Annotated in this window: 43 protein-coding genes (2 of these 43 cut by a window edge); 18 read left to right on the plus strand and 25 right to left on the minus strand. The window is 74.4% G+C overall.

Annotation, left to right across the window (positions count from 1 at the left end):
* Both ACIOHG_RS07110 and ACIOHG_RS07115 read right to left on the minus strand, forming a co-directional pair.
* Positions 1-145, minus strand: the beginning of a protein-coding gene (locus ACIOHG_RS07110) for a nitrite/sulfite reductase (protein WP_400946317.1). The gene continues 1,577 nt to the left of window position 1, outside the view; 145 of the gene's 1,722 nt are visible here — the first part of the coding sequence; the start codon lies at positions 143-145; the stop codon falls past the left edge of the window.
* A 185-nt stretch (positions 146-330) separates the two neighbouring features.
* A complete protein-coding gene (locus ACIOHG_RS07115; protein ID WP_310593185.1) occupies positions 331-414 on the minus strand; it encodes a putative leader peptide in 84 nt (27 codons plus the stop codon).
* Between the two features lie 304 nt (positions 415-718).
* On the opposite strand from ACIOHG_RS07115, the gene ACIOHG_RS07120 reads away from it, so the two are divergent.
* Positions 719-1,855, plus strand: coding sequence for a YihY/virulence factor BrkB family protein (locus ACIOHG_RS07120; protein WP_400946320.1), 1,137 nt, complete (start codon positions 719-721; stop codon positions 1,853-1,855).
* Positions 1,856-2,544: 689 nt separating this feature from the next.
* Positions 2,545-3,636 carry a ribosome small subunit-dependent GTPase A gene (rsgA, locus tag ACIOHG_RS07125; RefSeq protein ID WP_400946322.1) on the plus strand — a complete coding sequence of 364 codons (1,092 nt, stop codon included), beginning with the start codon at positions 2,545-2,547 and terminating at the stop codon, positions 3,634-3,636.
* Between the two features lie 89 nt (positions 3,637-3,725).
* On the opposite strand, the gene ACIOHG_RS07130 is transcribed toward rsgA, so the two are convergent.
* From ACIOHG_RS07130 to ACIOHG_RS07155, 6 genes are all read right to left on the minus strand, one after another.
* On the minus strand, positions 3,726-4,445 hold the full coding sequence (locus ACIOHG_RS07130; protein WP_400946324.1) for a hypothetical protein: 720 nt from the start codon (positions 4,443-4,445) through the stop codon (positions 3,726-3,728).
* Positions 4,442-5,806, minus strand: coding sequence for an AAA family ATPase (locus ACIOHG_RS07135; RefSeq protein ID WP_400946326.1), 1,365 nt, complete (start codon positions 5,804-5,806; stop codon positions 4,442-4,444). Before ACIOHG_RS07135 ends, ACIOHG_RS07130 begins: the two co-directional genes overlap by 4 nt.
* A gap of 581 nt (positions 5,807-6,387) precedes the next feature.
* Positions 6,388-9,519, minus strand: a complete 3,132-nt coding sequence (locus tag ACIOHG_RS07140) for a BTAD domain-containing putative transcriptional regulator (RefSeq protein WP_400946329.1) — start codon at positions 9,517-9,519, stop codon at positions 6,388-6,390.
* A 584-nt stretch (positions 9,520-10,103) separates the two neighbouring features.
* Complete coding sequence (locus ACIOHG_RS07145) at positions 10,104-10,613, minus strand: methylated-DNA--[protein]-cysteine S-methyltransferase (protein ID WP_400946332.1); 510 nt, start codon at positions 10,611-10,613, stop codon at positions 10,104-10,106.
* Complete coding sequence (locus ACIOHG_RS07150) at positions 10,610-12,163, minus strand: DNA-3-methyladenine glycosylase 2 family protein (RefSeq protein WP_400946334.1); 1,554 nt, start codon at positions 12,161-12,163, stop codon at positions 10,610-10,612. Before ACIOHG_RS07150 ends, ACIOHG_RS07145 begins: the two co-directional genes overlap by 4 nt.
* Before the next feature lie 100 nt (positions 12,164-12,263).
* On the minus strand, positions 12,264-12,770 hold the full coding sequence (locus ACIOHG_RS07155) for a MarR family winged helix-turn-helix transcriptional regulator (RefSeq protein WP_400946337.1): 507 nt from the start codon (positions 12,768-12,770) through the stop codon (positions 12,264-12,266).
* Positions 12,771-12,924: 154 nt separating this feature from the next.
* Between ACIOHG_RS07155 and ACIOHG_RS07160 the strand changes: the two genes are divergently transcribed.
* Complete coding sequence (locus ACIOHG_RS07160; protein WP_400946340.1) at positions 12,925-14,643, plus strand: MFS transporter; 1,719 nt, start codon at positions 12,925-12,927, stop codon at positions 14,641-14,643.
* 124 nt (positions 14,644-14,767) lie between these two features.
* On the opposite strand, the gene ACIOHG_RS07165 is transcribed toward ACIOHG_RS07160, so the two are convergent.
* The 3 genes from ACIOHG_RS07165 to ACIOHG_RS07175 all read right to left on the minus strand — a co-directional run bounded on the left by ACIOHG_RS07165 (position 14,768) and on the right by ACIOHG_RS07175 (position 16,860).
* Positions 14,768-15,379, minus strand: coding sequence for a DUF305 domain-containing protein (locus ACIOHG_RS07165; RefSeq protein ID WP_400946702.1), 612 nt, complete (start codon positions 15,377-15,379; stop codon positions 14,768-14,770).
* 134 nt (positions 15,380-15,513) lie between these two features.
* Positions 15,514-16,245 carry a DUF3105 domain-containing protein gene (locus tag ACIOHG_RS07170; RefSeq protein ID WP_400946342.1) on the minus strand — a complete coding sequence of 244 codons (732 nt, stop codon included), beginning with the start codon at positions 16,243-16,245 and terminating at the stop codon, positions 15,514-15,516.
* Positions 16,246-16,356: 111 nt separating this feature from the next.
* Complete coding sequence (locus ACIOHG_RS07175; protein ID WP_400946345.1) at positions 16,357-16,860, minus strand: hypothetical protein; 504 nt, start codon at positions 16,858-16,860, stop codon at positions 16,357-16,359.
* Positions 16,861-17,176: 316 nt separating this feature from the next.
* Here ACIOHG_RS07175 and ACIOHG_RS07180 point away from each other — a divergent pair, with 316 nt between their 5' ends.
* Positions 17,177-18,715, plus strand: coding sequence for a hypothetical protein (locus tag ACIOHG_RS07180; protein WP_400946346.1), 1,539 nt, complete (start codon positions 17,177-17,179; stop codon positions 18,713-18,715).
* A 187-nt stretch (positions 18,716-18,902) separates the two neighbouring features.
* On the opposite strand, the gene ACIOHG_RS07185 is transcribed toward ACIOHG_RS07180, so the two are convergent.
* From ACIOHG_RS07185 to ACIOHG_RS07195, 3 genes are all read right to left on the minus strand, one after another.
* The gene (locus ACIOHG_RS07185; protein WP_400946348.1) at positions 18,903-19,517 is read right to left on the minus strand and encodes a TetR/AcrR family transcriptional regulator; all 615 of its coding nucleotides are present in this window, start codon (positions 19,515-19,517) and stop codon (positions 18,903-18,905) included.
* Positions 19,518-19,618: 101 nt separating this feature from the next.
* A complete protein-coding gene (locus ACIOHG_RS07190) occupies positions 19,619-20,515 on the minus strand; it encodes a spherulation-specific family 4 protein (protein ID WP_400946350.1) in 897 nt (298 codons plus the stop codon).
* A gap of 115 nt (positions 20,516-20,630) precedes the next feature.
* Positions 20,631-21,374, minus strand: coding sequence for a GntR family transcriptional regulator (locus tag ACIOHG_RS07195; protein ID WP_400946354.1), 744 nt, complete (start codon positions 21,372-21,374; stop codon positions 20,631-20,633).
* Positions 21,375-21,476: 102 nt separating this feature from the next.
* Here ACIOHG_RS07195 and ACIOHG_RS07200 point away from each other — a divergent pair, with 102 nt between their 5' ends.
* The 3 genes from ACIOHG_RS07200 (at position 21,477) to ACIOHG_RS07210 (ending at position 25,308) form a co-directional block, all read left to right on the plus strand.
* Positions 21,477-21,713, plus strand: a complete 237-nt coding sequence (locus ACIOHG_RS07200; protein WP_400946357.1) for a hypothetical protein — start codon at positions 21,477-21,479, stop codon at positions 21,711-21,713.
* Complete coding sequence (locus ACIOHG_RS07205) at positions 21,710-21,922, plus strand: hypothetical protein (RefSeq protein WP_400946360.1); 213 nt, start codon at positions 21,710-21,712, stop codon at positions 21,920-21,922. Before ACIOHG_RS07200 ends, ACIOHG_RS07205 begins: the two co-directional genes overlap by 4 nt.
* A 149-nt stretch (positions 21,923-22,071) precedes the next feature.
* Complete coding sequence (locus tag ACIOHG_RS07210; RefSeq protein WP_400946362.1) at positions 22,072-25,308, plus strand: SdrD B-like domain-containing protein; 3,237 nt, start codon at positions 22,072-22,074, stop codon at positions 25,306-25,308.
* An 87-nt stretch (positions 25,309-25,395) separates the two neighbouring features.
* Here the strand turns inward: ACIOHG_RS07210 and ACIOHG_RS07215 are convergent, their stop codons facing one another.
* Genes ACIOHG_RS07215 through ureA form a run of 3 tightly spaced genes read right to left on the minus strand, consistent with a single transcriptional unit; the run spans position 25,396 to position 28,936 of the window.
* Positions 25,396-26,442, minus strand: a complete 1,047-nt coding sequence (locus ACIOHG_RS07215; protein ID WP_400946364.1) for an agmatine/peptidylarginine deiminase — start codon at positions 26,440-26,442, stop codon at positions 25,396-25,398.
* Positions 26,443-26,472: 30 nt separating this feature from the next.
* Positions 26,473-28,194, minus strand: coding sequence for an urease subunit alpha (locus tag ACIOHG_RS07220; protein ID WP_400946367.1), 1,722 nt, complete (start codon positions 28,192-28,194; stop codon positions 26,473-26,475).
* Between the two features lie 31 nt (positions 28,195-28,225).
* Positions 28,226-28,936, minus strand: coding sequence for an urease subunit gamma (ureA, locus tag ACIOHG_RS07225; protein ID WP_400946370.1), 711 nt, complete (start codon positions 28,934-28,936; stop codon positions 28,226-28,228).
* A 334-nt stretch (positions 28,937-29,270) separates the two neighbouring features.
* Here ureA and ACIOHG_RS07230 point away from each other — a divergent pair, with 334 nt between their 5' ends.
* Both ACIOHG_RS07230 and ACIOHG_RS07235 read left to right on the plus strand, forming a co-directional pair.
* Positions 29,271-29,768 (plus strand): ATP-binding protein, encoded by a 498-nt coding sequence (locus ACIOHG_RS07230; RefSeq protein WP_400946373.1) that lies wholly within the window; start codon positions 29,271-29,273, stop codon positions 29,766-29,768.
* Between the two features lie 295 nt (positions 29,769-30,063).
* Positions 30,064-32,250 (plus strand): SpoIIE family protein phosphatase, encoded by a 2,187-nt coding sequence (locus tag ACIOHG_RS07235; protein WP_400946375.1) that lies wholly within the window; start codon positions 30,064-30,066, stop codon positions 32,248-32,250.
* A gap of 217 nt (positions 32,251-32,467) precedes the next feature.
* On the opposite strand, the gene ACIOHG_RS07240 is transcribed toward ACIOHG_RS07235, so the two are convergent.
* From ACIOHG_RS07240 to ACIOHG_RS07255, 4 genes are all read right to left on the minus strand, one after another.
* Positions 32,468-33,472 carry a DUF2637 domain-containing protein gene (locus tag ACIOHG_RS07240; RefSeq protein WP_400946378.1) on the minus strand — a complete coding sequence of 335 codons (1,005 nt, stop codon included), beginning with the start codon at positions 33,470-33,472 and terminating at the stop codon, positions 32,468-32,470.
* A gap of 137 nt (positions 33,473-33,609) precedes the next feature.
* A complete protein-coding gene (locus ACIOHG_RS07245; RefSeq protein WP_400946381.1) occupies positions 33,610-34,437 on the minus strand; it encodes an iron-sulfur protein in 828 nt (275 codons plus the stop codon).
* A gap of 94 nt (positions 34,438-34,531) precedes the next feature.
* Positions 34,532-35,311, minus strand: a complete 780-nt coding sequence (locus ACIOHG_RS07250) for a hypothetical protein (RefSeq protein ID WP_400946384.1) — start codon at positions 35,309-35,311, stop codon at positions 34,532-34,534.
* A 209-nt stretch (positions 35,312-35,520) separates the two neighbouring features.
* The gene (locus ACIOHG_RS07255; RefSeq protein ID WP_400946387.1) at positions 35,521-36,339 is read right to left on the minus strand and encodes a hypothetical protein; all 819 of its coding nucleotides are present in this window, start codon (positions 36,337-36,339) and stop codon (positions 35,521-35,523) included.
* A 257-nt stretch (positions 36,340-36,596) separates the two neighbouring features.
* Here ACIOHG_RS07255 and ACIOHG_RS07260 point away from each other — a divergent pair, with 257 nt between their 5' ends.
* Positions 36,597-37,313, plus strand: a complete 717-nt coding sequence (locus ACIOHG_RS07260; RefSeq protein WP_400946389.1) for an alpha/beta fold hydrolase — start codon at positions 36,597-36,599, stop codon at positions 37,311-37,313.
* Between the two features lie 294 nt (positions 37,314-37,607).
* On the opposite strand, the gene ACIOHG_RS07265 is transcribed toward ACIOHG_RS07260, so the two are convergent.
* Entirely contained in the window at positions 37,608-38,198 is a 591-nt protein-coding gene (locus ACIOHG_RS07265; RefSeq protein WP_400946392.1) for an NTP transferase domain-containing protein, read from the minus strand.
* Positions 38,199-38,328: 130 nt separating this feature from the next.
* Here ACIOHG_RS07265 and moaA point away from each other — a divergent pair, with 130 nt between their 5' ends.
* Together moaA and ACIOHG_RS07275 are read left to right on the plus strand one after the other, a co-directional pair.
* Positions 38,329-39,336: a GTP 3',8-cyclase MoaA gene (moaA, locus tag ACIOHG_RS07270; RefSeq protein ID WP_400946394.1), complete on the plus strand. Its 1,008-nt coding sequence runs from the start codon at positions 38,329-38,331 to the stop codon at positions 39,334-39,336.
* Positions 39,337-39,518: 182 nt separating this feature from the next.
* Positions 39,519-40,277, plus strand: coding sequence for an HNH endonuclease family protein (locus ACIOHG_RS07275; RefSeq protein ID WP_400946396.1), 759 nt, complete (start codon positions 39,519-39,521; stop codon positions 40,275-40,277).
* 121 nt (positions 40,278-40,398) lie between these two features.
* Here ACIOHG_RS07275 and ACIOHG_RS07280 read toward each other — a convergent pair whose 3' ends face one another.
* On the minus strand, positions 40,399-42,783 hold the full coding sequence (locus ACIOHG_RS07280; protein ID WP_400946399.1) for a glycosyltransferase family 39 protein: 2,385 nt from the start codon (positions 42,781-42,783) through the stop codon (positions 40,399-40,401).
* Between the two features lie 231 nt (positions 42,784-43,014).
* Here ACIOHG_RS07280 and ACIOHG_RS07285 point away from each other — a divergent pair, with 231 nt between their 5' ends.
* Together ACIOHG_RS07285 and ACIOHG_RS07290 are read left to right on the plus strand one after the other, a co-directional pair.
* A complete protein-coding gene (locus ACIOHG_RS07285) occupies positions 43,015-43,752 on the plus strand; it encodes an ABC transporter ATP-binding protein (protein WP_400946401.1) in 738 nt (245 codons plus the stop codon).
* Positions 43,749-46,412, plus strand: coding sequence for a hypothetical protein (locus tag ACIOHG_RS07290; RefSeq protein WP_400946403.1), 2,664 nt, complete (start codon positions 43,749-43,751; stop codon positions 46,410-46,412). The genes ACIOHG_RS07285 and ACIOHG_RS07290 overlap by 4 nt, the downstream gene beginning before the upstream one ends.
* Positions 46,413-46,419: 7 nt before the next feature.
* Here the strand turns inward: ACIOHG_RS07290 and ACIOHG_RS07295 are convergent, their stop codons facing one another.
* Positions 46,420-47,547, minus strand: a complete 1,128-nt coding sequence (locus tag ACIOHG_RS07295; protein ID WP_400946406.1) for an alpha/beta hydrolase — start codon at positions 47,545-47,547, stop codon at positions 46,420-46,422.
* 141 nt (positions 47,548-47,688) lie between these two features.
* Between ACIOHG_RS07295 and ACIOHG_RS07300 the strand changes: the two genes are divergently transcribed.
* Positions 47,689-49,524 (plus strand): HEAT repeat domain-containing protein, encoded by a 1,836-nt coding sequence (locus ACIOHG_RS07300; RefSeq protein WP_400946409.1) that lies wholly within the window; start codon positions 47,689-47,691, stop codon positions 49,522-49,524.
* Positions 49,525-49,610: 86 nt separating this feature from the next.
* Here ACIOHG_RS07300 and ACIOHG_RS07305 read toward each other — a convergent pair whose 3' ends face one another.
* Positions 49,611-51,902 (minus strand): glycosyl hydrolase family 18 protein, encoded by a 2,292-nt coding sequence (locus tag ACIOHG_RS07305; RefSeq protein WP_400946411.1) that lies wholly within the window; start codon positions 51,900-51,902, stop codon positions 49,611-49,613.
* A 286-nt stretch (positions 51,903-52,188) separates the two neighbouring features.
* On the opposite strand from ACIOHG_RS07305, the gene ACIOHG_RS07310 reads away from it, so the two are divergent.
* The 3 genes from ACIOHG_RS07310 to ACIOHG_RS07320 all read left to right on the plus strand — a co-directional run.
* Positions 52,189-53,280 carry a HoxN/HupN/NixA family nickel/cobalt transporter gene (locus ACIOHG_RS07310; protein WP_400946413.1) on the plus strand — a complete coding sequence of 364 codons (1,092 nt, stop codon included), beginning with the start codon at positions 52,189-52,191 and terminating at the stop codon, positions 53,278-53,280.
* A gap of 246 nt (positions 53,281-53,526) precedes the next feature.
* On the plus strand, positions 53,527-55,959 hold the full coding sequence (locus tag ACIOHG_RS07315) for an endonuclease/exonuclease/phosphatase family protein (protein WP_400946415.1): 2,433 nt from the start codon (positions 53,527-53,529) through the stop codon (positions 55,957-55,959).
* A 151-nt stretch (positions 55,960-56,110) separates the two neighbouring features.
* A protein-coding gene (locus ACIOHG_RS07320; RefSeq protein WP_400946417.1) for an FAD-binding dehydrogenase crosses the window boundary here: on the plus strand, positions 56,111-57,671 show its 5' portion. 98 nt of this gene lie beyond the right edge of the window; the window shows 1,561 of its 1,659 coding nt (coding positions 1-1,561); the start codon lies at positions 56,111-56,113; the stop codon falls past the right edge of the window.

The raw sequence follows: 57,671 nt of genomic DNA on the forward strand, positions 1-57,671 counted from the left end.
TGAACTGCTCGTTGCCGTTCAGGGGCGTGAAGTGCCCCATGCCCCACTGGCCCTCGCCGCGGTGGCGGGTCACCTTGCGGGCGGCGGGGCGGGCCGCGGGGGCGGCGCCGTCCTGAGGCTCGACCGTTTCGGGAGTGCGGGCCATGGTGTTCAGTCCTTTGAGCGGCTTGGCAGGTGCGAGGGTGGCGGCCCCCGGACGCGCTCCGCTCCCACCTGCGGATCTCGGCAGGCGGTGGGAGGGGGTGACGCTGGGCCGGGTGCGTCGTCCGGGCATCCGCGACGGCGGGGAGGCGCGGACCGTTCGCCGGTGGTGCGGCGCGGGGATGGGGCTCAGGTCACCGGACAGATGGCGCTGGACACGCGAAGGAGGTCGACGTGGAGTCGGCCAACTAGGGTGGTTCCGGCGCTAGGCATGGCAAGAGATTCGCACGGCGAACGACTCGCGGTCCACTAACGTCCGAATGCTGGACTCTGGCGTTCCGCATGATGGGACTCCGGGCAGTGCGCGGCCGGTCCGGGCGCTGCGGCCCGCCGGTTCCGGGCGCCGCCGCTCCGGCCGCAGAGCCCGGGCCGATACCGTAGGGGCGTGCAAGCAGCAGGCAGTGGACCCCAGCCGCCCGACGGGCCCGGGCAGAGCGGCGGCCGGGCCGCCCGCAGACGCGGCGGGCGGCGCCGCGCCGCGAAGCGAACCACCTGGTACCACACGCTCTGGGGGCTGGTGAAGGACACCAGCAACACCTGCGTCGAGTACCGGGTCACCGGACTCGCCGCCGAGGCCGCATTCTTCACATTGTTGTCCATTCCGCCGCTGCTGCTCTGCCTCGCGGGCACCCTCGGCTACCTCGACGACATCCTCGGCGCGGGCACCATCGACAAGCTCAAGCAGGACATCGTCTCGGCATCCGGGACGGTGCTCTCACCGAGCTCGGTCGAGCAGATCGTCCAACCCCTGCTGCACGACGTCTTCGACAACGCCCGGCCCGACCTGATCTCGATCGGCTTCCTGCTCTCGCTCTGGTCCGGATCGCGGGCGCTCTACATCTTCATCGACACCATCACCGTGATGTACGGCCTCGACGGCAAGCGCGGACTGGTCAAGACCCGGCTGATGTCGCTCGGCCTCTACCTCGGTGCGCTGGTGATCGGCTCGCTGGTGCTGCCGCTGCTGCTGGCCGGCCCCGGCCTGGTGATCGGCGCCTTCCAGGGCTCGGCCGGAGTGGTCGACGCCCTCTACTGGCCCGCCTCGATCCTGCTGCTGATCGTCTTCCTCACCACCCTCTACCACGTGGCCGTCCCGGTCTCCACACCCTGGCGCGAGGACATCCCCGGCGCGCTGGTCGCCCTGCTGGTCCTGGTGGTGTGCAGCGTCGCGCTCCGGCTGTACCTGGTCAACTCGGTCGAGGGCCACTCCGTCTACGGGCAGCTCGCCGCGCCGGTCGCCGTGCTGCTGTGGATCTTCGTGGTGGCGCTGGCGGTGCTGATCGGCGCCGCGATGAACGCCGCGACGGACCGCCGCTGGCCCACCGTCGAGACCGCCGACGCCCGCGCCGAGAACGAGCGCCTCGCCGAGGAGGATGCCGTCCGGCGCGGCCGCGAGGCCGCCGCCCGGCGGGCCGTCGGACGCGCCGAACGGACCCGCCGGTTCGGCCTCGCCGAGGGTCACGACGAGGACCTCTACGGCGAGTACGGCGAGTACGGCGAGGGGCCGGAGGGGGACGACGACCTGCTGCCGCCCAGCGAGTACCCCGAGCGGTGGGCCGGCTTCCTGCCGCCCGAGGACGTCCGCCGGCGCCTCGGCGGCGTCCGCCGCCGCCCCCAGGGCCCGCCCGGGTCCGCAGGCCCCCACGGGTCCTGAAGTCCGGACAGGCGGGCCGGCAGCGGCGGCGGCGGGTCCGTGCGGTGCGCCGACGCGTGCGCGTGCGCGCAGCCGGCCGGGTGTCGGACCGTCGCGTGCCGGGCCGGCCGGTGTCGTATCGCCGGGTGCCGGGCCGCCGGGTCCCGGACTGCCGGGTGTTGGATCGCCGGGTGCCGGATCGCCGGGTGCCGGATCGCCGGGTCCCGCTCGCGATCGGGCAGAGTCGCCCAGGACATCACGCTTCCCCCGTCCTCCCGGCCTCCCCGCCGGGAACGGCGGGCACCGTGCGCCGCCGTCGTGGTCAGTGATGTCCGCGCGCGGTGGCGGGACGGCTGGAGAAGCCTTGCGCGCCTTGCGGAATCCTTGCGTCCTGATTTCCGCTCAACTCCATTGCCCTGAAAGAGAGTTGGCACGTTCTTCGGTGCGGCGGGAAAATCGGTGGCGATCGGGGCGGGCGGGGACTACCGTGGCGTCCGCCGATCGAGGGCGCCCCAGGGCGGGGCGTTCGAGGCGCGTCGCAGAAGAGGAGGTGAGGACCGTGCAGCTCGTTCTTGCCGGTGCAATCACCCGCAACCCGAAGTCCGTCCAGTCCTGCATCCCCCGGTCTCCGGCCGACCTCTCCCCGGTGTCGCCCGCGCGCTGACGCCACTCCCTCCGGCCGGGGCCGTCCGTCCTTCGAAGGGCCCCTCTTGACCTCCACGCACACCCCTGCCCACCCGCTCGCCGGCCTCGGCTGGACGGACGACCGGGCAGTCGCCTTCACCCCGCTCGCCGAAGCGGGCCTGCTGCCCGGGCGGATCACCCGCATCGACCGCGGCAGCTGCGAAGTCCTGTACGCCGACCCGGAGACGGGCGAGGCCGCCGTGCTGCGCGCCGACACCCGTCCCGTGCTGGGCGAGGAAACCGTCCAGCACCCGTGCACCGGCGACTGGATCGCCCTCGACCCGCACGCCCGCCCCGTCCCCGCCGTCGCCGCGGTGCTGCCCCGCACCACCGCCGTCGTCCGCAAGAGCGCCCACAAGCGTTCCGAGGGTCAGGTGCTGGCCGCCAACGTCGACACCGTGCTGATCGCCGTCTCGCTCGCCGCGGAGCCCGATCTCGGCCGGGTCGAGCGCTTCCTCGCGCTCGCCTGGGAGTCCGGGGCCGAACCACTGATCGTCCTGACCAAGTCCGATTTGGTCAATGATGGTGCATTTGTCCGGGCGGACGTCGAGGCGGTCGCACCGGGGGTCACCGTCCTGGCGGTCAGCGCCGAGACCGGCGAGGGCATCGACGTCCTGCGCGCCCTCACCACCGGCTCCTGCGCCCTGATCGGCCAGTCCGGCGCCGGCAAGTCCACCCTCACCAACGCCCTCGCCGGCGCCGACGCCATGACGGTCCAACAGGTCCGCTCGGTCGACGAGAAGGGCCGCCACACCACCACCACCCGCGAGCTGATCCCGCTCCCCGGCGGCGGCGCCGTCATCGACACCCCCGGCCTCCGCGGCGTCGGCCTCTTCGGTGGCGAGGGCGTCGAACAGGCGTTCGCCGACATTGCCTCGATCGCGGAGAATTGTCGCTTTGTCGACTGCTCGCACCGCAGTGAGCCCGGCTGCGCCGTCCGCACCGCCCTGGCCGACGGCACGCTCCCCGAGCGCCGCTGGGAGAGCTGCCTGAAGCTCCAGAAGGAGAACGCCTTCATCGCCTCCCGCACCGACGCCCGCCTGCGTGCCGAACGGTCCCGCCACTGGAAGACCGTCACCAAGTCCGCCCGCCTGGCCCGCTCCGCCCCGAAGCCCTGACGCCCCGTCGGGTCCGGGGGAGACGTACCAACGGCCCGCATCCTGGTCATCGGATGCGGGCCGTTCGGCTGCTGCCCCCGAAGGGGGTGTCAGGGCCCGTGCTCGGCTTGCCAGGCGGCCATGGCGGCCACAGTGTCCAGGCCGAGGACGAGCGGGGCGGAATGCGGTTCCAGGCGGCCCATGGCGTGGATGACGCCGAGAAACGGCCGCCTCAGTAGGGCCTCTGCCACCCGATCGGCCCTGGCGGGATCTGACAGGCGATGAAGGTGCCAGTCGCGGATGTTGGAGCGGGCCAGAACGAAGGCGTCCTGGCGTCCTTCTACCAGGTCGGGACGGTTGAGCCCGAAGACCTGGATCGACGCGGCCCCTTTGGCTGAACCATTCACTGGTTCGTATAAACCCGACAGGAGGAGGAGTCTTAGATGAGCGGAGGGGTCCTCGGCCGTGGGATCGATCAGCAGGCAGTTGTCGTCCACGTCCACCGGATACTCCTCCCGCTTCACGTCGCTGTTGCAGTAGGAGCAGGCGAGCAGGTGGTTCAACCAGTCGAAGGCTCGGAGCGGTGCACGGTCCAGGGGCTCGAAGTGGTCGACGGCCATGCCCCGGTTGTCGTCGCAGTACATGCACCGGACGGCGCCGCGCGCCATCTGCTCCAGCGTCCGGCGCACGCGTCCCGTGGTTCCGTCGGCGTCCCGCCACGCCTTGCGCGCGATGTCGGAGGTTCCTCCCCGCGCCGCTACACGTTCTGTCGCGTCGTTCAGGAGCTTCTGCGTACGGGGCGAGACGTCCGGCCGATGGAGCCGGATCATCGGTCCGGCTCCAGCCGCGCCGACACCTCGGCCACCCTGCTGGACAGGGAGCTGGTCAGCAGTTCGCTCAGTTCCCGGTACTCGTCGGCCTCCGCGGCGGAGTTCGTGCCGTCGTACACCTTCCGCTCCAGCGCTACCAGGCGCCGGCGGCGTTCCTCGGCCCGGTTCGAGTAGGGCGTCTCCAAACCGAACAACTCGGAGAGCACGGCGTCGTCGCCGCTGCCGTAGACGACCCGCCGGTAGAGGTCCTCGCCGACCACGGCCGGTGCTGCGGGCTCGTCCAGCGCGGGCAACCGGACCAGCCCGCCTTCGTCGGCGCTCTGGCAGATGTAGGGGCTGTGGCTGGTGACGATGAACTGGACGTTGGGGAAGTGCTTCCGGAGCCAGCCACCGATCCTGCGCTGCCAGGAGACGTGCAGGTGCGCGTCGATCTCGTCGATCAGTACCACCCCGGGGGACAGGACCACGGTGCTCCCGCCCGCGTCCACACGGGTGGGCAGCCCCCCGTAGGTGTCGTGGAGTTGGCGGACGATGTCCAGCACCAGCGCCGACACCGACCGGTAGCCGTCGCTCATCTCCTCGAGCGGAAAGCCGTCGAGGTCCGGTTGCCGGGAGTCGGACACCCACAGGCCGTCCGCAGTCACCCACTGGATCTGGTAGTGGTCGGGCAGCAGGTCGTCGCGCAGCAGTCCCAGGACCGTGCGCAGGAGCCTCCCGGCCCTGCCGGCGCTGTCGGGTCGACCGGAGGCCTCCCGCAGTCGCCCCGCCCGCTCCGCCTCCTCGAACTGCCGCAGCCGGAGCTCGACCAGCCACGAGACACCCTCCGCGAGCACGGCGTTCTCGTCGAAGAGCGTAGCCAGCCGTCCCGTGGGGCCCTGGGGCTTGAACGATCGCGAGGTGCTCTGGCCGAGTCTGCGGAAGGGGCCGTAACCGGCACAGAACCAGCCGGCCGGACCGGGTGCCCAAGGTCCGAGGTGGGCGGCTGCGCGGTCGGTCAGTGGTTCCAACACCACCAACTCCGGGCCGGAGGACAGACGAGTCCAGCGCAGCCCGGCGGAGAACGGCAAGGATTCTCCCGCCGGTCCGGCGAAGTGGTCGTACACCGGATCGGTGACCAGCTCGACTTCCACCTCTGCCGTTCTGGCGTGCTCGTTGACCCAGCCGAACGAGTTCCGCATCAGTGCCCGTGCGCTGTCGGGGCCGCTGATTGCCAGAGCGATCGCCTGCAGCAGCGTGGACTTGCCGGAGGCGTTCCGCCCGGCCAGCACCGTCAAGCCACTGCGCCCGGGCAGCCGCAGGTCCACCGTGCGCGCGCCGCTGAAACTCTTGACGTCCCTGAGCTGGACCCTCGTGACGTACACCTGGACTCCGTCCTCCCTCGTGCCGTCGGCCGGTGCCCGGCATGGGCCGACGTGCATCGGGCTATGTCGGGAACAGGTTCTCACGCACCCCGGGTCGGGAACGGGTCCGGCCCCGGGCGGGGCCGGACCCGTGTGGGGGCAGCGCTGCTACGCGGTGCCGCCGACGGCGGAGGTGAGCGGGTGGCTCATGAAGATCGGTATCCAGCCGAGGGCTGCCAGCACGGCCGTGGTGACCGCAGTCGTTGCTGTGTCTTTCCGCGTGCAGGGGCGCCGATCCTTCCGGGCATTGCCCTCCCGGGAGGAAGGGCGGCGGTCCGGGGCACTCGATTGCTTGGGCAACATTGCTCAGTTTCCGATGCGCATGGGTTTGAAGCTCTCCCCTTGATGGGACAGGGAGGAGCCTTGGCTCGGAAAAGGTACATAGCCGGAAGCTGGGCAATCAACTCCAGCAGGCTGGCACCTCCTGGAGTTGTGAAGCAGCCGGAAGAACTGAACAGGGCCCCCCGGCCATGTCGCCCGGGAGGCCCTTTCGAAATTGTTCGTTTCTGCCTGACCGTGGTAGCAGGTTATTCATTGCGGGCTCATTTGGCGGGCCCCCGCCACGTCTTCCCCCCGTCGTTCAGGAGCGATTCGGCCAACGCTCCAGGGCCGTACTTCGCTGGGCCCCCGCCGTCCTGTCGAGCCGGTCGGCGGGACATCCCGCCGGGGCCGGAACCTCTGCCGCAGGTGGTACCAATGGCGTCCTCCACCAGGGACAGTCCGCGCAGCGCCACCGCTTCCTCCCGCTCCGCGCCGATCCGCCGGGCAAGGTCGACGGCGGTCGAGTAGTGCAGCAGGGCGTCCTGGTGGGCGCGGGACAGGCGGTGTATGTGCCCCAATTCGCTGTGGACGTCGATTTCGTGCCGGACATCCCCCAGGGATTCGAAAGTGCGCAGGGCCGACCTCAGCAGGCCGATCGACCTCGCGGATTCCTCGGGAATTCTCAGGGTGAGTGCGAGGTTGAGGCGGACTGCGGCACTCTCCGCCTCGGAAAGACTTTTCTCATCGAGCTCGAAGAGCAATTCGAACGAGACGCGGGCGGATTCCCGGTCGCCACTGCTCAATTGCAGTCCGCCGAGATTATTCAGAAGCTGGGCGGTGCTGCGGACGTCGCCCAGCGAGCGGAATATCGGAAGTGCCTCGCGGAGTGCCTCTGCCGCGGATTCGTACTCGTCGAGCTGGGTGCGGAGGATGCCAAGATTGTTGAGGCACCGGGCGAGCTGCCACTCCTCGCCCGCCGCCCGCCGCAGTTCCAGGGCCTCCTGCTGGAGTGCCAGCGCGGTGCGTAGGTCGCCGGTGTGGTGGTGCAGTTCGGCGAGCCGTCCGAGCGCCTCCGCGCCCGCCGGACCGTTGCCGCTGCTCCGGGCCATGGCCAGGGCTCGCTCCGCGGCTTCGGCGGTCTCGCGGTAGCGGGCGAACCGCAGGCAGGTCCTGGCCAGGTCCAGCAGGGCGTGGATCTCCTCGGGCGTCCGGCCCGACCGGCGCTCGGATGCGGCGGCGGCGGTCTGCATCCGGTGGGCCTCCCGCCACAGACCGGCGGCGTCCAGGTGCGGGGCCAGCAGGTGGGACAGGCGGGCAGCCGGAAGCGCTTCGCCCCGTTCCCTCAAGTCCTGTTCCAGGGAGATGAATCCGGGCAGTTCGAGGTGCAGCCAATTCAGGGCGGCGGCGCTGTCGGACCATTCGGGGCGGCCGGTCCGGGGGCTTGCGGAAGGATCAAGAATTCCGGATGGCGTTGGCAACCGGAAACGCCAAGGTGAGGCGGTGCGGTCGACTTCTTCGATCATGGAAACGGCGAATTCGACCAGTCGTCCGAATGTCTTGGAACGATCTTCCGGAGGTTCCGTGCGGTCGGCCAGGATTCGGCCGAACTCACCGAGCAGCTCCGGGATTTGGTATCTCTCCGGCGATTCTTCGGAGATCAGGTGAACGGTCAGCAGCGCGTCGAGTGTCCGTTCGGCCTCGTCCACGCCGCAGCCGATCAGCGCGGCCGCGGCGTGCGGGCCGAACTCGCGGCCGGGATGCAGGCTCAGCCTGCGGAAGGCGGTCCGGTAATCGGCTGACAGGGCTTGGTACGACATGGTGAAGGCCCCGTCGAGGCTGCCGAGGCCGTCACGGAGCTCACCGATCCGGCCGTTGGTGCGGGAGAGCCGGTGGATGAGATGGTCGAGCGTCCACGTGGGGTGGGCCCGGAAGCGGCTCGCCGCCAGGTCCAGAGCCAGCGGGTGCCCTGCGCACAGGTCGGCGACGGCGGTGACCCCCGTGTCCGCCCCCGCCTGCGCGGTCCGACCGCTGCCGACCAGTGCCCGGAACATCCGGCCCGCCTCCGCGGGCGCCAGTCCGCCGACGGCGACGGTCCGCAGCAGAGGAAGCTCCGGCATTCGGTGGCGGCTGGTGACCAGGACGAACGAGGCCGGCTCCACTGGCAGCAGCGGTTGCACCTGGGCCGGTCCGGCAGCGTCGTCCAGGATCACCAGGGCATGCCGCCGAGCCAGCAACTCGCGGCAGTCGGCGAACAGTTCTTCCGGGTCGAGGGGGATCTGCGGTGCGGGCACGCCGAACTGCCGCAGTACGGCGGTGGCGGCGCTCTCCGGGGCGGCGGCCGCCTTGCCGGCATGGGTGGCGAGGGGGACGAACAGGTGGCCGTCCGGGAAGTTTCCCTGCAGCAGGGCGGCCGCCGCCAGGGCCAGTGCGGTCTTGCCCGTGCCCGCCATGCCGGAGAGGGCCACCACCGGCAGCGGGCCGGCCGATCCGTCGGGTCGGACGACCGGGCGTGCCGCCGCCAGCACCATCGCCAACTCGCTTTCTCTGCCGAAGAGTTCCGGAGCATCGCGCAGGGTGGACGGTGGACGGAGGGCGCGGGGCTCCGCCGGTGCGCCAGGTCTCCTGTTCGGCCGCACCAGCTCGCTGATCGGCACCCGGCGCAGGAGTTGCTGGTGCAGACGGTTCAGTGGTTCGCCGGGGTCGGTTCCCAGGTCGTCCCGCAGGCGCAGTCGGATCTTGCGGTACACGCTGAGTGCCTCGGCCGGTCGACCGCCCCCGTACAGAGCGGTCATCAGCAGTGCACAGACGCGCTCGTTCCACGGGTTCTCGGTGGAGAGGGAGATCAACTCCGAGGTCACGTCCGCGAATCGGCCGAGGCGTAGTTCGATCTCCATGCGGGCGAGGATCGCTGCGAGCAGCCGGTCCGCCATCAGCAGCCTGGTGGTACGCGCCCACTCGCCGGGCATCCCGGCGAGCGGCTCGCCCTGCCAGACATCCTCGGCCTGCCGCAGGGTGTTCAGGGCCTGCCGGTCTTCACCCTGTTCGATCAGGGCGCGGGCTTGATCGGCGAGTACGCGGTGATGGTGCCAGTCGACCTGCTCGGGTCTGGCTTGCAGGGCGTAAGTGCCGGCGTGGGACACGATGCCGATCGGGGCGCCGGCCCCGGCCGGGGCCGTGATCTCGATGTCCCGCAGAACGGCCCGCAGTCGGGACATGTGGCTCTGCAGCGTGGCCGTTGCGGTGGGCGGGGGCTCGTCACCCCAGATCCGGCCCGACAGGACGGCGGGGGAGAGTGGCTTGCCGAGGTCCAGGGCCAGACAGGCCAGCAGGCTTCGTGCCTTGTGCGAACGAATCGTGACCGGTGCTCCGTCAACAGCCAGCCCGATGTTCCCCAGAAGGTGGATGTGCAGCATTTCTGCCCCCTGTCGCCTGCTCCTCGGACGCGCAGAAGGTGAGCATGGCACGAGAGTAGATGGGCTGCTATACCACTGAAAGGTTTCCTGAAGTGCGGGTTTCCAAGATGTCTTCGCCAAAAGGAAATTGATGTGCTATAGGAGTCGAAGCTCGTTGTGACAGGTTCTTCCGCGTGATCCGTGGCCCGCTCCATCGGGCCGGAGGAGAAGCGGATTTGGTGCACAAATCCGGCGGATCACCGAACTCTCCAGGTCAGCAAGGAAGTCGGTGTCGCAATGCGATCGACGGGCGGGGGACGGCTCACGGCGTTGCGCTCCGGATCGGACGGATGTTGGGGGCGTACATGCTCAAATGCGCGCTCCGGCGCTGCTTCCAGTGTCGCAACAGCTTCTATCCGCCCCCTCGCACCTCCTGGCCATGACGACCGCCGTTGAGGCGCTGATCATGTCGAGCCTGGGCTGTGTCCAACCACCGCTCTACCTATTGGAGTTCACCGAGGAGCTGTCCGCGCCGGACGGGGAGTCGGCCGCGCCCCCCCGGGGGGCAGAGGAGGCGGGGCCGAAGGGGCAGGAGGGAGGAGGCGTCAGAACAGGCGGCCGTCGCCGCTCTCGTGGGCCAGCAGCCAGCGCTTGGCGTCGATGCCCGCGGCGAAGCCGGTGAGGCTGCCGTTGGCGCCCTTCACCCGGTGGCAGGGCCGGACGATCAGCAGTGGGTTGGCCCCGACCGCGCCGCCGACGGCCCGCACGGCGAGCTTCGACTCCCCGGCGGCGTCGGCGAGTTGGCCGTAGCTGAGGGTGCTGCCGTACGGGATGTCGTCGAGCGCCGCCCAGATCCGCCGGCGGAAGGGCGTGCCGACCGGGGCCAGCGGCAGGTCGAAGGAGGTGCGCTCGCCCGCGAAGTACGCGGAGAGCTGTTCGACGGCCGGGGCGAGGGCGTCCGGGTCGGGCCGCCAGCCGTCCTGGGGCGTGTCGACGGCGCCCTTCTGTCCCGGGGCGGTGACGGCGGCCAGCGCGAAGCCGCCGTCCGGATCGAGGGTGCCGCTGAGCAGCAGGGTGCCGAGCGGGCTCGCCATGGTGGTGAACACGGTGGTCATGCCTGGTCCTTGGGGAGAGCGTCGCGGGTGTTTCGGGTTCGGGTGTCGCGGTCGGCCGCGTGCCGGTCGGCCGCCGCCGACCAGAGGTGGTGCAGGGCGTAGGAGCGCCACGGCGCCCAGGCGGCGGAGCGCCCGGCGGCGGACCGCGGGTCGCCGTCCGCGCCCAGGGCGCGCAGCCCGTCGCGGACGCCGATGTCGGTGGGCAGGAACACGTCCGGGTCGGCCAGCGCCCGCATCCGCAGGTAGCCGACCGTCCACGGTCCGATCCCCGGCAGCGCCAGCAGCTCGGCCGCCGCCCGCTCCCGGTCCACCCCCGGGTCCAGCCGGACGGAGCCGTCCGCGAGCGCCGCGCACAGCCCCAGCAGCGCCCGCTGCCGGGCCCGCGGCATCGCCAACTGCTCCGGGTCGGCCGCCGCCAGCGCCGCCGCCGACGGGAACAGCAGCCGCAGCCCGCCGTCCGGCGCGGGCAGCGCCGCCCCGTACCGCTCGGCCAGCCGCCCCGCCAGGGTACGGGCCGCCGCGACCGTGACCTGCTGGCCCAGCACGGCGCGCACCGCCAGCTCGTGCGGGTCGACGTGCCCCGGCGAGCGCAGCCCCGGCCGGGCCGCGGCCAGCGGCGCCAGCAGCGGATCGGCGGACAGCCGCCCGTCCACCGCGTCCGGGTCGGCGTCCAGGTCGAACAGCGCCCGCAGCCGGTGCACGGCCGTGGTGAGGTCGCGCAGGTCGGCCAGCGTCAGCCGGCAGTCCAGCCAGCCCCGGTCCGCCGGGTCGCCCGCCGCCAGACCGTCCACCTCGGCGATCCCGTGCCCGTACGGCAGCGCCAGCGTCCGCCGGTAGGTCCGGGTGCCCGGGCGCGGGCCGGGGACGACCTCCTCGACGCCCGGCACGGCCCGCAGCGCCAGGAAGTCCAGCAGGTGCCCGGTGTCGATCGCCCCCCGGTAGGCGAGCCGCAGCCCGAGCGAACCGGCCCCCGCCGGGCCGCGCCGGTGCCCGCCGCGCTCGGTGCGCAGCGCCGACGGCGTCCGGTCGTAGACCTCGCGGATGGTGTCGTTGAACTGCCGGACGGAGGCGAAGCCCGCCGCGAACGCCACGTCCGTGACCGGGAGTTCGGTGGTCTGCAGGAGCAGTCGGGCGGTCTGTGCGCGCTGCGCCCGGGCCAGTGCGAGCGGCCCCGCGCCCAGCTCGGCGGTCAGCTGCCGCTGGAGCTGCCGGGAGCTGTAGCCGAGCCGGTCGGCCAGCCCCGCCACGCCCTCCCGGTCGACCACGCCGTCCCCGATCAGCCGCATCGCCCGGCCGACCAGGTCGGCCCGGTGGTTCCACTCCGGGGAGCCCGGCACCGAGTCCGGCCGGCAGCGCCGGCAGGCCCGGTAGCCGGCGCCCTGGGCGGCGGCCGCGGTCGGGTAGAAGGTGCAGTTGGCGCGCTTGGGCGTGGTGGCCGGGCAGCTCGGACGGCAGTAGATGCCGGTGGTCCGGACGGCCGTGAAGAACACCCCGTCGAAGCGGGCGTCCCGGCTGTCCACGGCCCGGTACCTGGTCTCGTCGTCGATCACGCCCTCCAGTCTGCGCGATCCCCGGAACCCCGACTGGCGGGAATCGGACATCGCCATGAGGGCGGCGCCGCCGGGCCGCCGCCGGGCCGTCAGCGGGCCGTCAGCGGGCCGGGTCGGTGCCCGCCAGGGAGCGGGCCAGGCGGTCGAGGCCGGGCAGGGCGTGCATGACGGCCGCGCGGTCGTCCGGGGCGAGGCTCTCCAGCGCGGCGGCGAGGCGGCGCTCGTGCGCGCTCCGCCAGTCCCGCAGCTGCTGGTGCCCGGCCTCGGTGAGCGCGATCCGCGCGGTGCGCCGGTCGCCCGGGTCGGGCTGGCGGTCGACCAGGCCGGACTCCAGCAGCTTGGAGATCAGCCCGCTCACGGTGTTCGGCGCCAGCCGCTGGCGGGCCGCCAGCTCGCCCACCCGCATCGGCGCGACGGCCAGCGTCTGCAACAGCTCGACCTGCGCCATCGGCAGCGCCTCCCACGGGAACTCGCTGCGGATCGAACTGCGCAGCGCCCGCCGCAGCCGGGTGATCACGTCGGTGAGCTGCTGCGCCCCGGCGAGCGTTCCGGCGTCCGGCGGCACGGACTCGGACGGGCGCGAGGCGGGCTGCGGCTGCGAGGACATGGCGGACAGCGTAGCGCCCGGTCACGTCACGGCCGCCCGGAGTCCACCCGTTGACCAGCCAGGACACCCCGGACGGCGGCGGGCGCGGCGGGGCCGGCGGGGGACTGGCGGGGGCTCCTTGAGGAGATATGTCGGTGGCAGATATATTTGGGACATGGCCGAACAGATGTCCGCCTCGCGGCTGCTCGACACCCTGCAACGGGTCGAACGCCCCCGTCCCCGCACGGTGGCCCGCTGGCGGCACGCCCACTGGCTGGCCGTCGGGACGGTCTGCCTGGGCGCCTTCCTCGGCCAGCTGACCGCCAGCGTCACCTCGCTGGTCTTCCCCGCCCTGGAGCACCGCTTCGACGCGGGCTTCGCCGCCGTCGAATGGGTCTCGCTCGCCTACCTGCTGGTGCTGGTCGCGCTGCTGGCCCCGGTCGGGCGGCTCTCCGACCTGGCCGGCCGCAAGACCATGTACCTGTGCGGGTTCGCGGTCTTCGTCCTCGCCTCGCTCGGCGCCGGGTTCGCGGGCAGCCTCGGCGTGCTGATCGCCTGCCGGGCCGTGCAGGCCGTCGGCGGCGCGCTGATGCAGGCCAACAGCGTCGCCCTGGTCGCCCGCGGCGTACCCGAGCGGGCGATGTGCACCGCCCTCGGCATCCAGGCCGCCGCCCAGGCCCTCGGCCTCGCCCTCGGCCCCACCCTCGGCGGCCTGCTGGTCACCCACGCCTCCTGGCGCTGGGCGTTCTGGGTCAACGTCCCGATCGGCGTCCTCGGTCTGCTGGCCGGCTGGTTCCTGCTGCCCCGCACCTTCCCCGCAGGGCGAGAGCCGCAGCAGCGGCGGGACGGCATACCGGGCAGGGCGCTGGACGGGTCAGGGGTCGGGGCACGGGACGGGGCGCGGGGCGGCCTGCCGAACGGGGCACGGGCCGGGGCGGTGCCGGGGGTGCTCGACGAGGTAGGGCTCGGTGGACGGGACGGAGCACGGCCGGGGGTGCTGGACGGGGCGGTGCCGGGAGCGCTGGACGGCGTACGGCTCGGCGCACGGCCCGGTGGGCGGGACGGTGCGACGACCGGGGCCCGGGCCGGGGCGCGGCTCGGCGTGCGGTGCGGTTCGGGGGCCGGGGCGCGGGGCGGGGAGGGGCGGTTCGACCTGGCCGGGTTGGTGCTGCTCGCGGCCTCCTCCACCGCGCTGCTGCTCGCGCTGTCCGCCGCGTCCGGTCTGCCGCTGCCCGGCTGGGCGGTGGCGGCGCTGCTGTCGGCGGCCGTCGCCACCGGGCTCGGGCTGGTCCGGCAGGAGCGGCGGGCGGACCGGCCGATCATTCCGCCCGGCCTGGTGAACACCCCCGGCATCCGGGCCGGACTGGTGGTCGCGCTGATCGGCTACCTGCTGCTGTTCTGCCCGCTGGTGCTGGAGCCCGTCGCGCTCACCGCCCGCGGCGCCTCCGCCGCGGCCGCCGGGCTGGCGATCACCGCGCTGCCCGCCGCGTTCGCGGTCGCCGCCACCGTCGGCGGCCGGCTGCTGCCCCGGCACTGGACGGACGCGGCCCGCTGCCGCTGCGGCGCGCTGCTGGCCGCCGCCGGACTGCTCGTCCTCGCCGCCCTGCCCGACCCCGGCCCGGGGACGACCGCGCTGCCGCTGCTGCTGGCCGGCTACGGCCTGGGCCTGCTGCTGCCCGCCAACAACGCCCTGGTGATGCGGGCGATACCCGCGCAGAGCTCCGCCGTCGGCGGCGGCCTGGTCAACATGGTGCGCAGCCTCGGCACCGCGCTGGGCACCGCGCTGCCGGTCCTGGCCGTCCACCTGGCGGGCCCCGCCGCCGGCGCCCGGACGGTCCCGGTGGTGCTGGCCGCCGTCGCGCTGCTGGCGGCCCGGCTCTCCGCCACCCGCTGACGGAGCGTCGGGGGGTCGGGGCGTCGGGGCGCGCCGATGGGCCGGTGGGCCGGAACGCCGCGAGGGCGCCGCACCGGGGGAGTTCCCGGGGCGGCGCCCTCGTGCTCGGGCGTCCGACGGTCCGTCAGGAAGCGGCGGGCTGCGCGCCGCGTTCGGCGAGCATGTCCGTCATCAGCAGGATCTCCGAGCGCTGCGCGTCGACCATGCCCTTGGCGAGCCGCTTCTCCGCGTCGTTCTTCGCCGCGTCCACGTAGGCCTGCGCCATGTCGGCGCCGCCCTTGTGGTGATTGATCATCAGCTGCAGGTAGTACACCTCGGCGTCCCGCCCGTTGAGCGAACGGAGCTTCTCCAGGTCGGTGTTGGTCGCCATGCCGGGCATCAGCGCGCCGTCGTGCGGCTCGTAGCTGTGCCCCATCCAGGCCATCGGCTTCGCGCTGCTCGCCTGGGTCAGGCCCCACTGGTCGAGGAAGCCCATCAGCATGCCGCGCTGGTTGGCCTGGGTGTTGATGATGTCGAACGCGAGGGTGCGCACCGCCTGGTCCTGGGTGCGGTCCCGGACGATGAACGACATGTCGATGGCCTGCTGGTGGTGGGTGGCCATGTCGCGGGCGAACCCGGCCTCCGGCGAGTCGGTGCCGGGCGTGGCCGGGGCGGCGGCCGGCGCGCTGCCGGCCGCGGGCGTGCCGCCGCCGACCAGCGCGGGCACGCCCAGTCCGAGCGCGACCACGGCGGCCAGCGCCGCGGGCCACCAGAACGCCCGCCGGCTCCGGCGCGCGGGCCCGCCGTCCCCGGCCGCGCCGTTCTCGGCCGCGCCGGCCTCGACCGCGTCCGCCGCCTGCTCCGGCTCCTCGTCGGCCGGTCGGCGGGCCGTCACATCGTCCCCGAGCTGCAGCTGGCGCCCGGCTCGGGCGTCTGCTTGCCCTGCACGTACTTGGTGAAGAACTGCTCGACCCGCGGGTCGGTCGCCGAGTCCACCACCAGCTGGGTGCCCCACGCGCTCAGCGTGATGGTGCCCGGCTCGTCCGGGTACGGGCTCATCAGGCTGTACGGGGTGGCCTTGACCTTCTCGCTCAGGGCCTTGATGTCGTCGGCGGACGCCTTGCCGTTGTAGGTGACCCAGACCGCACCGTGCTCCAGCGAGTGGACGGCGTTCTCGTTCTTCACCGGCGCGTCGTACACGTTGCCCATGCAGGTCGCCCAGACCGGGTTGTGGTCGCCGCCGACCGGCGGGGTCATCGGGTACGTCACGGCGGTGGTGACGTGGTTGCGGCCCAGGTTGTCGAAGGTCTTCACCCCGTCGATCGACACCTTCTCGGCGGCCTCCTGGGCCTTCTTCTGCGCCTCGACCTGCGCCGCCGCGGCGGCCTTCTTGGCGTCGCTCTTGTGCTTGGCGTCCAGCGTCAGCCAGGTGCCGCCGCCGATCATGCCGAGCACCAGCACGGAGGAGATGCCGATGGTGAGCAGCTTGTTGCGGCGCTCCCGGCGCTCCTCGATCGCGCGCAGCTCGGCGATCCGGGCCCGGCGGTCGGCCTGGTTGGCGGCCTTGCTGCCCGGGCGGGGCTGCTTGCCGGTGGGGTTGGACTGCTTGGAGGCGGAACCCATGGATGTCTTCCTTGTCCCCGCCGTGGTCGCCACGGCGGTCTGCGGTGTGTGAGGGGCAGCGGAGCCGCCGACCTCCCCGCGGACGGGGCGTCGGCCGGCGGTGGGTTCCGCTCAGGACCGGTGAACCTGGAGCACGTGCAGGTCGGGCGCGTGGTGCGACCCCGGTGCGGCGGCGCACACCGGGACGGCGGGCGCGCCGGACGGGGCGATCGACCGCGGCAGGACGACCGGGCCGGGCTGCGGGGGCGCGTTCGGCAGGTGCGAGTCCGGCCCGCAGAACGAGTGGCCGGAGCAGCCGTGCCCCGGCCGCTGCCCCGAACCGTCCACGGCGCACCAGACGTACGGCAGCCCCGGGGCGTCGGAGGACACCGCGGGGGTGTGGTGCGCGACCTGCGCGGCCCGGTCGGCCCGGTCGGCCCGCTCGGTCTTCGAGGGACCGGGACGGTCGGCGGCCGGAGCGGCCGGTCCGGTGGTGGACGGGCCCTGGACGGCCGTTCGGGTGCCGGGCGCGGCCTGGCCGGACGGCGGGGCCTCCGGCGTCGCGGCCCGGGCGCTCGCCGTGCACGGCAGCAGCGCCAGCAGGGCGGCCAGCAGCAGGGACCACAGCAGCGCCACCGGGCGGAGTACCGCGAACGCGGTTCCTTCCCGGAGTCGATTGCGAGATCCCGACGCGGCCATGCGCACATATTAATCAGCCGATCGGGTGAAGCGGTGCCCCCTTCGGGCTCCGAATTTCCGGCCGGAGGCCGGATCGGTCGGGGTCGGAAGGCCCTGTTCGGACCCGCCCGGTCCGTTCCCCGCCCGGGTCGCCGCCGCCGTGGCCGGAACCCCGCCCCGGCCGTCCGCACGATGTTCCGAATCCCGGACACCGTCGTCGTCCTTCGGCAGAATGACGTGACGTCCGGCACCCCCACGGATCAGGAGCCGTCAGTTGAACCAGCAGGGCGCACCCGGCCAGCCCCGCCCCGACGACGCCTGGTGGCACACCGTCTACGCGGGGCCCGCAGGCACCCTCCCCGACACCCCCGCCGCCACCGCCGACTCCTCCACCGTGGACGAGTGGTTCAGCACCGCGGCCGACCTGATCGGCCAGCAGCGCACCACGCCACCGGCTCCGGAGCCCGCCCCCGAGCCGATTGCGCACCACGAGGACAGGGACGGGGCCGGGGCCGGGGACGGGGACGACGGTGCGGCCGTGCCGGGGCCGCGCCCGCGCAGCTGGGCCGAGGCCGCCTGGCCCGACCTGGGCGGGGCGCCCGCCGGGACGCGCCCGCCGACCCAGCCGCCGGCCCCGCCCGCCGAGGCCACCGAGGCCGGGCCCACGCCGACCCTGACCGACCTGCCGGTGTCCGAGCCCGCGCCGCCCGCACCGCCCGTACCGGAGCCCGCCCGGCCCGAGGTCGTGCTGTCGAAGCCGGCGAGCGCCGAGCCGGAGACCGCCGCTCCGGAGGCCGCTGAGCCGGAGACCGCCGAGCCGGGGTCCGGGCCGGCGGCCGTCGCGGAGGAGCCGCCCGCGCCGGTCGCGCCGCCGGAGCGGGGCGCCCCGTGGACCGGCCGGGCCGAGCCGCCCGCCGTCCCGCACGTCGGCGAGCGGCCCCCCACGTACGAGGCCGAGCCGACCGCGCTCGCCCCCGCCGACCCGGCCGGGCTCGCCACCGTGGTGCCCGACACCGCCATCGACGGCGCCCGGTTCGCGGCCACCACCCTGCGCGCGGTGTCCGTCCGGGGCGACTCCGCCCGCTACCGGGGCGAGCCCCGACGCGACGCGCTGCTCACCGTCCGGTTCGGCGAGGGCGAGGACGCGCTGGTGCTCGCCGTGCTGGCCGCGCCCGCCCGCCGCGCCAACGCCCAGTGGGGGTCCGCCGCGGCGGCCGAGGCGGCCCGCCAGCTCGCCACCGCGATCGGCCGCAGCCGGGCCGAACTCGCCGCCGACCTGCGGGCCGGCGCCCGGGACCGGCTCCGCTACGGGCTCCAGCGGATCGCCCTCCAGTCCGCGGTGCGGCTGCGCAGCGCCGCCGAGACCGAGGACCCGGAGAGCGGGCCGCCGCCCGAGGAGACGGCCTCGCTGCACTGCCTGCTGATGTCCACCGACCCGGCGGCCACCCATCGCGCCGCGTTCGGCACCGGCCCGGGCGGGCTCTACCTGCTGCGCTCCGGGCACTGGATCGACGCGTACGCCGCACGGCTCCTGCACCACCCCGACGGCCAGCCGCCGCTGCCTCCGGCGGCGATGCCGGCGCCGCGCCCGTTCCGCTTCCGGCTGGTCCCGGCGACCTCCGGCGACATCCTCCTGCTCTGCACCCCGGGCCTCGCCGCCCCCATCGCCGAAGAACCCGCCGTCGCCCACTTCCTCTCCAGCCACTGGGCCCACCCCCACCCGCCGGGCACCGTCGACTTCCTCCGCCAGATCCAGGTCCGCGCCAAGGGCTACGCGGACGACCGCACCGCGGCGGCGGTCTGGACGGACTGAGGGGCGGCCCACGGCCGGGCGGAATCCCGGGCCCGTCGGGAGCGAAGCTCCAGGGGCCCGGGGAACGGCGGGGCCGAGGGGCGGGTGTCCGACGGGCTGCGAGGCGCTGCCCCGTTGCGGGCCGAAGGCCCTCGGCCGACACCCCGTGGCGCCCTGCCGGATTCCGGCGCATCGCCCCTCGGCCCCGCTAACGGCCCGGGGCCGCGCCCAGCAGGGCCTGTGCGGCGGAGGTGGCGTGGGTGAGGGCGGTGGCGCGGGTGGTGCCCGGGAGGCCGATGGTGAGGGGGACGGCGAGGCCGTCGAGGAGGGCGCGGAGGTGGGTGGCGCGGGTGGGGGCGGGGCCGGTGAAGGCGAGGGTGCCGGTGCTGCGGCCCTCGTCGAGGAGGGTGGTGAGGTCGTCCTGCCAGGGGGTTTCGATGTCGAGCTGGCCCCGGCGGAGGTCGGGGCTCTCCGGCGATCGGCTCCACACCTCGATCCACAGCAGCCAGCGCGGGTCGCCGGGGCCCTCCGGGAGGTAGAGCTCCAGGTAGCGCTCCAGCCGTGCGGCGACCGGGAGTTCGCGCCGGGACAGCTCCCGGCCGCGCTCCTCGCCGAGCTGGGCCTCGCTCCAGCGGAGGGTCTCCAGCAGGAGCTGGTCCTTGCTGCCGAAGTAGTAGAGCAGGTGCCCGGCGCTCATGCCGAGCTCCCGGCCGAGGCCGGCCATGGTGAGCCGGGCGAGGCCGTGCTCGGCGATGGCGGTGCGGGCGGCGGCGTAGACCTCTTCGCGGGGGCGGGCCGGCCGGCGGGTGCGTGGCTGGTCCATCCGCGCTCCTCGGTGGGTGGGGCTCTTTCGGGGACCAGTGTCTCCCACCGGCGGGCGGCCGGTGCTGCGGAGGGACGGGGCCGCCCCTCCGCGGGGCGGCGTCAGCCCAGGGTGCCGGCGTACGCGGTCTCCGCGCCGAAGCCCCAACTCGGGCTGGCGTCCCAGGGGTTGGGCAGGACGTCGTCGGTGGCGTACGCGTAGCCGGCGCCGCGGGTGAACGCGGTGGAGAGGGCGGTGCGCATCGCGGTGGCGTCGGGGACGGCGTGCACCAGGTGCCAGTAGCCGGTGCCGGAGGGGTCGAAGGCGGCGCCGGAGTAGTAGCCGGCGGTCAGGTTGAAGACGTTGCCGCCGAGCCAGGAGCCGGTGTAGGCGGCGTAGCTGCCCTCGAAGGTGACGAAGGTGTCGGCGGTGCGCTTGCCGGCTTCGAGGAAGCAGTCGGCGACGGCGGTGCCGGGGTTGTTCACCACCAGTTCCTGCGCGGCCGGGTCGATCGAGTGGACCAGCGCCTGCACCTGCCGGCGCAGGTCGAGGTAGTAGTCGCGCTGGGCGTTGTCCGGGCCGCAGTCGCGGCTGGTGGTGTCGAAGAAGATGCCGTCGACGTGCAGCTTCCCGTCGGTGGTGACCAGGTAGTTGCGGACCGAGGCGAGGACGGCGTCCCGGTCCCGGGTGCCGCGCTCGGTGTGGACGTAGCCGAGCACCCGGGTGTGCTCGCCGGTGGCGGTGGTGCGGGCGCGCAGCGCGTCGGCGCGGGCCTGCCAGCTCGCGTCGAACGGGTTGTCGCCGTTGTTCGGGTTCAGGATGACGATCGACGGCGCGGGCTGGGCGGCCTGGACGTCCAGCAGCATCTGCTGGTTCGGGTACACGTAGGCCGGGACGCCGATCTCCAGGCCGCGCACCGGGGTGGTGGCGGCGGCCGTGGTGGCGGTGGCGGCGGGTGCGGCGGTGGCGAGCAGGGCGCCGAGGAGCAGGGCGGTGAGCCCCTTCGCACGGGTACGCATGCGGTGGTTCCCCCAAGAGGTTCGGGCGGGCGTCCCCCTGACGGCCCGTCGGCGCATGCTAACCCGCCGAGGGAAACCCCGTTCGAACCCGATGCGCCGCCGGCCGGGAGCCGGGTCAGCCCGCCGTCGGGCGCTCGCCGTACTCGGCGCTCCAGCGTTCGCCGGGCAGCACCAGGTCGGCGGTCTCGACGGGGCGGCCGGTGGCCCGGTCGTAGTGGGTGCGCCGGATCGCCAGGGCGGGCGCGCCGGGGAGCAGGGCGAGGGCCTGGGCCTCGGCGCGGGTGAGGACGCGGGCGGTGAGCCGTTCCACGGGGTCGCCGGTGGTGATGCCGATCAGGGCCATCCGCGCGGTGACGCCGATCCCGGCGTGCGGGCCGGCCTCGGGCAGCACGATCAGGGCCTGGCCGGTGACGGCCATCGGCTCCCAGGACTCGACCAGGTAGCCGGGTTCGTCGTCGACCAGGTGGACGTAGGAGGTGTGCATCACCGGGTCGCCGGGCTCGATCTCCAGGCGCTCGGCGACCTGCGGCGTGGCGGCCTCGGTGGTGGACTGGCTGCGCCAGGTGGGGTCGACGCCCTGCGCGGCGAGGGCGGCGGCGGTGTCGGGGCCGCGACGGACCAGCGTGCGGCGCGGCTCCTGGGCGCGGACGAAGTAGCCGCGGCCCTGCTTGGCCCGGACCACGCCCTCCTGCTCCAGCAGCCGGTACGCGGACTGGCCGACCCCGTGCGAGTAGCCGTACTGGGCCTGCAGCTCGGCCAGGGACGGGAGTTGACTGCCCGGCGGGTACTCGCCCGCGGCGATCCGCCCGCGGATCTGCTCGGCCACCTGCAGGTAAGCGGAGGGCCCGCTGGCGGTCATCGACGTCCTCCGAAAGGTCTGCGGTCCGGCCGATCGGTGACACAGTATCCCGCGTGGCACTACTCTACGTGTAGAGCTTGGCCCTATGTGTACCTTGGGGGAGTGGTGCAGATCAGCATGCGCGCGTCCGGCCTGCGGGCCGCGATCGAACGGGCCACCGGGGCCCTCGCCGAGGTCCGGCTCTCCGTCGGCAGCACCCGGATCAGCGTCCCCTGCCCGCCGGACGACGCCCCGAGCTGGGGCGAACTGCTCCGGGCGCTGCGCACCGCCGACCGCTGGGGCTCCGTCACCGCGGACGGACGGACCGTCATCTGGGCCCAGATCGAGGAGGAATCGTGACCACCGACCAGCCGCCGGGCCCGCCCCCGGCCGGCCCCGAGCGCCGCTACCGGCCCTGCGGGTGCTGCGCGCGCTGCACCTCGGGCACCGACCGGACACCCACCCGGGAGGAGGACTGCTGGGACGCGTTCCTGACCGGCACCGTCGCCGCGATGGTCGAACGGCGCAGCTGGGAGCGCCGCCGCGAGGAGGAGCAGCGCTGGTACTGACCGGGGCCTGAGCCGGGGCTGCGGCTGGGGACGGGCCGGGGCCGGGTTCCTCCGAACGGCCCGGCCCGGGTGCGCCGGGCGGGTGAAAGGCGTCCGGCCCGGCTCGCGCCGCGCCGGGCCGGACGGCACCGGTCGGATGAACTGCGCGCATGCGTACTCCCCATCGGACCGGACGGATCGCGGCCGCCCTGGCGGTGCTGGCCGCGTCGTTGTTCGGCAGCGGCGCCCTCGCCCCACCCGCGCAGGCCGCCGTCTCCTTCAGCAAGACCGCCGACAAGTCCACCGTGGCGCCCGGGGAGAACGTCACCTACACCCTGCAGTACTCCTGCTCGGTGAAGGAGTGCGTCAACGGGGCGATCACCGACGCGCTGCCCGCCGGGATGGAGTTCGTCTCCTGGGTGCCCGACCCGAGCACCGTGGACGTGCCGAACTCGACCGTCCCCGCGCCCGGCACCGCCGGCGGCAACCTGAACATCAAGCTGCAGACCCTCAGCCCCGGCACCACCGCCTCCGTCCGGGTCACCCTGAAGTTCCCGAACTGGACGACCGCCAACGGGAGTTCGGCCGTCAACTCGGCCCGGCTGACGGTCGACGGCGAGGACCCGCAGACCGGCCGCGCCACCGTCACCGCGCAGGTCGAGCCGGAGTACCGGGTCACCAAGGGCGTGCAGACCTCCAGTGCGGACGGACGGACCGTCACCTACCAGTTCAGCGCCTGCTCCACCGACGGCACCAACGTCGACCTGGACACCAGCCGGCTGCTGGACACCCTGCCGCCCGGCGCGGTGGTCGACACCGGCCGCTCGCCCGGCTGGAGCCGGGTCGCGCCCGGGCCGAACACCTGGGGCTACGACAACGGCGAGTTCCGGGCCGGGAACGGCCACGCGGGCTGCCGCATCCCCGGCGTGCTGGTGGTGAACTACCCGGAGGCGCAGTTCCCGACCGGCAGCACCTCCACCAACCGGGTCGAGCTGTTCGGTGACCCGCTCGGACCCGACCCGGAGCGGAGCCTGTCCACCGACGAGGCCACCACCGGGCAGTTCCAGGCCCCGAACACCGACGTGCAGGTCACCGCCAGCAAGTCCTGGGCGGAGACCTCGGTCTCCGGCGACCTGAACAGCTTCAGCCTGTTCGCCACCAACACCTCGGCGCCCGCCACCTCGCTCACCATGACCGACCCGGGCACCGGCACCACCGACGGGCTCTACAACTGGCTGTACCCGCAGTCGCTGCAGTTCTCGCCGTGGAACCCGGCCGGCATCACGATGACCTTCGAGTACCGGCTGAACGGCGACCCGGCCTGGCGCACCTTCACCCCCGGCACCCCCTTCGACGGCTCCGGCAACCGCCGGGTCACCTTCGCCGAGGGCGCCGGCGACCCCGCGAACGACGTGCTCGGCCTCCCCGCCGGCCGCTGGCTGGACGGCCTGCGGTTCAGCTGGAACGGCCCGCTGCCCACCGGCTGGTCCCCGGGCGGCGGCGTCCAGCTGGTCACCCAGGTCCTCGCCACCGGCCACGACGGCCGCCGCGCCCCGGCGCCGCTCACCAACTGCGTCACCAACACCGCCACCGACGGCAGTTCCACCGCCACCGCCACCGGCTGCGCGCGGACCACCGTCACCGACGGCACCAACCTGGGCGCCGCCAAGACCACCACCGAGGGCGCCGTCACCTCGCCCGGCGGCCGCGCCACCTTCGAGGTGATCCCGTACAACCGCAGCGGGCGCGCCCTCGACCGGCCGCTGGTGCTGTACGACGTGCTCCCGGCCGGGCTGGTCTACGTCGACGGCTCGCTGCGCACCACCGACGGCTACCCCGACGCGAAGCTCCCGCAGTCCGTGGAGGTCACCCCCGGCCCCGACGGGCGGCAGATCGTCAAGATGACCTGGCCGGCCGGCGCGCCCGACATGACGTACCTGCACGACCAGCTGGCCTACCGGGTCAGGTTCGACGTCCAGGTGGCCGGCAGCGTCCGCTCCGGCGCCCTGGTCAACGAGGTGTTCGTCACCGCCGACCGGCCCACCGCGCCGGTCACCTGCGCCTACAACGGCACCGACAGCGGCGTCCCGGACGCGCTCGACCTGAACGGGAACGGCGACCGGACCGAGAAGATGTGCCCGGCCTCCTCCCGGGTCGAGGTGCAGGTGCCGAGCGTGCTGCGCTCCTACAAGGAGGTCAAGGGCGACCTGGACGCCGACTACGGCAGCATGGGCGCCACCACCCCCGGCGGGCGGCTCGCCTACCGGATGACCGTCCGCAACGACTCGCCCGACCCGGTCACCGAGTTCCTCGCCTACGACCGGCTGGCCGCCCCCGGCGACGGCTACGTGCTCAACCCGGCCGCGCCCCGCGGCAGTTCCTGGGCACCCGCCCTGCGCGAGCCGCTGACCAGCAGCGACCCCGCCGTGGTGATCGAGTACACCACCGCGAAGCAGCCCTGCGTGGACGCCCTGGTGCCGCGCGCCCAGGACCCCGGCTGCGACCCGGCCGCGACCTGGAGCACCGTCTTCCCCGGCCCCGGCAACGCCACCTGGTTCCGGATCGCCCGCCCCGGCACGCTCGCCCCCGGCGCCTCCTTCACCCTGGGCTGGCCGATGGTCGCCCCCTACGACGCGCCCGACGCCGCGTACGCCTGGAACTCCTTCGCGTACACCGCCACCGACGCCACCGGCAAGCAGCTGCTGCCCGCCGAGCCCGCCAAGGTCGGCGTCTCGGTCCGGCGGACCCGGCCCTCGGACAACGCGCTCGGCGACTTCGTCTGGCGGGACCTCGACCGCGACGGCGTCCAGCAGCCCGGCGAGCCCGGCGTCGGCGGCGTCGGCGTGGCCCTGCTGGACGGCAACGGCGACCCGGTCCGCGACCTGAACGGCACGCCGCTGACCACCGTCACCGACGGCTCCGGCCACTACCTGTTCGACCACCTGCCGGACGGCCGCTACCAGGTCCGCTTCGACCTGGCCACGCTGCCGAAGGACGCCACCGTCACCGCCCAGCACGCCGGCCCCGACCCGGCGCTGGACTCCGACGGCGACCCGCAGACCGGCCTGACCCAGGTGGTCGGCCTGGCCGGCGGGCAGCGCGACCTCGACCTGGACCTCGGCATCCTGCTCCCCGAGCCGCCGCCGTCGCCCTCCCCGTCGCCGTCCGACTCGTCCTCCCCGGCCCCGTCGCCGTCCGGCTCCCCGGAGCCCTCGGGTTCGCCCGCGCCGTCCGGTTCGCCGTCCGGCCCGGTGACCCCGGAGCCCTCCGGCACCGCCGGGGGCGGTCTGCCGCAGACCGGCGCCGACCTGCCGAGCGGGACGCTCGGCGCCCTCGCCGGGCTGCTCACGGTGGCCGGCCTGCTGTTCTGCGCGCTGTCCTACCGCCGCCGCGGACGCCGCCACTGACGGACCGGCAGGACAACGGCCGCGGGCCGGAACCCCTGGGCGACCAGGAGGTTCCGGCCCGCGGCCGTTCGGCTGCCCGACGGGGCGTCAGGCCCGCGGCTGCTGCTGGGTGATGCAATGCACACCGCCGCCGTTGGCGAAGATCTCCCGGGCGTCGACCAGCTCCACGGTGCGGCCCGGGTAGGCCTTCTCCAGGATCGCCTTCGCCCCCTGGTCGCGCGGGTCGTCGAAGGCGCACAGCACCACCACGCCGTTGGCCACGTAGTGGTTGATGTACGAGTAGTCGACCGGCTCGCCGTCCTCGTCGAACAGCATGGTGGGCGCCGGAAGTTCGATCACCTCCAGGGTGCGGCCGCGGGCGTCGGTGGCGGACCGCAGCAGCTCCGCGAGCTCCCGGCAGACCTCGTGGTCGGGGTGCGCCGGGTCCGGCTGGGCGTGCACGACCACGGTGCCGGGACGGACGAAGGAGGCGACGATGTCGATGTGCCCGCGGGTGCCGAACTCGTCGTAGTCGCGGGTCAGTCCGCGCGGCAGCCAGACCGCCTTGGTGGTGCCGAGGAAGGCGTGCAGCTCGGCCTCGACCTGCTCGCGGGTCCAGTCGGCGTTGCGGCCCTCGCCGAGCTGCACCGTGTCGGTGACCAGCACGGTGCCCTCGCCGTCCACGTGGATGCCGCCGCCCTCGTTGATCAGCCGGGAGGCGAAGCGCCGCACCCCGGCCAGCTCGGCGACGTGCTCGGCGATGTCCTGGTCCTTGTCCCAGCGGGCCCAGGACTGGGCGCCCCAGCCGTTGAACACCCAGTCCGCGGCGGCGAGTTCGCCGTCCTGGCCGAGCAGGAAGGACGGGCCGATGTCGCGCATCCAGGCGTCGTCCAGCGGCCGTTCGACGATCTCCACCGCGGCGGAGACGTAGCGCCGGGCCTGCTCGCTCTCGCCGGTGTTGACCACCAGCGTCACCGGCTCGTACCGGACGATCGTGTCGGCGACCGCGGCCCAGGCGCGGCGCGCCGCGTCCAGTTGCTCGGCGCCGTCGAAGGTCGGGTTGGCGGTGGGGAAGGCCATCCAGGTGCGCGCGTGCGGGTGCCACTCGGCGGGCATCCGGAAGCCGAGCGAGGCGGGGGTGGGGGAGCTGCTCATGGGGTGAAGTCCTATGCGGGGGAGGGGGGTTCAGAGGAAGTAGAGGCGGCTGAGGGAGACCGTGTCGGCGGGCTCGGAGCGCAGCGGCTCGCCGTCCAGCGAGACCAGGCCGGTCGGCGAGACGTCGACCTTGCCGGTCCGGCCGTTGCGCAGCATCGACCGCGGCCCGATGCCGCGCGTCCCGCGCACGCCCACCCGCCGCCTGCGGGTGGGCAGTCGGTCGCCCGCCACGTCCAAGTAGGCGCCGTCGGCGGCCGCCTGGGCGACGAAGGCCACCGAGAGGTCGGCGGCGGTGGCCCCGTGCGCGCCGAACTGCGGCCCCAGCACCAGGGGTTCGCACCGGTCGGTGGAGGCGTTCGGGTCGCCGACCACGCCGTACGCCGGGAAGCCGGCCTTCAGCACCAGCTGCGGCTTGGCGCCGAAGTGGTCGGGCCGCCAGAGCACGATGTCGGCGAGCTTGCCGGGCTCGATCGACCCGATCTCGTGCGAAAGGCCGTGCGCGACGGCGGGGTTGATGGTCAGCTTGGCGATGTAGCGCAGCACCCGCTCGTTGTCGTCGCCGCCCTCGGCCGTCCCGTACGAGCCGGTGCCGTCCAGCGGGCCGAGTTCGGCCTTCATCTTGCCCGCCAGCGCGAAGGTGCGGCGCACCGTCTCGCCGGCCCGGCCCATGCCCTGGGCGTCGGAGGAGGTGATGCCGATGACGCCGAGGTCGTGCAGCACGTCCTCCGCGCCCATCGTCCCGGCCCGGATCCGGTCCCGGGCCATCGCCGCGTCGCCCGGCAGGTCGGGCTTGAGGTCGTGGGCGGAGACGATCATGTCGTAGTGCTCGCCCAGCGCGTCCCGGCCGAACGGCAGGGTCGGGTTGGTGGAGGAGCCGATCACGTTCGGCACGCCGGCCATCTTCAGCACGTTCGGCACGTGGCCGCCGCCGCAGCCCTCGATGTGGAAGGCGTGGATGGTGCGGCCGTCGAGGACGGAAAGCGTGTCCTCGACCGACAGGCACTCGTTCAACCCGTCGGTGTGCAGGGCCACTTGGACGTCGTACTGCTCGGCGACCCGGAGCGCGGTGTCCAGCGCCCGGGTGTGCGCGCCCATGTCCTCGTGCACCTTGAAGCCGGAGGCGCCGCCCTCGGCCAGCGCCTCCACCAGCGGCGCCGGGTCGGAGGACGAACCCCGGCCCAGGAAGCCGATGTTGACCGGCCAGGCGTCGAAGGCGTTGAAGGCGTGCCGCAGCGCCCAGGGCGAGTTGACGCCGACGCCCCAGACCGGGCCGAACTCCTGGCCGATGATCGTGGTCACGCCGGAGGCCAGCGACGCCTCCATGATCCGCGGCGAGAGCAGGTGCACGTGGGTGTCGACGGCGCCGGCGGTGGCGATCAGGCCCTCGCCCGAGACGATGGTGGTGCCGGTGCCGACCACCACCTCCACCCCGTCCAGGGTGTCCGGGTTGCCGGCCCGGCCGATGGAGGTGATCCGGCCCTCCCGGATGCCGATCGAGGTCTTCCGGATGCCCAGCACCGCGTCGATCACCAGCACGTTGGAGATCACCACGTCGCAGGTGTCGCGGACGGCGGCGGGCTTCAGGTGCAGCCCGTCCCGGGCGGTCTTGCCGAACCCGGCCAGGAACTCGTCGCCCGGGGCCTGCGAGTCGAACTCGACCCGGACGATCAGGCCCGAGTCGCCGAGCCGGACCCGGTCGCCCGCGCGCGGGCCGTGCACCGAGACGTAGTCGTGCGGGGAGATGGCGGTCATGCGAGGTCCTTCCCGGTCGGTCGGGCGGCGGTCACCGCGCGGGCTCCGTGTCGTCGAACTCGGTCAGGTAGCCGGTGGCCCGGGCCCGGACGAGCGCCTGCTCCTTCGCGCCCGGCGCGTCCAGCGGGCCGTCCACCAGGCCGGCGAAGCCGATCGCCACCCGGGCGCCGCCGATCGGCACCAGGCCGACCTCGACGGTGGCGCCCGGGTCGAAGCGCACCGAGGAGCCGGCCGGCACCGCCAGGTGGGTGCCGTAGGCCGCGGCCCGGTCGAAGGCCAGGCGCGGGTTGGCCTCGAAGAAGTGGAAGTGCGAGGTGACCGAGATCGGCACGGCGGCGGTGTTGTGCACCGGCAGCACCAGCGCCTCCTCCACCGGGTCGTAGCCGGTCCCGGGCCCGACCAGCGCCGCGCCCGGCGCCCCGGTGCCCAGCGAACCGGCGCCCTGGAACGGGTCGGTGACCACGGCGAGCCGCGTCCCGTCCTCGAACACCGCCTCCACCTGCACCACCGTCACCACGTCGGGGACGCCGGGCAGCACCTCCTCGGCGGAGAGCACCCGGCGGCCCGCCTCGATCGCCTCGGCCAGCCGGCGGCCGTCCCGGGCGGCCTCGCAGACGGTGTCGGCGATCAGCGCGGTCGCCTCGGGAACGTTCAGGCGCAGGCCGCGGGCCCGGCGGGCGCGGGCCAGCTCCGCCGCGGTGAAGATCAGCAGCCGGTCCCGTTCGGTGGGTGTCAGTCGCACAGTTCCTCGCTGGAGTCGCTGGAGGGGGAGCGGAGGGTGGTCGGCACAGAGTTTAGAACGGCGTTCAAACGTGGGCCCCATTGAAGCCCGCGCCCGGCCGCCCTGTCCAGCCTCGGGGCGCGCGGCCCCCGCGGCACGCCGACGCGCGGGGCGCCCCGGACCGGCCCGGCGGCCGACCGGCGCACGCCCGCGCACCCGTTCACCCCGGTGCGCGCCGAGGAGCACTGTTCCAAATGCCGCCGAGTGGGCATGACGATGACAAGAAGGGGCCGTGAGGGCCGGCGGGGGACCGGGGGCGGCCGTACGGAGAACGAGTCGGGGGCGTACGGGATCGATGGACGGTCAGGCGAGGTTTCCGCGGCAGCGATCGGCGGCACACGGGGAGGAGGCCGACCTGCGGGCACCCGCGGCGGCCGCCGTCGCCCCGGCCCACCGGCCCGACTGCGCCCTGCACCACCGGCTGCACGCGTCGCTGGACGCCGCCGACCTGCTCGCGGTCGGCACCGTCCGCCGGCGCCTGCGCGACGCCCTCGACCACTGGGGCGTCCCCGAACTCGCCGACACCGCCGAACTGCTGGCCTCCGAACTGGTCACCAACGCGCTCGTGCACACCGGCAAGGACGCCGTCCTGGACGCGGTGCTCACCGGCGAGCAGCGCCTGCGGGTCGAGGTCCGGGACCGCACCAGCCACCTGCCCGGCCGCCGCCACCCCGGCGAGGACGCCACCAGCGGCCGCGGACTGCTCCTGGTGGAGGCGCTCGCCGACGACTGGGGCGTGCAACTGCGCGGCGACGGAAAGGTCACCTGGTTCGAACTGTCGGCCGCGGCCTGAACCGGCCGTCCCGGCGGTTGCCCCACCCGCCGCACCACCCGCCGCAGCACCGGCCGCACCACCCGCCGCAGCACCGGCCGTCCCGGCGGCCGTCCCCGAAAAACGAATATGCCGGACGTGATCGTGTGCGATCGGTACCGTCCGGCGCACCGGGATTGCCGCCTTGCCGAACATACGACAGGGTAGTGAGAATGTGTGCCAGGAGGCATACGCCACCATCCATCGCGGTCCGGCCGGCCCCGCCCGGGGTACCGAGCCACCAGCGGCCGCCAGGCAAGGCACCGGCAGGAGAAGCATGGCCACCGAGCCCGAGGCGCCTGGGCCCGCCCGCCGCACCCCGCCCGCCCAGGCCACCAGGAACGAGACCCCCGCGAACGCGCTGCGGGCCGCCACCGGCCGCCCCGGGCCGCCGAGCACCGCCACCGGCCTGCCCACCCGCACCGGCGACTCCACCCCGGAGTGGCTGGAGCCGGCCATGGCCGCCAACGGCATCGGCTCCTTCGACTGGGACATCCGCCGCGACGTCCTGGTCGGCGACCAGCGCGCCTGCGCCATCCTCGGCCTGACCGGCCAGCCCTTCGACCGCACCTCCGGCTCCTTCCTCGCCCTGCTGCACCCGCAGGACGCCCCCGTGGTCCGCCGCCGGGTCGAGCGCGCCGTCTCCGAACTCGGCCAGTGCGGCGCCTACTACCGCACCGTCTTCCCCGACGGCGAGCTGCACGCCGTCCGGTTCCGCGGCCGCGTCCTCGCCGACGCCTTCGGCCGCCCCTCCCGGATGGTCGGCTTCGTCTGGGACGCCACCGTCGAACTGCACAAGCGCGAGCGCGCCGACGAGCAGGCCGTGCTCCGCGAGGAGCGCTCCCGCTTCATCAAGGAGGCCGCCCGCGCCCTCTCCGAGGCCGTCACCGTCCGCGACGTGGCCCGGGTCTTCACCGAACTCCCGCTGCCCGGCCTCGGCCCCGACGGCCTCGCCCTCGCCTCGCTGGAGGGCGGCCGGATCGCCCTGCTCGGCTCCAGCGGCTACGACCGCGAACTCAGCAACCGGTTCGACCGCATCCCGCTCGCCCCGGCCCACCCCGCCGCCGAGGCCGTCCGGCAGCGGGTGCCGGTCTTCGTCTCCAGCCGCGAGGAGTACCGCGAGCGCTACCCCGAAGCCTGGGACTGGGCCGAGGCCAGCGGCCGATCCTCCTGGGCCTTCCTCCCGCTGATCGCCTCCGGCCGCCCCACCGGCGTCTGCGTGGTCTCCTTCGACGACACCCGCGAACTCGACGCCGACGAGCGCACCCTGCTCTCCACCCTCGGCGGCCTGGTCGCCCAGTCCCTGGCCCGGGCCCGCCTGCACGACGCCGAGCACGAACTCGCCGCCGGCCTGCAGCGCGTCATGCTGCCCCGCACCGTCCCCGCCGTCCCCGGCGTCACCACCGCCGTCCGCTACCTCGCCGCCGGCTCCGGCCTGCAGATCGGCGGCGACTGGTACGACGTCGTCCCGCTCCCCGGCGGACACGTCGGCCTGGTCATCGGCGACGTCCAGGGCCACGACGTGCACGCCGCCGGCATCATGGGCCAGCTCCGGATCGCGCTGCGCGCCTACGCCGCCGAGGGCCACCCGCCCGCCGCCGTGATGGCCCGCGCCTCCCGCTTCCTCGCCGACCTCGACACCGACCACTTCGCCACCTGCACCTACGCCGAGGTCAACGTCGACTACGGCGTCGTCTACGCCGTCCGGGCCGGCCACCTCGACCCCGTGGTCCGCCGCGCCGACGGCAGCGCCCACCCCGTCCCGGTGGCCGGCGGCCTCCCGCTCGGCGTCGCCCCCGACGAGGAGTACCGGGTCACCCGGTTCAGCCTCGACCCCGGCGAGACGGTCGTGCTCTGCACCGACGGACTCGTCGAGGCCCGCGACATGGACCTCGACACCGGGTTCGCCCGGCTCTGCGAGGTCGTCTCCCGCGAACTGCCCGCCGTCGGCGAGTCGCCCCGCGAACCGCTGGAGGACCTCGCCGACCGGATCGCCTCCCAGGCCGCCGACAGCAGCGAGCGCGAGGACGACATCGCGCTCCTGCTGCTCCGCTGGGACGGCCCCGCCGGCGGGCGCGCCGCGCAGCAGCTCCGCCGCCGGATCGGGCAGGCCGACCTGGCCCGGATCTCCGAGCTCCGCGGCGAACTCCGGGACGCGCTGCGGCGCTGGGGCGTGCCCGAACTCATCGACACCGCCGAGCTGTTGGCCTCCGAGCTGGTCACCAATGCGATCCGGCACACCGACCGCGACGCGATGTTCACCGCCCGCCTCTACCAGGAGAGCGGGCGGGCCCGCCTCCGGGTCGAGGTCGAGGACGAGTCCGACCTCTGGCCCACCCGCCGCACCCCCGGCGAACAGGCGTCCTCCGGCCGCGGCCTGATGCTCGTCGAAGCCCTCGCCGACACCTGGGGCGTCGAACCCCGGGGGACGGGCAAGCGGATGTGGTTCGAGCTCAGCTCCTAGACAGGCGCTTCCGGGAGAAACGAATCCAGGGGCCCGGGCACAGTGGGGCGTGACGGGGGTTTCGCCGAGGACCTTCGGCCCGAAACGGGGTGGCGCCCAGCGGCCTGTTGGTCACCCGCCCCTCGGCTCCGCCGTTCCCCGGGCCCCTGGAGCTTCGCTCCCAGCGGGCCCTGGGAACGCGAAGCCCAGCGGGCCCCTGAATGCTCCTTCCGGAGGCTCAGCCGAACTGCTGCTCCAGGTCCTTGAGCTTCTGTTCGAGGGACTCCAGTCGGGGGAGGGTCACGGTGTCCTCCTCCGGGGTGAGGTCGATGCTGCGGCGGGGCGGGGTGGCGGGGAGGCCGGCGGGGGCGGGTATGGCGGGCTCCGCGGGGGTGGGGGGTGCGGTGGGGGCGGTGGCGGGTTCGAGCTGGCGGGGGTTGCGGTGGCGCCAGCTGCCGGGCTGGCGGCCGATGGCCCGGATCTCGGCGCGTTCCCGGCGGGAGGCCATCCGGCGGCGCTCCCGGGTCTCGGCGGCGTTGCGCCGGTCGTCCCGGACCTCCTCGACCGCCTCGTCCAGGGTGCGGACGCCCTCCAGCAGCATCAGCGACCAGGCCGCGTAGGTCTCGCGCGGGGCGCGCAGCCAGCGGACCACCCGGATCTGCGGCAGCGGCCGGGGGACCAGGCCCTGTTCGCGGAGGGCGGCGACCCGGGTCTGCTTCAGTGCGCGGTCGAACAGTACGGCCGCCGAGAGCGACATGCCCGCGAAGAATTGCGGGGCGCCGTCGTGGCCGAAGCCGCGCGGGGCGTGCACCCAGTTGAACCAGGCGGACGCGGCGGCGAACAGCCAGACCAGCATGCGCGAGCCGAGCGCCGCGTCGCCGTGGCTGGCCTCGCGGACGGCGAGGACGGAGCAGAACATCGCCGCGCCGTCCAGGCCGAACGGGACCAGGTACTCCCAGCCGCCGGTGAGGCCCAGGTTCTGCTGGCCGAAGCCGACCAGTCCGTGGAAGGACAGCGCGGCGGCGACGGCCGCGCAGCAGAACAGCAGCAGGTAGGAGGCGCCCCCGTAGAGGGACTCGGTGCGGCGGCGGCGTTCCTCGGCGCGCTCCCAGGAGTCCGTACCGCCGGCGTTCTTGGCGGCGGCACCGGCCCGGCTGCGGGCGAAGGCCAGCAGGGCGACGGCGGCCACCAGGGCGGTCGTACCGGCGACGGCCCAACCCAGCGGTATGTCCGACAGTCTCATGACTCGATCCAGCCTCGCTTTCCGCGTCGTGGTGGCGGGGACCATCATGGCGGAGAAATGCGGGGGATCATGACCGGATCGGGGGCAATACACCGATAGGGGGGAATTCCCGGTCGGAATTCAAAAGACAGTCATATCTATTGCGCGCGTGGGCAGCTGAAACAGGGTTCGGTCGGACGGACGGTGTAGAACAGGCAGCAGCTGACCCTGGTCCTGGTCCGGGCGCCGTCCTCCTCGCGGAAGCCGGGCGTCCCGACGAACGGGGCCGCGCCGGCGTCGCCCGGCAGCAGCGCCGTCAGCCGCTCGACCGCCCGGGGCTCGTCCGCGAGCAGGGTGGAGAGGTACCAGAGGCCGTCCACCACGTCGTCGGTGGCGAGCGCCCAGAGCGTGCGCGGGCCCCGGCGCACGCGCGGGCGGAAGGCGGCCAGGACGGGCGCGAGGTGGTCGGCGAGCGCGGTGCGCAGCGCGGCGTCCAGTGCGGGGAGGTCGGGGGCGACCAGGGCGTCCGGGCGGTCGGCGGCCGGGTCGTCGGGCAGGCAGCGGAAGGCGGTCGGTCGGGCGGTCAGCTCGCCGGTGGCCCGGTTGATCGAGACCCGTTCGGGCGGCAGCACCGGGACGCGGTGCTCCAGGAACCAGGGGAGGGTGAAGGCGAGCGCGGCCGGCCAGGCGTAGCGGTGCAGGCTGAAGCCGGCGGTGACGTCCGGGCGGGTCGGGGCACCGTACAGGTCGAGGCCGAGCCGTTCGTCGAAGGCGATCATGTCGTCGAGCGCGGCCGGGTCGGTGGCGAGGGCGGCGGCCGTGGTCCAGCCGGGGCCGGTGCGCGGGTCGTCGTGGTGGATGCGCAGGCCGGCGAAGACCTCGTCGAGACGCCGCCAACTCGGCGTGCAGGGAGCCGAGTTCACGGGGTTCGCGGGGGTCGTGGGGGTCGTGGGGGAGGGGCACTGCTCGACCTGGTGCGCGGGCACGCGGGCTCCCTGGTGGTACCCCGGGAGCGGGGCCCGGGCACGGCGCGGTGGACCTGTCCGGGACGCTGCTCACCCCGGACAGGTAAGGCTCACCTTAGCTGATGCCGTGCCGCAGGTCGCGCCGTCCGCCGCCGTCCGGGGGACCCGGCTGCGGCGGCACCTGCGCCAGCCGCCGCGCCAGCCACACCGGCACCCCGCCGAGCGCCTGCACCAGCCGGGCCGCCTCCGCGCGCAGCCGCTCCGCCTCGGCCGGCTCCGAGACCTCCGCCAGCGCGGCCAGCGCCGGCGCCACCCCCACCGTGTACCCCAGCTCCTCGCGCAGCCGCAGCGAGGCGGTGAACCCCTCGCGGGCCCGCTCGGCGTCGCCCTCCGCCCGGGCCAGGCCCGCCAGGTGGCGCCAGGTGGCGGACCGCAGCAGGTCGTCGCCGCGCTCCCGGGCCCCCTCGTGGGCCCGGGCGTAGGCGCTGTGCGCGGCCGCCGTGTCGTGCAGCAGGTTCTCCGCGACCAGCCCGCGCCGGAAGTCCAGCAGCGGACGCCCCGGGGCCTTCGGCGGCAGCAGCGCCGAAGTCCGCCCGAGCGCGGCCTGCGCCTCGTCCAGCCGGTCCCGGCGCCCCAGCACGCTCGCCACGTAGGCCAGGAACCCGCGGGCGCAGGACGCCGCGGCGCGCAGCTCGATCCCGGCCACCGCGGCCTCGGCCTGGCGCAGCGCGTCCTCCGCGCGGTCCCAGTGGTCGGCGGTGAACAGGCACTGCTCGATCAGCAGTTCGGCGCGCTGCAGGGCCGCGGTCGGGTCCCGGCCCGCCTGCGGGCGCAGCAGGTCCGCCGCCTCCTGCCAGCAGCCGCGCGAACGCAGCCGCCAGACGACGTCCGCCATGCCCCCCGGGGCAGTTCCGTGCACCGACAACGCCACCTCCTTGTGCGCGCCATGCAGCGAACCGCCGACCCTCCCCAAGGGCCCGCGTCGTGGCGGCAATTCAACACGCGCGGGAGCTTGTGCACCAGATCACGAGCGCGAGGAAATCCGGAACGGCGTGATCCGGACGGTGCCCGGGGCAGGTCGGCGGGCGGGGAGGTGACGGGCCGTCAGGACGTCCAGCCGGTCTCCATCAGGGCCTCCGCCGCGCCGTTCGAGGGCTGCGGGATGCCCGCCGCGTCCAGCGTGAACAGGGCGACCAGCAGCTGCTCGCCGCGGACCACGGCCTGCCGGGAGTAGCCGGAGACGGTGAACATCGCGGCCGCGATCTGCTCGCTGTGCAGCGTCTCCAGCCACAGGCACTCGACCGCCTTGACGTCGGCGGGCTCGCTCCAGGTGTCCACCCGGGCCACCGTGCGGGCGCCGAGCAGGGTGGTGGAGTCCCGTTCCCGGCCGGGCGTCGGCTCCAGATCGTCGAATCCCAGCCACCGCAGGTAGCGCACCGCCGTCAGCACCGCGTCCTGCGGGGTGCGCACCGGCTGCGGGCGGAACGGCGGGCGCAGCGCCCGGGCCGAACCGGAGCCGGCCGCCAGCGGGTCCGGCGGCACCGCCGTGGTGTACGGGCGGGCCGCCTCCACCGGACGGACCGAGTGCGGATGCGCGTTCTGCAGCCGGGGCGCCCGGTCCACCGGGAGCCGGACGGTCGCCCCGCAGTCGCAGGTGAACTCCGGCTGCGGCCACTGGTCGCTGCGCCCGCAGTGCGGGCAGCGCATGTTCAGCCAGGAGTCCTCCCAGGACCGGAACCGCACCTGCACCGGCACCCCGCCGCGCAGCAGCGGCACCCGCAGCTGGGCCCCGCACGGGCAGGGCAGGCTCGGCGGCTCGTACCGGTGCTCGCGCCGGCAGGCCGGGCAGCGCAGGTCGCTCGCCCCCGACGGCGAGCCGGGGGAGAAGCCGGTCGAATCCGCGGCGTCCTCGGGCAACGGCATGACGGTCACCGTCCGTTCCGGTCGGGAGGGTCGGGGAAGACGCCTCCCATCCTGGCCGATCGCCGTCCGGCCCGGTGCGGAAAGCGGGAATCCTCCGGCGGGGCCGAGGCCGTCGAAAGGTGCGCGAACGGTCGTGCGCCGGGGGCGTGCGCGCCGGTCGGCGGCGCAGCCCGGGCGAAGGCGGGAGAACCGGGCGGCGAAGGTCGAGGAATGGTCAACTCGCCTGCTGGTCGCGGGAGACGGCGTAGCTTGCCGGTATGACTGTTTTCATACTGACATCCGGTGCATGGATGGGCGCGTGGGCCTGGGACGGCGTGGCGCCGCTGCTGGAGGCGGCCGGGCACCGGGCCGTGCCGATCACCCTGGCGGGCCTGGCCGAGCGCCGCGACGAGACCGCCGGACTGGAGACCCACGTGCGGGACATCGTGGCGGCGGTGGAGGAGGCGGAGGAGCACGGGGCCGAGGACGCCGGGGGCGTGGTCCTGGTCGGGCACAGCTACTCCGGCGTCCCCGTCGGCGTCGCGGCCGCCCGGCTCGGCGAGCGCCTGCGCCGCACGGTCTTCGTGGACGCCAACCTGCCCGTGCACGGGCAGCCCTTCGTCGACTCGCTGCCCGACGGCGGGGCGATCGTCCGGGCGGCGATCGCGGCCGGCGGCGGGGACTGGCCGCCGCTGCCGCCCACGGCCTTCGCCGCGCACGGCCTCGACCCGGAGCACACCCGCGACCTGCTCGCCCGGGCCGTCCCGCACCCCGGCGCGACCCTCACCGACGTGGTCGACCTGCCCCGCCCGCTCGACTCGCTCACCGCGAGCTACCTGTACTGCCGCCGCGAGGGCGCGGCGCTCCGCCCGGATGCCGTCGCGCTGACCTCCGGCGGGGCCTGGCAGTCGGCCGTGCTCGACTCCAGCCACTGGCCGATGTTCTCGGTGCCGGACGAGCTCGCTGCGGCGCTGCTGGCGGAGGCTGCGCGCTGACCCTGCCGGGGGGAGGGGAGGAGACGCGCGGGTCGGGGTGAGACCGTCCGAGGTCGTGCGTCGGCTCCGCCGGGGAGGTGGCGGAGGAGAGAGGAGCAGAGCGGGGGCGGGGGCGGGGAAGGCGGACGAGCCCGGTGCCGGGTGGGCTCGCTGCGGCGCTGCTGGTGGAGGCTGCGCGCCGGTCCCGCCGGGGAGGGATGCGGGGGAGGGGGCGGTGCCGGGTGGGCTCGCTGCGGCGCTGCTGGCGGAGGCTGCGCGCCGGTCCGGCCGGGGGCGGGTGGGGCTGGCGGGGGGTCAGGGGATGCCCCAGTGGGTCAGGTCGGTCGGGGTGTCGAGGTCAGTGGGGTCGCCGGTGTCGGTGCAGTCGACCAGGGTGACGGGGTGGGTGGCGAGCAGGGTGCGGGCGCCGGTGTCGTGCGTTGCGGTGGTGTGCAGTTCGGGGAAGTGGGCGGCGCCGATCAGGACCGGGTGGGCCCGGCGGCCCGCCCAGGCGCAGGCGGCCAGGTCGGTGCGGGCGGTGTGCGCGGCCAGCAGGCGGCGGACCGCCTCCGCCGTCACCCCCGGGGTGTCGACCAGCAGGACCAGGACGGCCGTGGCGTCCGGCGGCAGCGCGTCCAGGCCCGCGCGCAGCGAGGAGCCGAGTCCGGTGCGCCAGTCCGGATTGTCGACGAGTCGACAGTCCCCGGTCTCCACCCGGGCCCGGACCTGTTCGGCGGCCGCGCCCAGCACCGCGACCGTCCCGGCACAGCCGCCCGCCCGGGCCGCGGCCAGGGCGTGTTCCAGCAGCGGGCGCCCCCGGTAGGACAGCAGGGCCTTCGGCCGCCCGCCCAGCCGCGACCCGCCGCCCGCCGCCAGCACCAGGGCCGGCACCCGTACCTCCGCCATCCGGCCAGTCTGCCCCGGCGGCCCGGCCCGCCGCCTTGGACGATCCGCCAGGGCCCGGCGGCCGACCGGCGTCCGCTCCCGGCCGTTCCGTCCCTGGACCGGCCGCGCGCCGCCCCCGTTCACTGGGCGCATGGCACCGCGCACCAGCCCCGCCCCCGCCCCGCTCGCCGACCGGTTCGGCCGGGTCCACACCGACCTGCGGATCTCGCTCACCGACCGGTGCAACCTGCGCTGCACCTACTGCATGCCCGCACAGGGCCTGGACTGGCTGCCGAAGCCCGAGCTGCTGACCGACGACGAACTGCTCCGGCTGGCCGGGATCGCCGTCCGCCGCCTCGGCATCCGCACCCTGCGGCTGACCGGCGGCGAACCCCTGCTGCGGCGCGGCCTGCCCGGCCTGGTCGAGCGGCTGGCCGAGCTCGGCGCGGAGCTCTCGCTCACCACCAACGGCGTCGGACTCGCCCGCCTGGCACCGGAGTTGAAGCGGGCCGGCCTGCACCGGGCGAACGTCAGCCTGGACACCCTGCGCCCCGAGCGGTACGCCGCGCTGACCCGCCGGGACCGGCTCGCCGACGTGCTGGCCGGGCTGGCCGCCGCCCGGGACGCCGGACTGCGCCCCGTGAAGGTCAACGCGGTGCCGGTGCGCGGCGTCAACGACGACGAACTCGTCGAGCTGGTCGAGTTCGCGGTGCGCGGCGGCTACCGGATGCGGTTCATCGAGTCGATGCCGCTGGACGCCCAGGGCACCTGGGACCGGGCCGCGATGGTCACCGCCGAGGAGGTCCTGGCCGTGCTCGGCGGGCGCTGGCGGCTGACGCCGGTCGGGCGGCACGGCAACGCCCCCGCCGAGGAGTGGCGGCTGGACGGCACCGAGCACGTGGTCGGCGTGATCGCCTCCGTCACCCGCCCGTTCTGCGGCGGCTGCGACCGGGTCCGGCTCACCGCCGACGGGCAGCTGCGCAACTGCCTGTTCGCCACCGCCGAGTCCGACCTGCGGGCGCTGCTGCGCTCCGGCGCGGACGACGCCGGGATCGAGGCCGCCTGGCGGGCCTGCGTCGCGGGCAAGGGCCCCGGCCACCGGATCGGCGAGGCGGGCTTCGAACGCCCGGCCCGGTCGATGTCGGCGATCGGCGGCTGACCGGGCCGGGCGGCGGGTTCGTGTTCGGGTTTGTGCCCGGGTGCGCGCGCAGGCTTTCGGTCCGGACCGGGGTGTGCCCGGATTGTGAGGTCTGTCATGGTGCGGTGCGCCCGGCTTGACCCGGAGTGGGCCGACTGGTCTCCTGTTGGGTCGTCAGCCCCGCCCTACCGCAGAGGAATGCCGTGCGCTCCCGCCGAACCGCCGTTGTCGCCGTCCTGTTGCTCGGCCCGCTCGCGCTCGCCGGGTGCACCAGCAAGAACGGGAACAAGCCGTCGGGGGGTTCGGGCACGTCCGGGTCCGCCGCCGCCCAGGGGACCAACCCGCTGCAGAACCCGGACGGCACCAAGCCCGGGCTGGCGCCCGTCACCAGCGACGCCGACAAGAAGGCCGGGCTGGAGCTGATCACCAAGGTGAAGACCGCCGAGCCCGGCCCGAAGACCGGCTACGACCGGGACCAGTTCGGCCCGGCCTGGACCGACAACGTGGACGGCGTCCCGTTCGGGCACAACAACTGCGGGACCCGGGACGACGTGCTGGCCCGCGACGGCCAGAAGGTCGAGCACAAGGACAGCGCCCAGTGCGTGGTCACCGGCATGACCATCTGGGACCCGTACACCGGCAAGACGGTGGAGTGGAACAAGCAGCAGGCATCGAAGATCCAGATCGACCACGTGATGCCGCTGTCCTACGACTGGCAGCAGGGCGCCGCCCAGTGGGACAAGCTCAAGCGGGTGCAGATCGCCAACGACCCGCTGAACCTGATCCCGGCCGACGGCTCGCAGAACGCCTCCAAGGGCGACTCCGGCCCGGCCACCTGGCTGCCCGCCAACACCCAGATCCACTGCTCCTACGCGATCCGCTGGGCCCAGGTCTCGCTGAAGTACCAGCTGCCGGTGACGCCCGCGGACAAGAAGACCATGCTCTCGCTCTGCGGCGGCTGACACCCGCCCGACGGGCCGTCAGGAGAAACGTCAAGGCAACGGCAGAGCCCGGGGCCGTCCGGTTCCTCCCCCTGGGGGTGGGGAGACGGACGGCCCCGGGTGTTCTCGGGGGGACCCGCGCTCAGCCCGCGGACTTCGGGGCGGCCGTCAGGTCGTACAGGGTGGTGCTGCCGACCGTCTTCGCGGTGTAGCTGGACGCCACCCAGGAGGCGATCTCGGCGGAGTAGCTGGAGCCGCCCATCCCGCCGCCCATGCCGCCGCCGCCGATGAACCAGTGCACCTTGCCCTGCTGCACCAGCTGCTTGAAGCCGTCCAGGCTCAGCGACGGGTCGCTGCCGTTGAAGCCGCCCAGCGCCATCACCGGCTCGCCGCTGGCGAGTTGGTAGCTGGCCTGGTTCTGCGAGCCGACCGCCGCGGCCACCCAGGTGTACGTGCCGGCGTCCTGCTTCAGCAGCGCGGCCACCTCGGCGGAGACCTTGGCGCCCTCCAGCAGGCCGCCCATGCCGCCACCACCCGTGCCGCCGCCACCGAAGCCGGCACGGCCGTCCTCGCGCAGGCCGCCGGTGCCGGTGCCGTTGCGGGTGCCGCCGCCCGGGAAGGCGCCGGTGCCGCCGGGGAGGTTCGGCATGCCGTTCTGCCCGCCGTCGGCGGTGTCGCCCGGGAAGCCGGGCATCGCGCCGCCGTTCGCGGTGCCGCCGCCCGGGAAGTTCGGCATGCCGTTCCGCCCGGCCTGAGCGCCCTGGCCGCCGCCGGGGAAGCCGCCGCGGAAGGTGCCGCCGCGACCGCCGCCGCCCGGGCCGAAGCCGCCGCCCCGGACGGCCGGGCCGGCCGTCACGATGGAGCCGCTGTGGCCGGTGGAGACGGTGTCGAGGGCGTACGCGGTGGGGCCGGCCAGGCCGGCGGCGAGGGCGGTGAGGCCCGCCAGGGTGGCGATCCGGCGGCCGGTGCGGCCCTCGATCCGGCCGGCGAAGAGCAGGCCGAGCGCGGCCAGCACCCCGGCGACCAGCACGACGTTGCCCAGCCACGGCACGAACGTGCTGCTGCGGCCCAGGAGTCGGTGCGCCCACCAGGCGGTGCCCGCGACCGTCACGGCCAGCACGGCCGCGTACGGGAGGCGGTGCCGGGCCCGCCACAGGCCCTCGGCGCCCATGCCGACCAGGGCGGCGACCGCCGGGACCAGCGCCACCGTGTAGTACTGGTGGAAGATGCCGGACATGAAGCTGAAGGTCAGCGCGGTGGCGAGCAGCCAGCTGCCCCAGACCAGGAAGCCGATCCGGGCCGGGTCGGTGCGCGGGTGGCGGCGGGTGGCCCAGAGGCCGACCAGCAGCAGGATCAGCGCGGCGGGCATCAGCCAGGCGATCTGGCCGCCGATGTCGCCGTCGAACAGGCGGGTGAGGCCGGTGCTGCCCCAGCGGCTGCCGCCGCCCCCGCCCATCCGGCCGCCGCCGCCCCCGCCGACCGAGCCGGTCTCGTCGCCGGTGATCCGGCCGAAGCCGTTGTAGCCGAAGGTCAGCGAGAGGAAGGAGTTGTCCTGCGAGCCGCCGACGTACGGGCGGGCCGAGGCCGGCAGCAGCTCGACCACCGCCACCCACCAGCCGCCCGCCAGCACCATCGCCACGGTGCCGTACAGCAGTTGGCGCAGCCGGCGGCCCGGGCCGGTCGGCGCGCAGACCAGGTACACCAGGGAGAAGCCGGGCAGCACCAGGAACGCCTGCAGGGTCTTGGTGAGGAAGCCGAGGCCGAACATCACGCCGACGAACACCAGCCAGCGGGTGGACGCCGTCTCGGTGGCCCGGACGGTGCCGTACGCGGCCAGCGTGAGCAGCAGGACCAGCAGCGCGTCCGGGTTGTTGAAGCGGAACATCAGCGCCGCCACCGGGGTCAGCGCCAGCGCCGCGCCCGCCACCAGGCCGGCCAGTGCGGAGAACCGGCGGCGGACGGTGGCGTACACGGTGGCGACGGTGCCGACGCCCATCAGGACCTGCGGGGCCAGCACGCTGAACGAGCTGAGGCCGAACAGCCGGGCCGAGAGCGCCATCGGCCACAGCGACAGCGGCGGCTTGTCGACGGTGATGAAGTTCGCCGCGTCCGAGGACCCGAAGAACATCGCCTTCCAGCTGACCGAGCCGGCCTGCACGGCCGCCGAGTAGAAGGCGTTCGCCCACCCGGAGGCGGTCAGGTTCCAGAAGTAGAGGACGGCGGTGGCCAGCAGCAGGCCGAGGAAGGCGGGCCGCACCCAGCGGGCGTCGTCCTCGCGCCCGCGCCAGCTGCGGGCGGGCAGGGTGCGCAGCCGGTCCGCCCAGGTGGAGGGGCCCTTCGGGCCGGTCGGCGGCAGCGCCACCGGCGGGAACAGCGTCCCAGCGGGCCGCTCCCGCCCGGCCCCGGCGGGCGGCGGCGCGGCGGGCCACTCGGTCGGGCCGGACGCGGCACCGGCCGCCGGCGGCGGGTGGTTCGCGGCGTCGGGCCACGGCTCGCTGGTCGGAGGAACGGAACTGGACGTGGTCATGGCCCATACGTTCGGCGCCCAGGCTGAGAGCTTCATGAGACCGGGCTATGAGCGCCCTGTGATCTCCGCCGCCGACCGGGTGACGCCGCGTCAGGCAGGACCGGACCGGTCGGTGATCCGCCCGTTCGCCGGTGTGCGGGTATGCGAACCGGTACGGTGCTCCCGAGAGGTGAACCGGCGGGCTGCCCAAGGCAGTTGGCCGGTTCACGGGATTCCGGGGCGGGGGAGCGGATGGCGGCGGTCGAGGCGTCGGAGGTCAGCAGGGTCTACCGGAGCGGAACCGAGGAGGTCAGGGCGGTCGACGGGGTCTCGCTGACGGTCCGTCCGGGGGAGCTCGCCGTCCTGGTCGGGGCCAGCGGCTCCGGCAAGAGCACGCTGCTCAACCTGGTCGGCGGCCTGGACCGGCCCGACGCCGGGCGGCTCACCGTCCTCGGCACCGACCTGACGGCCGCCTCCGAACGCGACCTGGCCCGGATGCGGCTCACCCGGGTCGGCTTCGTCTTCCAGGACTTCAACCTGCTGCGCGACCTCACCCTGGCCGAGAACGTCTCGCTGCCGCTCGAAGGGGCCGACGTCCCGCGCCGGACCGCCCGGGCCGCCGCCGAGGAGGCGCTGCGCCGGGTCGGCCTGGGCGGCCTCGGCGGGCGGTTCCCGGCCGAGGTGTCCGGCGGTCAGCAGCAGCGGACGGCGATCGCCCGGGCCGTGGTCGGCGACCGCGAACTCGTGCTCGCCGACGAGCCCACCGGCGCCCTCGACACCGCGACCGGCCGGGAGATCATGGAACTGCTGGCCCGGCTGGCCGCCGACGGCAGCACCGTGCTGCTCAGCACCCACAACCCGGCCAACCTGGCCTACGCCTCCCAGGTCGTCACCCTCCGGGACGGCCGCCGGGTCGACGCCGCGGACGCCGACGCTGCGGGCACCGACGCTACGGGGACCGCGGGCGCCGGGCGGGCGGCGGCCGGATGAACCGCCGACTGCACCGCCTGCGCCTGCGGCTCGCCCTCGCCGAACGGGTGGTGATCGGCCGCGGCCGCCGCCGGGCGATGCTGCTGAGCCTGTTCGCGGTCCCCGTGCTGCTGGCCGCGCTGACCGCCGGCTGCCTGCAGTGGACCACCGCCACCGCCGAACAGCGGGCCACCGACCGGATGGGGTCGGCCGCGGCCGTGCTGGAGCCGGCCCACGGCCCGTCCACCGGCGGGACCGCCCCCGACGTGCTCGGCCGGGCCGCGCCCGGTGCCACCGCCACCGAACTGGTCGGCGCACTGCAGTACCCGCTGCTGGTGGACGGCACGACCGTCCAGGTCGGCTACTGGGAGAGCGACTGGGAGCGCGGCCCGGCGCGGGCCGGGTTCCGGCTGCTGGACGGCCGGTTCCCGACCGGGCCGGGCGAGGTCGCGGTGACCGCCGCCTTCGCCGACGCGCACCGGCTCGGCGTCGGCGGCACCGTGGTCGGCCGCTGGTCCGACCGGCCCGCCCGGATCGTCGGCCTGGTCGAGCAGCCGCAGGCGCACGACGCCCGCACCGTGCTCGGCGGCCCCGGCCAGGCCGCCGCCTGGTACGACCGGGTGCACGCCCTGGAGTACGGAACCTCCTCGTCCTGGCTGCTGGACCTCCCGGCCGGCACCGACACGGCCCGGCTGGCCGAGCGGGTCCGCGCGGCCGGCTGGATCCTGACCACCCGGGACGGCATCCGGGCCTCGCGGTCGATGATCGAGCGCGAACCGGGCGTGGTGACGGCCCCCGGCGTCCTGCTGGTCGCGGTCGGCGCGGCCGCCGCCTTCGGCATCCGGATGCGCCGGCTGCAGCGCGAGTTCACCCTGCTGTCCGCCGTCGGGTTGGACGGACGGTGGGTGCTCGGCGTGTGCCGGCTGGCCGGAGTCACTGCGTCCCTGCGGGGCACCGTCACCGGCTACCTGCTCGGCGTCCTGCTCTCGCTCGCGGCCCGCCCCCTGCTGCGCGCCGTGACGGCCAAGGACCTCGCCCCGGTCGCGGCCGACCCGACGGGGGCGGTGCTGCTGCTGGTGCTGTCCGTCGGCTGCGCGACGCTGGCGATCTGGTTCCCGACCCGGCTCGCCCAGCGCCGACCGGTGGCCCGCCGCCGGAGCGCGGACCGGCCCGCCCGCCACGGCGCGGCCCGCCGGGCCGCCGCGGTGTCGGCCGGCCTGGGCGCCGCCGCCCTGGCCGGGGCGCTGCTGCTCGGCGGCTCCCGGGACCAGTCCGCGCTGCTGGCGACGGCCGGGTCGCTGGCGCTGTTCGCCGTCCTGATCGGCTCCGTCCCGGCCTGCCTGCGGCTGCTCGCCCGGGCGGCCGCCCCGGCCCCGGCGATGCTGCGGATCGCGCTGCGGAACCTGGCCCGCGAGCCCCGCCGCCCCACCGCGGCCGTGGCGATCGGGATCTTCGCGGTGGCCTCCTCGACGGCGGTGCTGGCGATCGTCGCCAGCGGCGCGCAGGAGCAGCGCCGCCACTACACCGGCAACCGCCACCTCGGCCAGGTCGAGGCCCTGCTGCGGCACGAGGACGGCCCGGACCGGGTGGCGGCCGGGCTGCGCGCGGCCTTCGGCCCCGGCACGCCCGTGGCGGTGGTGAAGGAGGCGGTCGCCGCACCCCCGGCGGGCGACACGGTTCCGGCCGGTGGCACGGTCCCGGCAGTCGGCACGGTCCCGGTGAACGGCGCGCCCAACCGGCTCGGCACCCCGTCCTGGAGCGTCCTGTCGGTCGGGGGCCGGGAGGTCGTGGGGCCCGGCTCCGGAACGGGGCACGACCGGGGTTTGGTCGGGGTGGTCGACACCCCGGAGGAGTTCGCCGCCGTCACCGGCCGGGCCCCCGGCGCCGAGGAGTGGCGCACCCTCGGCTCCGGCGGCCTGCTGGCGATGCACCCCGGCTACCTCGACGGCGGGCGGGCCGTGCTGCTCGAACCGTCCGCGCCCGCCGCGCCTGCCGCGTCGCCCGGCCCGGGCGCGGACCCGGGCGCGGACCCGGGCTCCGCGGCCGGGAGCGCCCCGCCGCCGGCCGAGCCGCGGCGCACGGTGCCCGGTGTTCTGGCGGCGGAGGTCGAGGCCACCACGCTCAACCGGGTCGGCGCGCTGGTGACCACCCCCACCGCACGGGCCTGGGGCGCGGACGTGCTGACCGTCTCGGTGATGGCGAGCCCCGGCGAGGCGCTGCCCGCCGACGGCGAGCAGCGGGTGGCCCGGGCGCTGGAGCCGCTGGGCGTGCCGGTCACGGACGTCCGGATCGAGCGCGGGCCGCTGACCGCCTTTCCCGTCAAGTGGCTGCTGGTGCTGGGGCTGGGCTCGCTGGCCGCCGCCGTCTCGACGGTGCTGGCGCTGTCCGCCTCCGCGCAGGAGCTCCGGCCGGACCTGCGGCGGCTGTTCGAGATGGGCTTCCCGCCGGGCGCGCGGCGCGCCGTGGTGTCCTGGCAGTCGGTGGCGATCGCGCTGCTGGCGGTGCTCGGCGGCACCGCTGCGGGCCTGGTGCTGGGCTGCGCGCGGCTGCTGCCGTACCGGATCGCGCTCGCGGTGCCCTGGGGGTCGCTCGGGCTCTGGGTGCTCGGGCCGATCCTGCTCGGTGCGCTGGCCGGGCCGCTGCTGGCGCCGTCCGGGCGGCGGCTGCGCCGGGCGGACTGACGGCCCGTCAGGCCGCCGGGGCGGGCTTGCCGAGGCGCTGGCCGAGCCAGGTCAGGGCGGGCGGGATCTCCCGGGTCCAGGTGTGGAAGTTGTGGCCGCCGGAGTCGAGGGTGATGGTCGAGACCCGGGTGGGGGCCTTGAAGGCGGCGACCATCTCCTGGGTGGCGGGGTAGTTCTCCTCGTTGTGGCTGGTGGCGAGGAGCAGCGAGACCGGCGGGGCGGGGTGGTTGCGCAGCCGCCAGAGCAGGTCGTTGTCCTGCTTGACCTGGTCGCTGCCGCCGAACAGGTCGCCGGTGGTGGGGTCGTTGTGGACCTCGTAGTAGCCGGACAGCGAGATCGCCGAGCGGTACGAGTCCGGCTTGCGGACGGCGAACTTGACGGCGCAGTAGCCGCCGGTGGAGTCGCCGATCACGGCCCGGGACTCCGGCCGGTCGTCGATCCGGTAGGAGCCGGCCATCGCCTTCGGCAGGTCCTCGGTGAAGAAGGTCTCCACCTGCGGCCCGCCGGGGACGTCCATGCACTCGGTGTCGCGGTTGCCGACCAGGGTGGGGCGCATCATCACCAGGACGGTCGGCGGCATCTCCTCGGCCTCGATGGCCTTCAGGGTGGACGCCGGGTACTGCAGCAGCGAGATCAGCTTCTCCGGCGTCCCCGGGTAGCCGGACAGCGCCAGCAGCATCGGGAAGCGGGTGTCCGCGTAGGCGGGCTGGAAGTACTGCGGCGGCAGGTAGACGTACGCGGGGGTGCCGGTCAGGCCGGTGCCGGCGCCGTGGATCTCGACCTTCTGGATCAGGCCCGAGCGCTCCTGGACCGAGCCCTGCGAGGAGTACATCTTCTGCTCGCCGACCACCTTGACGGCCTTGGCGCCGGGCTGGTGGTCGACCACGGTGCCGGGGCTGCCGTCCAGGCCGAGCAGGTCGCTCCAGGTCGAGTAGAAGCCGAAGTACGAGTTCGCCACCAGGCCCATCGCCACCAGCACGGCGACCTGGGTGGCGAGGAACGCGCCGATCCGGCCCAGCCAGGCCCGCCAGCCCCGCCCGCCCAGCCGGGGCCACAGCCACATGGTGGCGGCGAAGACGAGGACCGCCAGGACGATGGCGATCAGCTGCAGCGGAAGTCCGGTCAGGCTTGGCACCAGATGATCGTAAGGTACGCATTCATCAACCTCCCAGCTCCCTCCCAGCTCCCTCCCGGGACGGCCAAGGGCGGTTCAAGGGCGGTTCAAGACCCCGGGGCCGACCGTGCTGTCGCCCCGGCCCGATAGCGTGGCGACCCCGTGAGAGCACCCGAAGAACTGCACCTGGTCGACTGGGAACCGCTGTACCACGCCTACGGGAGCGGCAACGACCTGCCCGGCTGGATCCGCGCGCTGTACGACGAGGACCCGGCGGTGGTCGACGAGGCGCTGAGCAGCCTGTTCAACTCCGCGCAGCACCAGGGGTCCGTCTACCCGTCCGCCGTCGCCGCCGTCCCGTACGTCGCGCACGCCGCCCGGCACGCCCGCCACCGGCGGGACGGCATGCTGGCCTTCCTGGCCGGGACGGGCGGCGCCGAGGAATGGGAGGACGCGGAGGGCTGCGCCCGGGTCGCCGAGGAACTGCCCGGGCTGCTGCCGCTGCTGCGCGACGCCGACCCCGAGGTGCGCAGGCAGGCCGTCCGGGTGGCCCGCCGGGCCGCCGGGGAGGTGCTGCCCGCCGCCCTGGCCGCGCTGACGGAGTGCCTCCGGGCGGACCCGGAGCCGACCGTGCGGGCGGAGGCCCTGACCGTGCTGGGCCGGATCGACCCCGACCCCGCCGCCGCCCTGGCCCGCCGGCGTGCCGCGCTCGCCGACCCCGAGCCCGCCGTTCGCGCCACCGCCGCCCTCGACCTGCTGGAACAGGCCGGCACCCCCGGCCCGGCCGAGCTGCTGGCGGTGCTCGCCGCGGACGGCGGCACCCCCGCGTTCCGCTGCGAGGACAACGAGTGGTTCCCCGGCGTCGGCACCACCGACCTCCGGGTGCAGAACGTGCTGGACGCCGACCCGGAGGCCGCCCACACGGTCGCCGCGGCCTGGATCGCGGCGGGCGACCACGGGGGCCGCGGCACCCGCCGCGCCCTGCGGCTGGTCCGGTCCCGGCGCGGCCGGGAGGCCGGGAGCGCGGCCCTGCTGCTCGCCGCGCTGCCCCACCAGCGCGAGTGGTACTGGCACATGCACGTGCTGCAGGGCCTGGCCGACCTCGCCCCGTACCTGCCCGACCCCGGCGCGGCGGCCGATGCCGTGCTGCCGCACGCCGCCGACCCGGACTGGCGGATCTCCGAGCCCGCGCAGCGTCTGCTGGGTCGGCTCGGCGACCCCCGGCTGCGCACCGCCGCACCCCACCCCGACCGGACGGCGCTCGCCGAACTGGCCGTCCGCACCGACGACCTGGAGCTGCGGCGGCTGGTCCTCTCCCCGGCCCCGGCGTGCGGGCGCTGCGGGTCGCCGCACGGCGGGGCCGGCCCGCTGCTCGACGCCCTCACACCGGCGGACGCCGCCGTCCTGCTGCCCGAGCTGACCGCCCTGCTGCGCACCGACCCGGACCGGCGGCTGATCCGCCGGCTGGCCGACTTCGGCCACGCCGACCCCGAAATCCTGCGGCTGCTGCGCGAGTTGGCCGCGGCGGAGGACGGCGACCGGGCCCGGGCCGCCGCGGTGTCCGCGGCCCGGCTCGGCGCGGACCCGGTCCGGGCGCTGGAACTGCTCGCCGACCCGGCGGGCGACTCCGTCGAGTGGCTGGCCGAGGTGGCCCGGCTGGGCCCGGCGGCGGCGCCGCTGCTGCCGCTGGTCGAGCCGCGTCTGACGGCGAGCTCCCTGCTGGAGCGGGTGGGCGCCGCCGAGGCGCTGTGGCGGATCACCGGCGACCCCGCGCGGGCCGTGCCGGTGCTGCTCGCCGGGATCGGCCCGACCGCGGCGGGCCTGCGGGCGCTGGAGCTGCTGGGCCTGCTCGGCGCCGCGCTGCCCGCCGAGCACCGGGCCCGGGTCGAGGGCTGGGCGGCGGCCGAAGGGCGTGGGCCGGACGACCCGTTCCGGGGCCGGGCGGAGGACGAGCGGCTGCGGGAGCTGTCCCGGGCACTGCTCGCGGCCCAGGGCTGAGGTCGCAGGGCCGGGGTCGCAGAAATGAAGCGGACGGCCCGCCGCCCCTCCCCGGGGCGGCGGGCCGTCGTTCTGTTGACCTGGCGTCAGTTCAGGCTGTTGTAGAGGGTGGTGAGCAGGGTGGTGGAGTTGTCGTCGTTCTCCAGGGCGAAGGCGAACATGCCGGCCAGGCCCTTCGATTTGGCGTACGCGGCGCGGGCCTGGATGGCCTTCGGGTCGTCGCCGGTCCAGAAGTTGGTGCCGTCGTAGACCCAGGTGGACTCGGTCACCGGGTCCCAGTGGGTGTTCTGGGCGGTGAGGGTGAGCTCGCGCCAGCTGGCCAGGCCGGCCTCCTGGCTGCCAGGCTTGGCGGGGGTGGCGCCGGTCGCGGTCTGGTAGAGGCCGTAGTTGCTGCCGGCCTGGACGCCCGTCCAGCCGCGGAAGTAGAACGGCACGCCGAGGACGATCTTGTTGGCCGGGAAACCGCCCGGGATGCCGTACTCCGGCAGGCCGGTGGTGTACGCGGCCAGCGTGGTGTCCACGTTGTACTTGGCGGTGCCGGGCTTGATCGGCGTGGTCGGGTCGTTCGGGCTGTCGTGCAGCGGGTCCTGGAGGTTGGTCGGGCCGGTGGCGTCCCAGGAGCCGTGCATGTCGTACGTCATGATGTCGGCGTAGTCCAGGTACGCGCCGATCCTGTCCGTCTCGATCGCCGCGATCTTGTCCTGGCCGGACGGCAGGGCGGCGGTCAGCAGGAACTTCTTGCCGACGGTGGCGCCGTAGGAGTCCAACTGGCTGCGGAACTCGGCGAGCAGCGCGGTGAAGTTCTGCTTGTCGGCGGCCGACCAGTGGTTGCCGGTGTGGCCGCCGGCCGAGCCCGGGTACTCCCAGTCGATGTCGATGCCGTCGAAGATGCCCGCCGCGCTGGCCGCGCCGCCGGAGGCGTCGCCGGCGACGCCGGTCGGCAGGTTGCCCTTGAGGAACATGTCGAGGCAGGAGGAGACCAGCTTCTTGCGCGAGGCGTCGGTGGCCGCCGCGTCCGAGAAGTACTTGGAGTAGGTCCAGCCGCCCAGCGACAGGGTGATCCGCAGGTTCGGGTTCTTCGCCTTGAGCTGGCGCAACTGGTTGAAGTTGCCCTTCAGCGGCTGCTGCCAGTCGTCGGCGGAGCCGTCCACCGAGATCGCGTTCGAGTAGTCCATCTGGTAGTCGGCGTAGGCGTCGGCCGCGCCGTCGCCCGCGTTCGGGTTGTCCTCGTGGGAGGCGTCCGACGCCTTGACCGCCTCGAAGCAGTTCAGGTTGGTCGGGTGGATGTTCTCGAACGCGTAGGAGATCACGTCGAGCTTGCCGGCCGCGCCGGAGGTGTCGACGTTCTTCGGGTAGTAGGCGGCGTCGTAGACCGACCACTGGTCGAAGTACGCGGACTTCAGCGGCTTGGCGGCGGCGGGCGCGGCGGCGGTGGTGACGGTGACCGCGGTCGACTGCTGGGAGGCGTGCCCGGCCTTGTCGTACGCCTGGACGCTGAAGGTGTACGAGGTGTTCGGCAGCAGCGAGGAGACCGCGACGCCCGTCCCCATCGAGGTGCCGACCAGCTGGCCCTTCGACCAGACCTTGTAGCCGACGTAGTTGTCGGTCGAGTCGGTGGCGGCGTTCCACTTCAGCACCACCGCGTTCGCGGTGGTGCGGGTGACCGCGACCCCGCCCGGCACGGTGATCTTGCCGTCGCCGGTCGGACCGTTGCCGGTGCCGGTGGTGGTGCTGGCCGACGGCGAGGGGCTGCTGGAGGTGGAGGGGGACGCCGAACCGGAAGGGCTGGCGGAGGTCGAGGGCGAGGCGCTGGCCGAGGCGGAGGTCGAGGTGCCGCCGCCCGGGCCGGTCAGGGTCAGGTCGTCGGCCTGGTACGCGCCGGTGCCGTACCAGCCGTGGGTGAAGACCGTCACCGAGGTGGTGGACGCGCCGGTGGTGAAGCTGGTGCTGAGCTGGGTCCAGCTGCTCGCGCCGGGCGTCCAGGTGGAGGCGTTCACGCCGGTGCCGGTGGCGCCCAGGTAGACGTAGCTGCCCTTGAGCCAACCCGCCAGCGTGTACTTGGTGTTGGGCTGCACGGCGACGGTCTGCTGGCACTGGCCGGTGTCGGCGGCGGTGGCGTTGCCGTTCAGCGCGTACGTGCCGCCGTGCGCGCCGGTGGTGACCACCGAGCCGCTGGTGCAGGTCCAGCCGCTGAGCGAGCCGGCCTCGAAGTCGCCGTTGGTCAGCAGGTTGACGGCGGCCGCGGAGGCGGTGCCGAGCGAGACCGCGAGGGCGGTGGAGCCGACCGTCATGGCGGCGGCCAGGGCGAGCGCGCCGGCGCGCCGCCGGGTGGCGGGGCGGCGGGCGGACTCGGGAGCGGGCGTGGCCCGTTCGAGCATGGGAGGAACCTCCGGAGACGTGGGGTTGTCCGGTAGGTGCGTCGGCCGTGGGACCAGGTGGGAGCCTGCGCGCCTGGGGTGAGCGCGTCACCTAGATTGGACTGGACCAATCGCCCGGGTCAAGGACTTCGCCCCACGAACCGTCAGGAACCCTTCCGATCGGTCGCCCCGGGTCCGCCGTTGTGCGCCCCCGGCTCCTAGTTGCAAAGAACTTGCAATTACAATCCGACAAGCGGAAGGATGGGCCGGCTCACCGCCGCGTTCAGGCCCGTTCAGGAGGACCCCCATGGCAGCGCCCAGTCGGCTGCGCGACCGGCTCACTCGCGAGGAGTGGCTCCGGCTCGCCGGGATGGCCGGGTTCGTCCTGGCCCTGCACGTGGTGGGCTGGGTCACCCTGCTCGCGGTGATCGCGCCCCGGCACTACGACGTCGGCGGCCAGGTGTTCGGCGCCGGCATGGGCCTGACCGCCTACACCCTGGGCATGCGGCACGCCTTCGACGCCGACCACATCGCGGCCATCGACAACACCACCCGCAAGCTGATGGGCCAGGGCAAGCGCCCGCTCTCGGTCGGCTTCTGGTTCTCGCTCGGCCACTCCTCGATCGTCTTCGGCCTGTGCGCGCTGCTCGCCTTCGGCATCCGCTCGCTGGCCGGGCAGGTGGAGGAGGACGGGTCCGCGCTGCACGAGGCCACCGGCCTGATCGGCGTCACCGTCTCCGGCACCTTCCTGGTGCTGATCGGCCTGATCAACCTGGGCGCGTTCAACGGCATCCTCAAGGTGTTCCGCCGGATGCGCCAGGGCGAGTTCGACGAGGCCGAGCTGGAGCGGCAGTTGGACCGGCGCGGCTTCCTGAACCGGATCCTCGGCCGGGTCACCCGGGCCGTCACCAAGCCCTGGCACATGTACCCGGTGGGCCTGCTGTTCGGCCTCGGCTTCGACACCGCGACCGAGGTCTCGCTGCTGGTGCTGGCCGGCGGCGCGGCCGCGTTCGCGCTGCCCTGGTACGCGCTGCTGGTGCTGCCGATCCTGTTCGCGGCCGGGATGAGCCTGCTGGACACCATCGACGGCTCGTTCATGAACTTCGCCTACGAGTGGGCGTTCTCCAAGCCGGTCCGGAAGATCTACTACAACCTCACCGTGACCGGCCTGTCGGTGGTGGTGGCGCTGGTGATCGGCGTGATCGAGCTGGTCGGCCTGCTCTCCGAGAAGCTGGAGATCACCTGGGGCCCGATCGGCTGGATCGCCGGACTGGACCTCAACCTGGTCGGCTACGTGATCGTCGGCCTGTTCGTGCTGACCTGGGCGGCCGCGCTGGCGTTCTGGAAGTTCGGCCGGGTCGAGCAGAAGTGGGGCGCGGGCCTGCGCGAGCAGGCGTAGGCGGGCCCGCGCCGGGGGTTCGAGGACAGGCCCGCGCAGGTAGCCAGAAGTTCACGTCGAGGCCCTTGTCGGGTCAACTTCTACGCGCGTATCTTCTGGTCTGGATCTACGCGAGTAGTCAGGGGAGGGCGGGGGAGCCCCGGACCGGCCCTGGCCGCACGCCTCCTGACGAACCCTCACCGACACCCGCCCGGGCCCCGCAGCGGCGCCCGGGCCGTGGTCCTGCCACGAAGGAGCCCCGCAACGGTGCCCAGCCCCACCCCCGCCCGCCGCTCCCGCCGCACCCTGCTGCGCACCGCCGCCACCGGCGCGGTCGCCGCCTCCCTGCTGACCGTCCCGCTGCCGGGCGCGTCCGCCGCGCCGTCCACCGGCGCGGTGATCTCCGAGGTCTACGGCGGCGGCGGCAACTCCGGCGCGACGCTGAAGAACGACTTCATCGAGCTGGGCAACCCGTCCGGCGCGGCCTTCGGCCTGACCGGCTACAGCGTGCAGTACCTGCCCGGCACCCCGGGCGCCAGCACCCAGTGGGGCGTCACCCCGCTGACCGGCTCGGTCGCCCCCGGCGGCCGCTACCTGGTCGCCGAGGCCCCCGGCGCGGGCGGCACCGTCGACCTGCCGGCCGCCGACGCCACCGGCACCCTCGCGCTCTCCGGCACCTCCGGCACCGTCGCGCTGGTCAACGGCACCGCCGCGCTGACCTGCAAGACCGCCGCGGACTGCGCCGCCGACCCGCGGATCGTCGACCTGGTGGGCTTCGGCACCGCCGTGGTCCGGGAGACCGCCCCCGCCACCGGCGCCTCCAACACCGCCTCGGTGGCCCGCGCGGCCTCGCTCGCCGACACCGACGACAACTCCAAGGACCTGGCGGCCGGCGACCCGACGCCGACCAACTCCAAGGGCGAGACCGCGGGCGGCGGCAGCACCACCCCGCCGACCACCCCGCCCACCCCCGGCCCGCTGCGCATCCACGACATCCAGGGCACCACCCGGGTGTCGCCGAAGAACGGCCAGAACGTCACCAACGTGCCCGGCGTGGTCACCGGCGTCCGCGGCTACGGCACCAAGGGCTTCTGGATCCAGGACACCGCCCCGGACAACGACCCGGCCACCAGCGAGGGCGTGTTCGTCTACACCGGCTCCGCCGCCCCGACCGTCAAGGTCGGCGACTCGGTGCTGGTCAGCGCCAAGGTCAGCGAGTACTACCCGAACAGCGCGGGCGGCTCGCAGTCGGTCACCGAGCTGACCGCCCCGAAGGTGACCGTGCTCTCCTCCGGCAACCCGGTGCCCGCGCCGGTCGTGCTGGACGCCTCGAACATACCGACCGCCTACGCCCCCGACGCGGCCGGCGGCTCGATCGACAACCTGCCGCTGGCCCCGTCGAAGTACGCCCTCGACTTCTACGAGTCGCTGGAGGGCATGAACGTCCAGGTCGCCGACGTGCCGGTGGTGCAGGCCACCGACAAGTACAACGAGCTGTGGGTGGACGCCAGTTCGGCCGACCCGCGGACCGACCGCGGCGGCGTGGTCTACCTCGGCTACGACAAGCCGAACAGCGGCCGGATCATGATCCAGTCGCTGCCGCCGCTGACCCAGCAGCCGTTCCCGGTCGCCAACGTCGGCGACGAGCTGACCGGCGCCACCGCCGGCCCGCTCGACTACAACCAGTTCGGCGGCTACACCATCGCCGCGAACACCCTCGGCACCGTCCAGGACAACGGCCTGCAGCGCGAGGTCGTCGACCGGCAGCTGCCCAGCGAACTCTCCATCGCCACCTACAACGTGGAGAACCTCGACCCGGGCGACGGCGCCGAGAAGTTCGACCGGCTCGCCCAGGGCGTCGTCACCAACCTCGGCTCGCCCGACATCGTCGCCCTGGAGGAGATCCAGGACAACAACGGTGCGGTCAACGACGGCACCGTGGACGCCTCCGCCACCGTCAGGACCTTCGTCGACGCCATCAAGGCGGCCGGCGGCCCGTCCTACGACTGGCGCTCGATCGACCCGGTCGACGGCAAGGACGGCGGCGAGCCCGGCGGCAACATCCGCCAGGTGTTCCTGTTCAACCCGGACCGGGTCTCCTTCACCGACATCGCCGGCGGCGACGCCACCACCGCCGTGGACGTCACCGGCACCGGCAAGCGCACCTCGCTGACCGCCTCGCCCGGCCGGATCGACCCCAACAACGCGGCCTGGACCACCAGCCGCAAGCCGCTGGTCGGCCAGTTCAGCTTCCACAACAAGCCGGTCTTCGTGATCGCCAACCACTTCAACAGCAAGGGCGGCGACCAGGGCATCGACAGCCGCTTCCAGGCCCCCACCCGCTCCTCCGAGGTGCAGCGCCAGCAGCAGGCCGCCGTCGAGCACGCCTTCGTGGCCAAGCTGCTCGACGCCGACCCGAACGCCCGGATCGTCTCGCTCGGCGACTTCAACGACTACCAGTTCTCGCCCGCGCTGAAGACCCTCACCGCGGGCGGCGTGCTCCGCGACCTGGTCAACGACCTGCCCGAGGACCAGCGCTACTCGTACGTCTACCAGGGCAACTCGCAGGTGCTCGACCACATCCTGGTCAGCAACGCGTTCAAGCGGCAGCACGTCCGCTACGACGTGGTGCACATCAACAGCGAGTTCGCCTCCCAGGCGTCCGACCACGACCCGCAGATCGTCCGGATCAAGCCCTGACGCTCCGCCCGAGGAGCCCCGCCCGGTCCCGACCGGGCGGGGCTCCCGCGCGTTCCCGGGGAAGGCCGGCGGAGTTGCCGGCGGGTTGACCGCGGGACGGGAAGGCCGGAGGATCATGGGACTCCGGAGCCAGGTTTGGAAGGACCCCCGCATGGCCTACGACGCCGACGTCATCGTGATCGGAGCGGGCCTCGCGGGCCTCGCCGCGACCGCCGAACTGGCCGAGGCCGGGCGGAAGGTGCTGCTGCTCGACCAGGAGCCGGCCGGGTCGCTCGGCGGGCAGGCGCACTGGTCCTTCGGCGGGCTGTTCCTGGTCGACTCGCCCGAGCAGCGCCGGCTGCGGATCAAGGACTCGCGCGAACTCGCCTGGCAGGACTGGCTCGGCACGGCCGGCTTCGACCGGGACGAGGACCTCTGGGCGCGCCGCTGGGCCGAGGCGTACGTCGACTTCGCGGCCGGCGAGAAGCGCGCCTGGCTGCACGCCCAGGGCCTGCGGCTGTTCCCGGTGGTCGGCTGGGCCGAGCGCGGCGGCCTGCTGGCCACCGGCCCCGGCAACTCCGTGCCGCGCTTCCACATCACCTGGGGCACCGGCCCCGGCATCGTCGAGCCGTTCGCCCGCCGGGTCCGCGAGGCGGTGAGGGCCGGACGGGTGCAGCTGCGGTTCCGGCACCGCGTCACCGGCCTGGCGGCGAGCGGCGGTTCGCTCGACACCGTCACCGGCGAACTGCTCGCCCCGTCCGCCGTGCCGCGCGGCGAGGCCAGCTCGCGCGAGGTCGCCGGGCACTTCGAACTGCGCGCCCAGGCCGTGATCGTGGCCTCCGGCGGCATCGGCGGCAACCACGCCAAGGTCCGGGCCGCCTGGCCCGAGCGGCTCGGCACCCCGCCCGCCGACCTGCTCTCCGGCGTCCCCGCGCACGTCGACGGCCTGCTGCTGGACGTCGCGGGCGCGGCCGGCGGCAACCTGATCAACGGCGACCGGATGTGGCACTACACCGAGGGCATCGAGAACTGGAACCCGATCTGGGCCCGGCACGGCATCCGGATCCTGCCCGGCCCGTCCTCGCTCTGGCTGGACGCCACCGGACAGCGCCTTCCCGTTCCGCTGTTCCCCGGCTTCGACACCCTCGGCACCCTCGAACACATCATGCGCACCGGGCACGACCACACCTGGTTCGTGCTCACCCAGAAGATCATCGAGAAGGAGTTCGCGCTCTCCGGCTCCGAGCAGAACCCCGACCTGACGGGCCGTTCGATCCGGCAGGTGCTCGGCCGCGCGCTGCCCGGCGCGACCGGCCCGGTCGAGGCGTTCAAGCAGCACGGCCCGGACTTCGTGGTCGCCGACACGCTGGAGGAACTGGTCCGCGGCATGAACGAGCGGCAGGGCGCCGCCCCCGCCCTGGACGGCGCCGAGCTGCGCCGCCAGATCGAGGCCCGGGACCGCGAGATCGCCAACCCGTTCGGCAAGGACCTCCAGGTCACCGCCATCCACGGGGCCCGGCGCTACCTCGGCGACAAGCTGATCCGCACCGCGAGCCCGCACCGGCTGCTCGACCCCAAGGCCGGCCCGCTGATCGCCGTCCGGCTCCGGGTCCTCACCCGCAAGTCGCTCGGCGGCCTGCAGACCGACCTCGACTCCCGGGTCCTGCGCGCCGACGGCACCGTGCTGGACGGCCTGTACGCGGCCGGCGAGGCGGCGGGCTTCGGCGGCGGCG

Origin of the sequence: Kitasatospora sp. NPDC088134, assembly GCF_044741705.1 — a bacterium.
Taxonomy (GTDB): domain Bacteria; phylum Actinomycetota; class Actinomycetes; order Streptomycetales; family Streptomycetaceae; genus Kitasatospora.

Excerpts from the sequence above, each read along its gene's own strand:
- ACIOHG_RS07115 (WP_310593185.1), bottom strand. The coding sequence starts at position 414 with ATGCCTAGCGCCGGAACCACCCTAGTTGGCCGACTCCACGTCGACCTC.
- ACIOHG_RS07130 (WP_400946324.1), bottom strand. The coding sequence starts at position 4,445 with ATGATCCGGCTCCATCGGCCGGACGTCTCGCCCCGTACGCAGAAGCTC.
- ACIOHG_RS07140 (WP_400946329.1), bottom strand. The coding sequence starts at position 9,519 with ATGCTGCACATCCACCTTCTGGGGAACATCGGGCTGGCTGTTGACGGA.
- ACIOHG_RS07145 (WP_400946332.1), bottom strand. The coding sequence starts at position 10,613 with ATGACCACCGTGTTCACCACCATGGCGAGCCCGCTCGGCACCCTGCTG.
- ACIOHG_RS07155 (WP_400946337.1), bottom strand. The coding sequence starts at position 12,770 with ATGTCCTCGCAGCCGCAGCCCGCCTCGCGCCCGTCCGAGTCCGTGCCG.
- ACIOHG_RS07160 (WP_400946340.1), top strand. The coding sequence starts at position 12,925 with ATGGCCGAACAGATGTCCGCCTCGCGGCTGCTCGACACCCTGCAACGG.
- ACIOHG_RS07170 (WP_400946342.1), bottom strand. The coding sequence starts at position 16,245 with ATGGGTTCCGCCTCCAAGCAGTCCAACCCCACCGGCAAGCAGCCCCGC.
- ACIOHG_RS07185 (WP_400946348.1), bottom strand. The coding sequence starts at position 19,517 with ATGGACCAGCCACGCACCCGCCGGCCGGCCCGCCCCCGCGAAGAGGTC.
- ACIOHG_RS07190 (WP_400946350.1), bottom strand. The coding sequence starts at position 20,515 with ATGCGTACCCGTGCGAAGGGGCTCACCGCCCTGCTCCTCGGCGCCCTG.
- ACIOHG_RS07195 (WP_400946354.1), bottom strand. The coding sequence starts at position 21,374 with ATGACCGCCAGCGGGCCCTCCGCTTACCTGCAGGTGGCCGAGCAGATC.
- ACIOHG_RS07210 (WP_400946362.1), top strand. The coding sequence starts at position 22,072 with ATGCGTACTCCCCATCGGACCGGACGGATCGCGGCCGCCCTGGCGGTG.
- ACIOHG_RS07215 (WP_400946364.1), bottom strand. The coding sequence starts at position 26,442 with ATGAGCAGCTCCCCCACCCCCGCCTCGCTCGGCTTCCGGATGCCCGCC.
- ACIOHG_RS07220 (WP_400946367.1), bottom strand. The coding sequence starts at position 28,194 with ATGACCGCCATCTCCCCGCACGACTACGTCTCGGTGCACGGCCCGCGC.
- ACIOHG_RS07230 (WP_400946373.1), top strand. The coding sequence starts at position 29,271 with ATGGACGGTCAGGCGAGGTTTCCGCGGCAGCGATCGGCGGCACACGGG.
- ACIOHG_RS07235 (WP_400946375.1), top strand. The coding sequence starts at position 30,064 with ATGGCCACCGAGCCCGAGGCGCCTGGGCCCGCCCGCCGCACCCCGCCC.
- ACIOHG_RS07240 (WP_400946378.1), bottom strand. The coding sequence starts at position 33,472 with ATGAGACTGTCGGACATACCGCTGGGTTGGGCCGTCGCCGGTACGACC.
- ACIOHG_RS07250 (WP_400946384.1), bottom strand. The coding sequence starts at position 35,311 with ATGGCGGACGTCGTCTGGCGGCTGCGTTCGCGCGGCTGCTGGCAGGAG.
- ACIOHG_RS07255 (WP_400946387.1), bottom strand. The coding sequence starts at position 36,339 with ATGCCGTTGCCCGAGGACGCCGCGGATTCGACCGGCTTCTCCCCCGGC.
- ACIOHG_RS07260 (WP_400946389.1), top strand. The coding sequence starts at position 36,597 with ATGACTGTTTTCATACTGACATCCGGTGCATGGATGGGCGCGTGGGCC.
- ACIOHG_RS07265 (WP_400946392.1), bottom strand. The coding sequence starts at position 38,198 with ATGGCGGAGGTACGGGTGCCGGCCCTGGTGCTGGCGGCGGGCGGCGGG.
- moaA (WP_400946394.1), top strand. The coding sequence starts at position 38,329 with ATGGCACCGCGCACCAGCCCCGCCCCCGCCCCGCTCGCCGACCGGTTC.
- ACIOHG_RS07280 (WP_400946399.1), bottom strand. The coding sequence starts at position 42,783 with ATGACCACGTCCAGTTCCGTTCCTCCGACCAGCGAGCCGTGGCCCGAC.
- ACIOHG_RS07285 (WP_400946401.1), top strand. The coding sequence starts at position 43,015 with ATGGCGGCGGTCGAGGCGTCGGAGGTCAGCAGGGTCTACCGGAGCGGA.
- ACIOHG_RS07290 (WP_400946403.1), top strand. The coding sequence starts at position 43,749 with ATGAACCGCCGACTGCACCGCCTGCGCCTGCGGCTCGCCCTCGCCGAA.
- ACIOHG_RS07305 (WP_400946411.1), bottom strand. The coding sequence starts at position 51,902 with ATGCTCGAACGGGCCACGCCCGCTCCCGAGTCCGCCCGCCGCCCCGCC.
- ACIOHG_RS07310 (WP_400946413.1), top strand. The coding sequence starts at position 52,189 with ATGGCAGCGCCCAGTCGGCTGCGCGACCGGCTCACTCGCGAGGAGTGG.